General features: G+C 47.9%; 51 protein-coding genes (1 of these 51 running past the window's edge). 18 read left to right on the plus strand and 33 right to left on the minus strand.

Annotation, left to right across the window (positions count from 1 at the left end; genetic code table 11):
- Positions 1-2,690 (minus strand): FG-GAP-like repeat-containing protein (locus tag OXH00_20750; protein MCY3743450.1); only part of this gene is annotated, 2,690 nt, incomplete at its 3' end.
- Positions 2,687-2,950, minus strand: a complete 264-nt coding sequence (locus OXH00_20755; protein MCY3743451.1) for a hypothetical protein — start codon at positions 2,948-2,950, stop codon at positions 2,687-2,689. The genes OXH00_20755 and OXH00_20750, both read right to left, overlap by 4 nt.
- Before the next feature lie 264 nt (positions 2,951-3,214).
- Here OXH00_20755 and OXH00_20760 point away from each other — a divergent pair, with 264 nt between their 5' ends.
- The 7 genes from OXH00_20760 to OXH00_20790 all read left to right on the plus strand — a co-directional run bounded on the left by OXH00_20760 (position 3,215) and on the right by OXH00_20790 (position 9,908).
- A complete protein-coding gene (locus OXH00_20760; protein MCY3743452.1) occupies positions 3,215-3,964 on the plus strand; it encodes a Uma2 family endonuclease in 750 nt (249 codons plus the stop codon).
- A gap of 46 nt (positions 3,965-4,010) precedes the next feature.
- Positions 4,011-4,856: an ABC transporter permease gene (locus OXH00_20765; GenBank protein ID MCY3743453.1), complete on the plus strand. Its 846-nt coding sequence runs from the start codon at positions 4,011-4,013 to the stop codon at positions 4,854-4,856.
- Between the two features lie 91 nt (positions 4,857-4,947).
- Positions 4,948-5,736: an ABC transporter permease gene (locus OXH00_20770; GenBank protein MCY3743454.1), complete on the plus strand. Its 789-nt coding sequence runs from the start codon at positions 4,948-4,950 to the stop codon at positions 5,734-5,736.
- A 92-nt stretch (positions 5,737-5,828) separates the two neighbouring features.
- Positions 5,829-6,053 carry a hypothetical protein gene (locus tag OXH00_20775; GenBank protein MCY3743455.1) on the plus strand — a complete coding sequence of 75 codons (225 nt, stop codon included), beginning with the start codon at positions 5,829-5,831 and terminating at the stop codon, positions 6,051-6,053.
- Positions 6,054-6,319: 266 nt separating this feature from the next.
- Entirely contained in the window at positions 6,320-7,402 is a 1,083-nt protein-coding gene (alr, locus tag OXH00_20780) for an alanine racemase (GenBank protein ID MCY3743456.1), read from the plus strand.
- 171 nt (positions 7,403-7,573) lie between these two features.
- Positions 7,574-8,497 (plus strand): ABC transporter ATP-binding protein, encoded by a 924-nt coding sequence (locus tag OXH00_20785; GenBank protein ID MCY3743457.1) that lies wholly within the window; start codon positions 7,574-7,576, stop codon positions 8,495-8,497.
- Between the two features lie 82 nt (positions 8,498-8,579).
- Positions 8,580-9,908, plus strand: a complete 1,329-nt coding sequence (locus OXH00_20790; GenBank protein ID MCY3743458.1) for a neutral/alkaline non-lysosomal ceramidase N-terminal domain-containing protein — start codon at positions 8,580-8,582, stop codon at positions 9,906-9,908.
- 10 nt (positions 9,909-9,918) lie between these two features.
- Here OXH00_20790 and OXH00_20795 read toward each other — a convergent pair whose 3' ends face one another.
- Together OXH00_20795 and OXH00_20800 are read right to left on the minus strand one after the other, a co-directional pair.
- Complete coding sequence (locus OXH00_20795; protein MCY3743459.1) at positions 9,919-10,542, minus strand: hypothetical protein; 624 nt, start codon at positions 10,540-10,542, stop codon at positions 9,919-9,921.
- A gap of 425 nt (positions 10,543-10,967) precedes the next feature.
- Entirely contained in the window at positions 10,968-11,954 is a 987-nt protein-coding gene (locus tag OXH00_20800; protein MCY3743460.1) for a tetratricopeptide repeat protein, read from the minus strand.
- A 218-nt stretch (positions 11,955-12,172) separates the two neighbouring features.
- Here OXH00_20800 and OXH00_20805 point away from each other — a divergent pair, with 218 nt between their 5' ends.
- Positions 12,173-12,337 (plus strand): transposase, encoded by a 165-nt coding sequence (locus OXH00_20805; GenBank protein ID MCY3743461.1) that lies wholly within the window; start codon positions 12,173-12,175, stop codon positions 12,335-12,337.
- A 379-nt stretch (positions 12,338-12,716) separates the two neighbouring features.
- Here OXH00_20805 and OXH00_20810 read toward each other — a convergent pair whose 3' ends face one another.
- From OXH00_20810 to OXH00_20840, 7 genes are all read right to left on the minus strand, one after another.
- Entirely contained in the window at positions 12,717-13,175 is a 459-nt protein-coding gene (locus tag OXH00_20810) for a hypothetical protein (GenBank protein MCY3743462.1), read from the minus strand.
- A 503-nt stretch (positions 13,176-13,678) separates the two neighbouring features.
- Complete coding sequence (locus OXH00_20815) at positions 13,679-15,106, minus strand: leucine-rich repeat domain-containing protein (GenBank protein MCY3743463.1); 1,428 nt, start codon at positions 15,104-15,106, stop codon at positions 13,679-13,681.
- 163 nt (positions 15,107-15,269) lie between these two features.
- A complete protein-coding gene (gene dapA, locus OXH00_20820) occupies positions 15,270-16,145 on the minus strand; it encodes a 4-hydroxy-tetrahydrodipicolinate synthase (GenBank protein MCY3743464.1) in 876 nt (291 codons plus the stop codon).
- Between the two features lie 58 nt (positions 16,146-16,203).
- Positions 16,204-17,028: a diaminopimelate epimerase gene (dapF, locus tag OXH00_20825; GenBank protein ID MCY3743465.1), complete on the minus strand. Its 825-nt coding sequence runs from the start codon at positions 17,026-17,028 to the stop codon at positions 16,204-16,206.
- Between the two features lie 168 nt (positions 17,029-17,196).
- Positions 17,197-18,189: a tRNA dihydrouridine synthase DusB gene (gene dusB, locus OXH00_20830; protein ID MCY3743466.1), complete on the minus strand. Its 993-nt coding sequence runs from the start codon at positions 18,187-18,189 to the stop codon at positions 17,197-17,199.
- Positions 18,190-18,227: 38 nt separating this feature from the next.
- Positions 18,228-18,482 carry a hypothetical protein gene (locus OXH00_20835; GenBank protein MCY3743467.1) on the minus strand — a complete coding sequence of 85 codons (255 nt, stop codon included), beginning with the start codon at positions 18,480-18,482 and terminating at the stop codon, positions 18,228-18,230.
- Positions 18,475-18,777 carry a hypothetical protein gene (locus tag OXH00_20840; protein MCY3743468.1) on the minus strand — a complete coding sequence of 101 codons (303 nt, stop codon included), beginning with the start codon at positions 18,775-18,777 and terminating at the stop codon, positions 18,475-18,477. The genes OXH00_20835 and OXH00_20840 overlap by 8 nt, the downstream gene beginning before the upstream one ends.
- A 174-nt stretch (positions 18,778-18,951) precedes the next feature.
- On the opposite strand from OXH00_20840, the gene OXH00_20845 reads away from it, so the two are divergent.
- A complete protein-coding gene (locus OXH00_20845; GenBank protein MCY3743469.1) occupies positions 18,952-19,668 on the plus strand; it encodes a hypothetical protein in 717 nt (238 codons plus the stop codon).
- 83 nt (positions 19,669-19,751) lie between these two features.
- Here OXH00_20845 and OXH00_20850 read toward each other — a convergent pair whose 3' ends face one another.
- The 3 genes from OXH00_20850 to OXH00_20860 are packed head-to-tail and all read right to left on the minus strand — an operon-like array spanning position 19,752 to position 22,118.
- Positions 19,752-20,825, minus strand: a complete 1,074-nt coding sequence (locus tag OXH00_20850) for a Gfo/Idh/MocA family oxidoreductase (GenBank protein MCY3743470.1) — start codon at positions 20,823-20,825, stop codon at positions 19,752-19,754.
- A gap of 25 nt (positions 20,826-20,850) precedes the next feature.
- Positions 20,851-21,798, minus strand: coding sequence for a D-2-hydroxyacid dehydrogenase (locus tag OXH00_20855; protein MCY3743471.1), 948 nt, complete (start codon positions 21,796-21,798; stop codon positions 20,851-20,853).
- Positions 21,799-21,830: 32 nt separating this feature from the next.
- A complete protein-coding gene (locus OXH00_20860) occupies positions 21,831-22,118 on the minus strand; it encodes a 4a-hydroxytetrahydrobiopterin dehydratase (protein MCY3743472.1) in 288 nt (95 codons plus the stop codon).
- 235 nt (positions 22,119-22,353) lie between these two features.
- Between OXH00_20860 and OXH00_20865 the strand changes: the two genes are divergently transcribed.
- The 4 genes from OXH00_20865 to OXH00_20880 are packed head-to-tail and all read left to right on the plus strand — an operon-like array spanning position 22,354 to position 24,886.
- Positions 22,354-23,580: a hypothetical protein gene (locus OXH00_20865; protein ID MCY3743473.1), complete on the plus strand. Its 1,227-nt coding sequence runs from the start codon at positions 22,354-22,356 to the stop codon at positions 23,578-23,580.
- Positions 23,581-23,583: 3 nt separating this feature from the next.
- The gene (locus tag OXH00_20870) at positions 23,584-23,832 is read left to right on the plus strand and encodes a carboxymuconolactone decarboxylase family protein (protein ID MCY3743474.1); all 249 of its coding nucleotides are present in this window, start codon (positions 23,584-23,586) and stop codon (positions 23,830-23,832) included.
- Between the two features lie 21 nt (positions 23,833-23,853).
- Entirely contained in the window at positions 23,854-24,156 is a 303-nt protein-coding gene (locus OXH00_20875; protein ID MCY3743475.1) for a peroxidase, read from the plus strand.
- Entirely contained in the window at positions 24,140-24,886 is a 747-nt protein-coding gene (locus OXH00_20880; protein MCY3743476.1) for an SDR family NAD(P)-dependent oxidoreductase, read from the plus strand. Before OXH00_20875 ends, OXH00_20880 begins: the two co-directional genes overlap by 17 nt.
- Before the next feature lie 180 nt (positions 24,887-25,066).
- Here the strand turns inward: OXH00_20880 and OXH00_20885 are convergent, their stop codons facing one another.
- The 4 genes from OXH00_20885 to OXH00_20900 form a co-directional block, all read right to left on the minus strand.
- Positions 25,067-26,416 carry a PQQ-binding-like beta-propeller repeat protein gene (locus OXH00_20885; GenBank protein ID MCY3743477.1) on the minus strand — a complete coding sequence of 450 codons (1,350 nt, stop codon included), beginning with the start codon at positions 26,414-26,416 and terminating at the stop codon, positions 25,067-25,069.
- A gap of 77 nt (positions 26,417-26,493) precedes the next feature.
- Complete coding sequence (locus OXH00_20890) at positions 26,494-29,487, minus strand: insulinase family protein (GenBank protein ID MCY3743478.1); 2,994 nt, start codon at positions 29,485-29,487, stop codon at positions 26,494-26,496.
- 24 nt (positions 29,488-29,511) lie between these two features.
- Positions 29,512-30,819: a PQQ-like beta-propeller repeat protein gene (locus OXH00_20895; GenBank protein ID MCY3743479.1), complete on the minus strand. Its 1,308-nt coding sequence runs from the start codon at positions 30,817-30,819 to the stop codon at positions 29,512-29,514.
- Complete coding sequence (locus tag OXH00_20900; GenBank protein MCY3743480.1) at positions 30,816-31,289, minus strand: hypothetical protein; 474 nt, start codon at positions 31,287-31,289, stop codon at positions 30,816-30,818. The genes OXH00_20895 and OXH00_20900 overlap by 4 nt, the downstream gene beginning before the upstream one ends.
- 1,072 nt (positions 31,290-32,361) lie before the next feature.
- Here OXH00_20900 and OXH00_20905 point away from each other — a divergent pair.
- Complete coding sequence (locus OXH00_20905; GenBank protein ID MCY3743481.1) at positions 32,362-33,582, plus strand: thiol oxidoreductase; 1,221 nt, start codon at positions 32,362-32,364, stop codon at positions 33,580-33,582.
- Between the two features lie 669 nt (positions 33,583-34,251).
- On the opposite strand, the gene OXH00_20910 is transcribed toward OXH00_20905, so the two are convergent.
- The 4 genes from OXH00_20910 to OXH00_20925 form a co-directional block, all read right to left on the minus strand.
- The gene (locus OXH00_20910; GenBank protein MCY3743482.1) at positions 34,252-35,115 is read right to left on the minus strand and encodes a formylglycine-generating enzyme family protein; all 864 of its coding nucleotides are present in this window, start codon (positions 35,113-35,115) and stop codon (positions 34,252-34,254) included.
- Between the two features lie 103 nt (positions 35,116-35,218).
- Positions 35,219-36,022 (minus strand): hypothetical protein, encoded by an 804-nt coding sequence (locus OXH00_20915; GenBank protein ID MCY3743483.1) that lies wholly within the window; start codon positions 36,020-36,022, stop codon positions 35,219-35,221.
- A gap of 6 nt (positions 36,023-36,028) precedes the next feature.
- The gene (locus OXH00_20920; protein ID MCY3743484.1) at positions 36,029-36,862 is read right to left on the minus strand and encodes a hypothetical protein; all 834 of its coding nucleotides are present in this window, start codon (positions 36,860-36,862) and stop codon (positions 36,029-36,031) included.
- A 465-nt stretch (positions 36,863-37,327) separates the two neighbouring features.
- On the minus strand, positions 37,328-38,122 hold the full coding sequence (locus tag OXH00_20925) for a hypothetical protein (GenBank protein MCY3743485.1): 795 nt from the start codon (positions 38,120-38,122) through the stop codon (positions 37,328-37,330).
- Between the two features lie 315 nt (positions 38,123-38,437).
- On the opposite strand from OXH00_20925, the gene OXH00_20930 reads away from it, so the two are divergent.
- From OXH00_20930 to OXH00_20945, 4 genes are all read left to right on the plus strand, one after another.
- Positions 38,438-39,391: an HNH endonuclease gene (locus tag OXH00_20930; protein ID MCY3743486.1), complete on the plus strand. Its 954-nt coding sequence runs from the start codon at positions 38,438-38,440 to the stop codon at positions 39,389-39,391.
- Positions 39,392-39,596: 205 nt separating this feature from the next.
- Positions 39,597-40,685, plus strand: coding sequence for a Gfo/Idh/MocA family oxidoreductase (locus tag OXH00_20935; GenBank protein ID MCY3743487.1), 1,089 nt, complete (start codon positions 39,597-39,599; stop codon positions 40,683-40,685).
- 71 nt (positions 40,686-40,756) lie between these two features.
- Entirely contained in the window at positions 40,757-41,842 is a 1,086-nt protein-coding gene (locus OXH00_20940; protein ID MCY3743488.1) for a Gfo/Idh/MocA family oxidoreductase, read from the plus strand.
- Between the two features lie 105 nt (positions 41,843-41,947).
- Positions 41,948-43,033: a Gfo/Idh/MocA family oxidoreductase gene (locus OXH00_20945; GenBank protein MCY3743489.1), complete on the plus strand. Its 1,086-nt coding sequence runs from the start codon at positions 41,948-41,950 to the stop codon at positions 43,031-43,033.
- Positions 43,034-43,183: 150 nt separating this feature from the next.
- Here OXH00_20945 and OXH00_20950 read toward each other — a convergent pair whose 3' ends face one another.
- The 11 genes from OXH00_20950 to OXH00_21000 form a co-directional block, all read right to left on the minus strand.
- Positions 43,184-43,921 carry a hypothetical protein gene (locus tag OXH00_20950; GenBank protein MCY3743490.1) on the minus strand — a complete coding sequence of 246 codons (738 nt, stop codon included), beginning with the start codon at positions 43,919-43,921 and terminating at the stop codon, positions 43,184-43,186.
- An 85-nt stretch (positions 43,922-44,006) separates the two neighbouring features.
- Positions 44,007-45,065: an RNA methyltransferase gene (locus OXH00_20955; protein ID MCY3743491.1), complete on the minus strand. Its 1,059-nt coding sequence runs from the start codon at positions 45,063-45,065 to the stop codon at positions 44,007-44,009.
- An 83-nt stretch (positions 45,066-45,148) separates the two neighbouring features.
- Positions 45,149-47,413, minus strand: a complete 2,265-nt coding sequence (locus OXH00_20960; protein MCY3743492.1) for a prolyl oligopeptidase family serine peptidase — start codon at positions 47,411-47,413, stop codon at positions 45,149-45,151.
- 72 nt (positions 47,414-47,485) lie between these two features.
- On the minus strand, positions 47,486-48,673 hold the full coding sequence (locus OXH00_20965) for a CoA transferase (protein ID MCY3743493.1): 1,188 nt from the start codon (positions 48,671-48,673) through the stop codon (positions 47,486-47,488).
- A 165-nt stretch (positions 48,674-48,838) separates the two neighbouring features.
- A complete protein-coding gene (locus OXH00_20970; GenBank protein MCY3743494.1) occupies positions 48,839-49,732 on the minus strand; it encodes a phosphoribosylaminoimidazolesuccinocarboxamide synthase in 894 nt (297 codons plus the stop codon).
- A gap of 48 nt (positions 49,733-49,780) precedes the next feature.
- On the minus strand, positions 49,781-50,383 hold the full coding sequence (locus OXH00_20975) for a tetratricopeptide repeat protein (GenBank protein MCY3743495.1): 603 nt from the start codon (positions 50,381-50,383) through the stop codon (positions 49,781-49,783).
- Positions 50,384-50,466: 83 nt separating this feature from the next.
- Positions 50,467-54,045: an FtsX-like permease family protein gene (locus OXH00_20980; GenBank protein MCY3743496.1), complete on the minus strand. Its 3,579-nt coding sequence runs from the start codon at positions 54,043-54,045 to the stop codon at positions 50,467-50,469.
- Positions 54,014-54,703: an ABC transporter ATP-binding protein gene (locus OXH00_20985; protein MCY3743497.1), complete on the minus strand. Its 690-nt coding sequence runs from the start codon at positions 54,701-54,703 to the stop codon at positions 54,014-54,016. The genes OXH00_20980 and OXH00_20985 overlap by 32 nt, the downstream gene beginning before the upstream one ends.
- Before the next feature lie 101 nt (positions 54,704-54,804).
- Positions 54,805-55,221 (minus strand): thioesterase family protein, encoded by a 417-nt coding sequence (locus OXH00_20990; protein ID MCY3743498.1) that lies wholly within the window; start codon positions 55,219-55,221, stop codon positions 54,805-54,807.
- A gap of 178 nt (positions 55,222-55,399) precedes the next feature.
- Positions 55,400-56,806 carry a nuclear transport factor 2 family protein gene (locus OXH00_20995; protein MCY3743499.1) on the minus strand — a complete coding sequence of 469 codons (1,407 nt, stop codon included), beginning with the start codon at positions 56,804-56,806 and terminating at the stop codon, positions 55,400-55,402.
- A gap of 20 nt (positions 56,807-56,826) precedes the next feature.
- Positions 56,827-57,671, minus strand: partial view of a DUF4398 domain-containing protein gene (locus tag OXH00_21000; GenBank protein MCY3743500.1) — the 3' portion only. Its footprint extends 484 nt past the window's final position; only the last 845 of its 1,329 coding nucleotides appear in the window; its start codon lies beyond the right edge, outside the window — the gene reads right to left on this strand; it ends in the stop codon at positions 56,827-56,829.

Below are 57,671 nucleotides of genomic sequence, written 5' to 3' on the forward strand. Positions count from 1 at the left end.
TAATCAAACGTTTTCAAGGCATCGGACACATCTTCGCCGCGATGGTTGACCGCAGATTTCGGGTGTAACTTCTCTTTCACCCCGTAAACCTTGAATTCTGCAAACGGTGGCGGTGTGTACTGCTCGTTTACGAAAATGTCGGTACCTACTGGGTGATCGACGGCTATTAGTTTTACTTCGTCAAAATAGGCGGTTTCCCATAACTCTTCTGTAATCTGGATGGAATATCTACCAGACTTCGGTTGTATCTGCGTCCTCGGAATTTTTACGAAATCTTTTGTTTCATCGGGCGCGACGAATCCCATTGAGGTAACGAGTCCTAACGGCGCGCGCCAGAGCAGGTCGGTGACGAATTGATACTTTTCGCCGTCGTAGACGTATAAGAACGGGCAGGAACCTTTCAGTATCTGCTTCTCCAGAATCCGTTGCCTTGCTTGCGGTTCAATGACGTTCTGCGGCACCCCGTTTGTCCAGACAACACGCACAACGTCTGCAGCGTCAAATGCACCCAACCCGAAATGGGAGACCTGTTCGGACACATACTGCAGCTGATACAGATCCCCGACTTTCACCTCCAGTTTCGAGCCGATACCGTCTCTATTAACTTTGTTGTTCCCCGTAGTAATACCTTCCAACCGGACCTGTATCCAGTTATTTTTATTCCCACCGTTGTTTTGTAAGGCGCGGAGTTTTCCTTGGCCATCGATAAAAAAGATGTCGAGGTCGCCGTCATTGTCATAATCTCCTACTGCTCCGGCGGCTGCGTTCTGGAGGATTGCCCCATCTCTTGATGTAATATTTTTTATTAAAGGGTAGGGTTCCATAAACTGTCCAGTCCCATCGTTTCGGAATAGGAACATTCCATCTTTGCCGCTCACCCAGAGGTCAACAAATCCGTCGTTATCGTAATCTATGTTTTCCAATAGCGTGGGGGACAGATCACGCACACCCGCCTCTAAGCGCGGGTCATCCTTGAAACTTCCATCGCCTCTATTGCGGTAGAGGTGGATCCGATCTGCTGTCGATAAGAAAATATCAACGTCTCCGTCGTTATCATAATCACCGATAGCAGCTGCAGTATAATGTATATTCTGTGGAATCCCGGTATCATCGGAAACTGCGCGGAGCTTCCCTTGGCGGAGGTTATCGTAGAGGGTGCAACCTGTTTTGCGGTGTGTAACAAAAATGTCTATATCGCCGTCGTCATCAAAATCAGCGGAGAATGCCTCGGCAGGAGCGGATTGTGGCGTGGCTGTTTTTACAAAGGTCTGTTCGCTAACATCGGTAAACCTTTCATCCTCTTTACTTTCATCATCACTATTATTCCGATACATCGTGGGACCGGCTGTAAAGAGGTCTAAATCGCCGTCATGGTCATAATCGACAGGATGGAGGACTCCTATATCTGTTACTGGCTGTTCATATAAGACGACGGGAACTGCGCTTTCATTCTCTTCTGTAGTTTCCCAGAAATATACTATTCCCTCGGCAGTTTCCAATAGAAAATCTTGGATCCCATCTTTATTCATATCCGCAACAGCCACGTGAAGAAAGTATAGTTCCTCTGCAGGTTCTTGCCCTTTGTCAAGGAGTGTGACTGGATCAAACTGTCTCCCTGTATTCCGATACAACACGAACTGAACTTTTCGCTCTGTATTCTGGTACAACCCCACAAAATCAGAACCGCTTATATACAGATCAAGCTTTCCATCGTTATCAGAATTCACAAAAGATACAGCAGTGGGTGTTCTTAAGGGGAACAGTGCCTTTACATTGCTAAGTCCAAGTTGATCGGTGACATCCACAAATTCTACATCAATCGGTAGGCTCTGTTTAGCGATGATTCGCGCGCGAAACCCTGGGCTGAACGTCTCTATCGGATGCCCAAGGATGTCGGTCACCAATTCGCCGATCCCTTGCTGATAGCGCGGACTTGCTCGGTGCAAGTTCTCAAAAATTCGGATATTACGCGTTGCGAGTTTTAGGTCCTTTTGTTCTATCGCTTCTATCCCTTGTGTGAGGTATGCGAGTTTTTCTGCATCGGTATCACCTAAAAGGAGCATCAATTCCTGACAGAGGTCTCCAGCGGCTTCGAGTTGCTCTTGTGCTAATAATCCGAGTGTCAACTTCATCAACACAACGATATTCACAGGTGATCGATAATGAAGTGCTTGTAGATGTCGAACGGCTTCCTGTTGTGCTTCTGGGTCGTTTCGTTGTCCAATATAGTGGCGGACGAGTTTGTAGCGAAACTCCAATTCATCGGGTGCTAACCGTACGGCTTCCTTCATTGCCTCCACTGCTAAATCGCTTTTCTGCTGCAGCTGATAGACCTCGGATAAGATGAAGTGTAACTGGCTATCCATCGGTGAAACAGCAATGCCGCGCTTTACCGATGCTTCGGCGGCATCTGCCTGTTGTAAGCGTAGATGTGCAACAGCGAGGTTACCATAGCCGATTGCTTCGTCAGGCAGCAGTTCGATAAGTGCGGTAAACGCTTCGACTGCCTTTGAAGGCTGCGATTCTTCGAGATATGCCAACCCTAAATTCTGATGTCGGATGGCTGTTTCAATGATCTGTGCACTGTTCATCTCTTGCGCGTCTGTTGTTGAGACGGTAAAGCCACATACCAACAACAGCGCACATATCAAGCATTTTCCTATAGTAGGAGACGTGAATCTTAGTATCATGCGCTTCCCTCTTTCTGAATATCTTCTGCGGCTTCCTTAATTGCCTGTCGTATGGTGTTCCGTCTGAGCGTAAGTGAATCCTCAAGTTGTTTGAGGTGAAGCAGCCACGACTCCTTAGAGTCGCCTTCCTCTGTCCCAAACCCGTCTGTCATAGCGAGTCGAATATATTTCAGGCGTTCTGTCTGTAGTACCTTCATCTGAGTGTCGTAGTCTTCAACGCCGGATTCTAAGAGCGTAATCAGTTCACGTATTTTTTCCAATGTGTGTCTCCTTTTAGGTCGCGCTTTGGTAATATGATATATCAAGGTGAGATGTAAAATAGTTTACCTGATTTCATGTTTGGAATCAAATGAAAATCGATCCCTTTCTCTTGCACTCTTTTAGCACACATTGTATAATATTGTAAAATCCATAATCCCTTGGACATTTGAGCGGCGAGGTTGCAGGCTTTGCGAGCAGCGGTGTGCGCTTTATTCACTGAAGACTTGGCCACTTATGCTCAGAAACCGCAAAGGACAACACCGATGGAAACTGCCTCAAACGCGCGTCGTATGCCTTATGCGCCTCCAGAAACAACGGAAGACCTATACCCTGAATCGGACGGTAAACCAAGGGCTGATACTGATCTCCATCTTTACTGGATAAAGCGTGTGCAGGATATGCTCGAAACCTATTTTTCGCGGGCCCCGGGGGTCTATATCTCTGGGAATATTATGATGTATGACATAGAGGGCCCCACACGAACCGCTGTCTCTCCCGATATTCTGGTCTGTTTCGGGATCGGACAGAAGTTCCGCCGCACCTATAAAGTATGGGAAGAAGGGAAACCACCAGACTTCGTCATGGAATTTTCCAGCAACAGGACCTATCGGAACGATTTAAATGAGAAGATGGCACACTATGCGCGTATAAAGATTCCAGAGTATTTTCTCTACGATCCGGATAGAAGGTATCTCCCCTCGCCGTTGTTAGGGTTTCGGCGCGTTGAAGGTACGTATGTTGAGATTGCTGCAGACGTTGATGGTGGGATTCGTTCGGAGATATTGGATTTGAATTTCCATTTAATGGAAGAGGGCCTCGCACTTTACGATCCTCGATCAGAACGGTGGCTGCAAACCCGCGCAGAACAAGAAGCTGAACGCGCAGAACAAGAAGCTGAACGCGCAGAACACGCTGAAGAGCGTGCAGAACAAGAAGCGGCAGCCCGACAGAAAGCTGAAGCAGAAGTCGCGCGACTTCAAGAGGAACTTACACGCTTGAAAGAACGGATGTAATACCATTTCTAAAAATTTATATTGCATTAACCCTACGCCAGCGAATATGCGTCGTAATTATCATCTCTTTATTCTCCTTTTTCCAGTTGTTTTTTGGCTTGTCTGTTTCTTTCTGTTGCCGTTGGTGTCGGTGTTTATCTATACTTTTCTGGAACGCGGGACTTATGGCGGTGTCCGATGGAATTTCACGCTCGAAAACTATGGACGGCTGTTTGATGGGCTGTATCTCGGTATCCTCTGGCAGTCAGTGTCTACGGCGTTGGTTTGCACGGCAGTCTGCCTGCTACTCGGTTACCCCTTCGCTTACTACCTTGCACGCTATAGACCGAAACATCGGAATATCTTATTACTGCTCGTCGTTGTCCCGTTCTGGACGAATTTCCTCATCCGAACTTATGCGTGGATACTGATTTTACGCACAGAAGGTCTACTGAACAACTTTTTGGGGGCTGTGTTCCCTAATTGGGGTCCGTTAGAGTTATTGAATACGCCGCTCGCCGTTCAGATTGGGCTTGTCTATGGCTACCTACCGTTTATGATACTCCCCCTATATGCGGCACTGGAACAATTAGATATGTCACTGCTGGAAGCAGCACAGGATTTAGGGGCATCGCCGCGGCGTGCGTTTTGGCACGTAACTGTACCGCTGAGTCTGCCGGGTATCCTTGCTGGGTCGATGCTGGTCTTTATTCCGACGGTGGGCGCGTTTCTAACGCCGGATCTGCTCGGTGGCGGGAAGGTGAGTTATATCGGGAACGTGATTGAACGGCAATTCAAAACGGCGCGGGATTGGCCCTTCGGGTCTGCACTCTCGTTTATGTTAATGGGTATTGTTTTGGTTGGAACTGTGCTGTATTTTCGTGCTTTGCAAGGGAGTGAATCTGCAAAATAAGTATCAGTTGTCTGTTACATAGTCGAGTCAATTTACTAAGATACAAGGTAACTCCCTTGGTCCAGCACTGACAACTGATAACTCTAAAAAAATGAAGCGGATACTTGAAGTCAACATTGGATTGGTTTATCTCTTTCTCTACGTCCCAATTTTAGCGGTAGTTGTGTTCTCGTTTAACAGTGGAGAACAGATCTCTGTTTGGGAAGGGTTTACGTTCGGTTGGTACGCGAAACTGTTTGAGGACGCGGCGTTGTGGCGTGCATGCCGAAATAGCCTTTTAGTAGCGGGTGTCGCGACGGTCATTGCAACCTGCATCGGGACGACGACCGCGCTTGCTATTGAACGCTACCGCTTTCGGTTCCGATCCGCACTCACGCAATGCCTCTATCTCCCGATTATCATCCCAGACATCGTATTGGCGATTGCGTTATTAATCTTCTATGTCCAAGTTTCTATCCCGGTCGGCTTAATCTCTGTAATTATTGCACACTGTGTTTTCAATATCGCGTATGTCACAATTGTGGTCCGGGCACGTTTACAAGGTTACGATAACACCTTAGAGGAGGCAGCCCGTGACCTTGGTGCCAACGAGTGGCAAACGTTTTGGCGGATAACGTTTCCGCTTATCGCGCCCGGTATTATCGGCGGTGCGTTGCTTGCGTTCACGCTCTCTATAGACGATTTTGTCATTACTTTCTTTACCGCAGGCGTTGGCTATACAACGTTGTCCGTCCATATCTATTCATTGCTGAAGTTTGGGATCACACCGAAGATTAACGCTATCTCAACGATGTTATTGGCGAACTCGATCGTGTTTATCCTGCTGTTTCTGTGGTTTCAAGGGGGTGCCGCCACTTCACGAAGTCAGGTCGAAAATTAAATAGTTCTACCGTTTTTTATTGACAATATGAGTAATCTGTGATTCAATTGTTAAAGTGCTAATTAAAAAACTCACACGAAAAGGTGAAGGTCATGACAATAGAAACAGTTTACGAATTAATGAGGCAAGGGTTTGAACAAGTTAACACAAAACTTGACCGCATTGATACTCGACTTGACGACATCGACTCCCGGCTTCGTGATGTTGAAACCGATGTTGCCGAAATTAAAGGCAGACGACTCGCTTTCAAAGAATGGATACCCATCGGCTGCGCAGTTATTGCTGTTATCGTCTCCATTATCGCTTTGGTGACATAAACATCCGATATTTCTCACAGCCGCTCAGATATCAATGTCTACCGGCGATCTCTCTACGCGGTGGTGCAAATACTACCTAAAAAACGTTTTATCTGAGAGCCCCGTCTTATTTTTACCCCAAAGAGGTTTAGATTGCTGATTAGAAGCAGAAATCCGACAGAAAGCACGTCGAAAACCTTCACAGCACATACGCATTTTCGCTTGCCTAAGCATGGGGATTTGACGGAAGATTGTTAAGTTCAGAACAATTATAATAAATCTCAGGCATGGATGACTACCGAACACATGTAGAAATTAATCTTAGTGCAATCCGACGAAACGCTGAGGCAATCAAAGCATATACTGGAAAACGCCTAATCGCTGTCGTGAAAGCGGATGCCTACGGACATGGCGTCGTACCTGTTACAGAGGCGTTGCGTCCAGTCGTTGATATGTTTGCCGTTGCGACAATTGCGGAAGGTGTAGCGTTACGTCAAGCGGGTATCCGTGAACCGATTCTTGTCCTTTTCAGCTCTCTCTCGGAACAAGTGGGACAAATCGTTGCGCACGAATTGACACCGACAATCAGCGATTGGGAATTCGCGGATAGATTAAACGATGTCGCCTCAAAAATTGTCCGTGTCCATGTCAATATCAATACAGGCATGAACAGAAGTGGCGTTTATTGGACGGAAGCGGTGCAATTCTCGGATCGGCTGCAGACACTGCCTCGACTTGATGTTGAGGGGTTCTTTACACATCTTGCTACCGCTGACGAGATGGATAAGCGTTTTGTTTTTATGCAGCTTGACCGGTTTTCGTCTGTGCTTAAAGAAATTAGCAACGGTGGCGAGTTGATCCATGCAGCGAACAGCGCAGCTGCGCTTGCAATACCAGAAGCACATTTCGACGCTGTCCGTCCGGGCTTAAGTCTCTATGGCGTTTACCCCGCATCCGAAAGACCTATTAAGTTAGAACCTGCTCTCACATGGAAGACTCGGATCGGCTGGATCGGTTCCATCTCAGAAGGCGAAGGGGTAAGTTATGGGTTAACATATAAAGCACCATGTCAGACCCGTGTGGCGATGGTACAAGTAGGTTACGGTGACGGTTACCCGCGTGCACTTTCTGGTGTCGGTGAGGTGTTAATAGGTGGCGCGCGCCGCCCGATTATCGGAAGCGTTTGCATGGACGTGAGCGTGGTGCGTTTAGAACCTACAGATAACGTGTCTGTCGGTGATGGGGTTGTGCTGATCGGCAAGCAAAGGAACGCGGAAATTACGGTTGATGAAGTTGCACATCGCGCCGGAACGATCTCTTATGAAATCCTGACGCAGATTGGGGCACGTGTACCGAAAAAGTATATCTAATGCTTTGTCACGTCAAAGTTGAAGGGTATAAAAGTCGCGAGCATGGGGAAAAACCGAAGCAAAAACACTCGCTCCTACAAGAGGATAAACCCGACCTTAAAGACGAACAAACCTAATCAATATCCGCTGGTCTTGACAACGGAAAGACCACAGCAAGGTCCATAATCAAAAATGCTCATTGAAATTAAAAATGTCTCGCTCTTTTTTGGTACGACGGCTGCGTTAGATAACCTCTCGCTGGAGGTGCAAGGCGGTGCTGTCGGTCTGCTCGGACCGAACGGTGCCGGGAAAAGCACCTTACTGAAGACCCTGCTCGGCTTTGTCCAACCGAATCAAGGCACAGCAGCCGTGTTTGGGTTGGACGTGCAGAAAGATCCGTTAGGCATCCGCAGACAGGTCGGGTACATGCCAGAAGACGAGTGTTTGATACTCGGTATGAACGCTGTCCAACTCGTCGCTTACGCGGGAGAGTTGTGTGGGATGCCGAGGCGCGATGCGATGCAACGTGCACACGAGGTGCTCTATTACGTCGGTTTAGATGAAGAGCGTTACCGAACCATAGATGGCTACTCGGCGGGCATGAAACAGCGGGTGAAATTAGCACAGGCACTGATACACGATCCAAAGTTGCTCCTCCTTGATGAACCGACCAACGGAATGGATACCAGTGGTAGGGAGGAGATGCTTGAACTTGTTAAGGACATCTCATCTGATAAAGGTATCAATGTGATTTTATCTTCGCATCTGCTGCCCGATGTAGAATTTGCGTGCCATGAGATCATCGCACTTTCGCACGGGAGCGTTGTTATCCAAGGACAGATAGAGTCCCTGAAAAAAGACAAGGGACAAGCCTTTGATCTGCGAATTGTAGGTGACAGCGAGACTTATATCACCGCTTTGGAACGTCAGAATTATCAGGTTGAGGTACGTCCTGGCAATCACTTACGGGTTACGTCCGAAAGCCAGGCAGAGACAGGCACAAAATTCTTTTTCAAACTCGCTTACGATACCGGTGTACAGCTCCGGCAGTTACGTGAAGTGAGTCACTCGTTGGAGGATGTTTTCGCTGAGGTAATGAGTGTGGATGCCCAATAACGTCAGATGCCGATACCTTTACAATTCCGACAGACATCTGTTCACATTTAACGGACGATTCTAAACGCAAGGAGGAACCCACATGGCAGATAACAATGGTGTTATAGAAGTTGGTGTTGCAGAAGTGGATATTACACCCGATTATCCGATACGGCTCAGTGGCTACGGGAGCCGCCGCACGGAATCCGACGGTATCATCCAACGGATATGGGCAAAGGCACTCGCGATTGGCAGTGATTCGGATGACCCTGTTGTCCTCGTGACAGTTGAAAATTGTGGTTTACCAGACGAATTGACAGAAGAAGTATCGCGTCGAGTGAAAGAAAAGACAGGCATTTCGCGTGCACATTTTGCGGCGTGTTTTACGCATACACATAGTGCGCCGTGTCTCACAAACGCTGCACCGTTCCTGTTTAGCACAGATATACCACCCGACCAACAGGAAACGATAGACCGATACACCCGTCAATTTAAGGATTGGATGGAAGCCGTTGCACTGGAAGCACTCGCAAATCGAGAACCCGCAAAATTGACGTGGAGCATCGGTGAACTCGGTTTCGCGAAGAATCGGAGGACAGAAGGCGGTCCCGTAGATCATTCATTACCGTGCCTACAAGTTAGGGATTTAGATGGGCATTTGCGCGCTATCTGGGCAAGTTACGCCTGCCATTGCACAACGTTGGCAGGTACAGACAACCATATCTGTGGCGATTGGGCCGGGTTTGCACAAGAGAATATCCAAGAGACGCTTCCCGGTGTAACGGCTTTGATTATGATCGGATGTGGCGCAGATGCGAATCCTGAATCCCGGATGATGCCAATGCCGGACGGACAAGAAGAGGTTTTTAATACCCGCCTCGCATACGCGAAAGCACACGGTGAAGCACTATCGCAGGAGGTACAGCGTCTGTTGGTAAACGATACGAAACCGCTGCCGAGTGTCCCAACGGGTGCGTTTGAACGGGTTAGCCTACCGTTTGATACACTACCGACACTTGAGGAGTGGGAGGCACGCGTTGCCGAAGGTGGTTCCAGAGCCTATCATGCCCAAAAACATCTTGAACGCCTGCAGCGGGGAGCGTTGATACAAACTGAACTCTCTTATCCCGTACAGGCGTGGACATTTGGTGATGAATTAGCAGTTGTTTTCCTGGCGAGTGAAGTGGTCGTCGATTATTCGCTGCGTCTGAAAAGCGAGTTAGATGTGGAACGGTTGTGGGTAGGTGCGTATGCGAACGCGTTTCCGTGTTATATTCCGTCGGAACGAGTGTTAGCGGAAGGTGGCTATGAAGGTGGTGGCGCAATGCTCTATTTCGGGCCACCGACCCCTTTTGCGCCGGGTGTCGAGCAGCTGGTGATTGATACAGTACATCGATTGGTGCCAGACGAATTTCTATCAGAATCGCAGTAAGAGATATTTTTTATAGCAGTGTCAATTTTGGCACTGCTATCTCTATAACCGTGCGCGTCCCCGTTCCTACAATCCACCCCATGCTTCCTACTATAAGAGCAAGTACAATAAAGATGAGGGCATGCATGAGGTTACGCGGTTCAGTAACTTCTTCGCTGAGTTGGCTGCTGACACGATCGTTTTCCAGATATAGGATCGAGGGAAAAAGAATTACGAATGCTACTAAAGATGCTATCAGTTTGTATGTTATTATTCCGCCGATCCAAGCGAAGAATACGGGAAGCATAGCCAGTCCAGCTAACCCAATGCCTCCGATGTAACAGAAGATACAGAAGTGTCCATCGCTGAGTTGGTTGGTTAAACGTTTATTTTCCACATACAGTGCGGGGATGGTAATACCCAGCACCGCTGATAGGATTATCGTCAACCCGAATTGCCACTCCACCAAAGCTCTCCCAAAGCGAAACGCCAGATAATACGCGAAGAACCCAATAATCGTAAGCAAGGCGCGCTCTAAAGTCGGCAGGTTCCACCGTTTTTTCGGTTCCTTTACGACGCTATCAGCAGCGTTGAAGGTCTGCTGTAAGTCAGAATTTATGTGATTCTGAGTTTGATTCGTAGAATTACCGAACATTTCGATCTCCGCGAATTAAGCTTAAGATGTAATTTAGGACTGAACCATAAGGGTCAATTTTAGAAGAATAACCGCCTCAGTCCCTGGACCGGTAGGTACGGTTTCCCAACCGAACCGGATACTACGCAGAAACCTTGAAGGCTTCAAAATCCTCCTCAGTCCCGTAGGGACGGTATGTTTATAGCAGCGTTTTCGAGCAAGGATCCAAGCCCTGTAAGGGCGGCATGTCTATATCTACCAAAACGTTGTCAAAATCGCTAAATTGACACTTATAGTGTAATTGAAAACTGAACCTTCTGGTGTAGTTCTATAAAAGTAAAATGTCTATGGCAGCACAGTGAACCTACCTTTTAGCGTTTTAAGAGCGAACTGTTTATAGTAGCAAGATTGGTAAAATTCCTTTCAGTGCAGCGTTTCTTACTTCGCTAGTTGATTTCATTAAGCGCCTGCTCAACGGTAACTACAAATTCCACATCGCCCGCCTGTTCAGCCAGTTTCAATGCCATTAGTAAATCTTGCCTCTCTTTCGAAACACTACCTAGTATACCCTTCTCAGTTGCCCGATAATAGTAGGTTCTGGCCTCATTAGGGTTAAGACGGATCGCCATGTTATAATCGGAGATAGCATCAAAGGGATAGTTCAGAGCTGCCTTCGCAAGTCCACGCGATGAATATGCTTCTGCATTATCAGGTTTAAGGCGGATCGCTATGTCATAATCTGAGATAGCTGCAACGTATTGCCCTATTTCTAACTTTATATGTCCTCGATGGTAATATGTTTTTGCATCATCAGGGACAAGGTAGATCACCATGTCATAATCGGAGATGGCTGCAACGTATTGCTCTAACATGTAATTCGCAACGCCCCGATAGTAGTAAGCTGCAGCTTCATTGGGGTTAAGGTGGATCGCTATGTCATAATCAGCAATGGCAGCCAAGTTTTCTCCAAGGTTGCCCTTCGCATTTCCCCGAAAGATATAGGTATCTGCACCATTGGGGTTAAGGCGAATTGCAGCGTCAAAGTCGGAGATAGCTGTACCATATTGCCTTAGAGCTGCCTTCGCTCTACCTCGATATTTGTAGGCTATGCAGGCTTTTGCATCTTCAGGATTAAGGAGAAGTACCTTATCAAAGTCAGATATCGCAAATTCATAATCCCCTGAGTCGTACTTCATCATGCCCTGGATGTTATAAGTATCAGCATCATCGGAGAGATGCTCACTTTCTTTTTCTGGTGTGTTTTGGATGTAGTTCCATGCATCTTGAATCAACTGAAATATTACCGTGGCATTCGCAGCAAGGTTTTTATCTGGATGATAAATTTTTGCGAGATCACGATACGCTTTTCGAGCATCATTGTGTGAGGCATTTGAATTTAATCCCAGAATTTCATAGGCTCGTTCATGTGTCATGACGGAATATCCTTATTTGAGCTCCTTTCTACATGCGTGACAGAATGTTCACGATGTCCTCGGGCAAAGTAGACCCGATTTTCTGTTCAAAGTTTTCCACGCTTTTATATTTCTTATGAAAACTACTGTCAATATTGAACTGTACTGCCATCGGTAATTGGGGCCACCCCTAAACCAAGATTGTGCTATAATGACAATCTATTTGAAGGGAGTATCCGATGGCCAAACGAAGAAGATTCACCGCCGAGTTTAAAGTGAAAGTTGTGCTTGAAGCACTCAGTGGTGAAACCACACAAGCGGAAGTCTGTCGCCGCCATAACCTCTGGCAGTACATCAACTATTTCAGACGCTATCTTTCTTATTTCTTCAATATAGCGTGGTAAAAGTCGAGACTCTACTTGTGTTCGCAAATGATAATTTTCCTGCTCTTCTGGAGATCCACCGAAACTTTCAAAATATTCCTCATCGTGCATACTAATCATTTCCTTTTGAATAATAAAAATGGTGGGCATGCAAGGCATCCGTTGCACTCCCACTATTAATTTATCGTAAAAAGACAGTGTTTGTCCAGTTATTTTTGCTGAAAGGGACAGTGGGTGGGATTTCAGATCTTCAACGACTTTGAAAATTCGTTATACTTTTCAAGAAAGTCATTACTTTCTCCCGATTCTAACGCATCGAACCCCAATCCTTCAACCCATTCAACTACCCTTAGCGCTATCTTATTTATCCTATCTATGTAAGCATCATGTTCTTTCTGTTCTAACCTGTATAAACTATCAATCTCAAAAAAATGAAATCCCGCTTATGTTTTACCTTAAGATAAAATTCAACAAACTCTGTGAATACCGACACGTTCCACGAATCAATTTGTTCAAACTTATCAAACGTCTGCCTAAAGCCAGCAAGGACTAACATATTAGCGATTTTCTCTGTCGCCAGATATAACTGTGCATCGATATTGCCTTGCTCCGCCTTTTTCACTATCGCTACTTTATCAAGTTTCCTCTCCATTCTTAATTGCAACGTTATAGCCCTGCTGTGCATATCAGTATCATTAGCACGATCAAAGTCCATTATAGGGCGTATCCAGTCAAAGTTTTTAAGTTTCGTGTGAAGAAACTGATGACATTCTGCCTGTAGCGATTCATCTTTAAGCAAATCATTTAATTCCACCTGCTCAAACTTCTGAATAAGCCTTTCAGTCTCTTTAGCCGGCATTTGCGCATCCAATATAGTTGGATATAGGAGGTTACACAACACAGAACACGCAAGAAAAATCAAATATAGACCTGTAAACACTCTCATGATAAAATTGTTTTTCCTTTCTCCGCTCTGCGCGACTGCAAAAAACAATCGCGCAGAGTTAGGACATTTCTTCACCTTGCCGACATATTTCCAAATTATAGTAGATCCCGTAATTACTTATACACTTGCCTCATTATGTGAACTTGTGAATGTGTGTCTCACGGAGGCACAGGCTAACAGCCTATGCTACAAGTGTAAACATATTTTCGAATTTTACTATAAAAGGTCAAAAAAATAGGCTATCCGTCGCTACGGAAAATACTCATAGCCTGATTGGTATCGCCATCGCGATTAAGTATCGGCTCATGTCAAGAATGAGTGCTAACGGAAATTTAACCCGCACGGTTATTACCTTCATTAAAGCAATAGCACATACTTTTTACATGAGCCAAGATGTTATTTGTCCAGTAACATCTTCACTCCCAGTATATCTGTAATTTTGTCAGGTTTGACAGGGGTGTGATATCCGATATATCTGTGTCACTAAGATTCAGATACTCCAAGTTCGTCAGATTTGACAGAGGTGTGATATCCGACACAGACGTGTCACAAAGATACAGTCGCTCCAAGTTTGTTAGATTTTCCAAAGGGCCGATATCCGATATATCTGTGTCACTAAGATTCAGATACTCCAAGTTCGTCAGATTTGACAGAGGTGTGATATCCGATACAGACGCGAAACGAAGATACAGAGACTGCAATTCTGTCAGATTTGACAGAGGCGTGATATCCGATACAGATGTGGAACTGAGAGTCAGCCGCTCCAAGTTCGCCAGATTTGACAGAGGTGTGATATCCGACGCATACTCTTCAGAAGTTTTTACAGTTTCTTGTTTTTCATTACTTGCTGCGTTCTCTTGCTTAGTTACGGTTTCAACAGCATTGCTCACCCCATTTATAGATTTAGCAGCTTCTTCCAATTCTTTATCTGATAGACCAGATTCTTTGGCGAGTCGTAGTATCGCTTGCTTGATCTTTTTTTTTGCTTCTGATGCTATTTCTCTAAGATCAATTGTAATGTCAGAGGAGGATTTAATTTTTATCTCAGATATTGTCGAACTAAGGTACAGAGACCGCAATTCTGTCAGATTTTCCAGGGGCGTGAGATCCAAAATATCTGTGCCACGAAGATTCAACGTCTTCAAGTTCGTCAAATTTTCCAGAGGACTGAGATCTGACACAGACGTGAACCCAAGACTTAGCGTCTCCAAGTTCGTCAGATGTGCCAGAGGACTAAGTTCCGATATATCCGTGGACTCAAGATACAACCGCTTCAAGTTCGTTAGATGTGCCAGAGGTGTGATATCCAATACATCCGCGCCACGAAAATTCAGCGTTTCCAAGTTCGTCAAGTTTTCCAGGGGCGTGAGATCCAAAATATCTGTGCCACGAAGATACAACCGCTTCAAGTTTGCCAGATGTGCCAGAGGACTGAGATCCGACACAAACGTGTCACTAAGATTCAGCGTCTCCAAGTTTGCCAGATGTGCCAAGGGACTCAGTTCCGATGTATCCGTGGACTCAAGATACAACCGCTTCAAGTTCGTTAGATGTGCCAGAGGTGTGATATCCAATACATCCGCGCCACGAAAATTCAGCGTTTCCAAGTTCATCAAGTTTTTCAGAGGCGTGAGATCCAAAACATCTATGCTACGAAGATACAGTGTCTTTAAGTTTGTAGCAAACTCAAGTCCTGTCAGGTTACTTATCTCGTATCTCCGCGTATCAAGTTTTGTCAAGGTTGCCATCTCCGCCTGGGGGATCAGTGCCCCGGGCGCCTTACCGAGGACTTTCTCAATCTCCCCACGGAGCACAGCATCTGGAATATTCACGCTAATTTTCATCAACAATTTCCTTTGAAAAATAAACGGATGGATAGCGGAATCCCCATGGTTTTTAAGATTTACGCAGTTCAAAATACCTCGTAATTGATAACAAAACTTTGTTCGGGACATAGAACCCCAGACAAATTTAAGCATCCAACGGTTTGTTAGGATCTGACTCAGATTAAATCAATCCGGTTTCCGAGAGTGTCGAGCGCAAGGCTTCAAGATTCGCAGGGACCATTGGTGCAAGGGGTAACCGCAATTTCCCGTTGAGTTTGCCCATGAGTTGGAGTGCGGTCTTTGCTGGAATCGGGTTCGTCTCAATAAAGAGGTCAACTGCCAATGGCAGTGCTTTATAGTGGAGTTTACGGGCGAGTTCAAGATTGCCTGCATGGAAGGCGTTACACATCTCCGCGACATCTGCGGGTGCGATATTCGCGACGACCGAGATAACGCCTTTACCTCCGACAGCGAGGATCGGCAGCGTGTTAACATCATCACCGGAGAGGACAACAAAATCATCAGGACACAAGTTGACGACTTCGCTGGCGCGTTTGAGTTCACCCGTCGCCTCCTTGAGTGCGACGATATTTGGGTGTTCTGCGAGGCGCGCGATGGTCGGCGAAAGGATGTCAGTGCCACAACGTCCGGGAACGTTGTAAACGACAATCGGGATGTCCACCGTGTCTGCTATTTTCATGTAGTGGGCGTAGAGTCCGTCCTGCGTGGGTTTATTATAGTAGGGCGTGACAATTAGGGCGGCATCAGCACCAGCGGCTTTGGCGTGCGCTGTCGCGCGTAGTGTACGGGTCGTCGAGTTAGATCCAGTACCCGCGATAACGGGGACCTGTCCATTCACGGTCTCGACTGTAAGTTCTATGACTCTGTCATGTTCAGCCTCAGACAGCGAAGGGGATTCGCCTGTTGTGCCACACGGGACGATGCCGTGTGTGCCGCCGTCAAGCTGAAATTGTATCAGTTCCTTGAGTTTCGCTTCATCAAGCGATTCATCGTCCTTAAACGGTGTGACAAGTGCAACATAAGAGCCTTGAAACATGATGTAAACTCTCCTTGCTGGCTATGGAAACCCAACGGCGTGGGTTCTCCTGCTACTTTTAATAGTTCCATGCGTCTGCTGTGAGTTCACCGACGTAGATAACACGAGCATCGCCTTCAAGATAGACGTTTTTTACGGCTCCGTTTTCTACTTCAAAATGGATCGTCAAAACGACACCACTTGCGGTCTTGACAGAAACGGGCGATTCGACTTTGCCTAATGTCGCAGCGATGATAGCGGAAGCGATTGACCCTGTTCCACAAGCGAGTGTCTCATCTTCAACGCCGCGTTCGTAGGTCCGAATATCTATTACCCCCGATGACTCAATACGGATGAAGTTAGCGTTCGTACCATCAGGCTTGAAGTTGTCGTGATAGCGTGTCTGCTGTCCGAGATCATAGACATCTGTGCCTTCCAAGTCATCAACAAAGAAAACGACATGCGGTACGCCGGAATTTGCAAAACCGACAGCGTGCATCCCGTCATCAAGTTGGAGCGGAACATTCAGCCGAATATCTGTCGGATCGCTCATACGCACTTTAACGTTCTCACCCACTATTTCGGATTCATAGATTCCGGCGTTTGTCAGAAATCGCATCTGTTCGGACGCGATGCCGTTCAGGTAAGCGAATTTGGAGATACAACGTGCGCCGTTGCCACACGTTTCCACTTCACCACCATCGGCATTGAAATAACGCATGCGAAAATCAACATCGTTTGCCTTTTCGACGAGAAGCACGCCATCGGCACCAACTGACATCCGGCGTTGGCAAAGTTTTTGCACAAAATCTGTATCGGCGCTATCAACGATCTCCGCCAAATTATTGATGATGACGAAGTCGTTCCCGGCACCACTGAGTTTCATGAAGGGTATTTTGTCCATTGCGAGTCCTCTATTGTGGGATACAGTTTTTTTAATATGATAGAATTATTTGGCTTTCAAGTCAAGTGGTTTTTAGTTGTCAGTATAAGGTCGCGAGCACAAATCGCTCCTACAATAAGGGTGGTCGTTGACAGAAAACCGAAAGGCTCTGAGGCTATAGCGGATGGGTTATGATGTGGTTGTCATCAGGGCATGGGTACGGAGTTCATCTACAATCCCTAAAACACCATCGTAACTATCGCATGTAACAAGGCGGTAGCGAAAAGGTTTGACGTGTGGAATACCTTTGAAATAGTTGGTATAGTGCCGCCGCATCTCCAATAGCCCGCGTCTTAAGCCTTTCCATTTGATGGAGAAATCGATATGCTTTCTAAAGACAGCGATGCGCTCATCTATAGAAGGATATGGGAGCAATTCTCCGGTCGCGAAATAGTGTTTTATTTCGTTGAAAATCCACGGATAGCCAATCGCGGCGCGTCCGATCATAATACCGTCAACGCCGTATTGTTTCCGCATCTGCGCTGCTTTTTGCGGACTGTCAACGTCTCCGTTCCCGAAGACAGGAATCGTCATGCGAGGATTGTCTTTAATCCTACCGATGAGCGTCCAGTCTGCCTCGCCTTTATACATCTGTCGTCGGGTTCTACCGTGGATAGCAATGGCTTGGATACCGATATCCTGTAGGCGTTCTGCGACTTCAACGATGTATTTCGTATTGTCATCCCAACCGAGCCGGGTTTTGACGGTCACAGGTAGATCAGTGGTTTTCACCATTTCATCAGTCATCTTCACCATTTTGGGTATGTCTTTCAAGATACCCGCCCCTGCGCCTTTACAGGTGACCTTCTTGACCGGACATCCGTAGTTAATGTCGATGATGTCGGGTTTGACCTTCTCAGTAATTTCGACAGCGGCGCGCATGGAATTAATATCGTGCCCAAAGATTTGGATACCGATAGGTCTCTCTGCCTCAAAGATGTCTAACTTGGCGACGCTGGGGGCAGCATCACGAATCAGTGCCTCGGAGGAGATGAATTCGGTATACATGATATCCGCGCCATTCTCCTTACAGACCACGCGGAACGGTGGGTCGCTGACATCTTCCATCGGTGCGAGTAATAGTGGGAAATTTGGAATGTTGAGGTTGCCAATTGTTAACATGATATGTTATTTATAGATAATATTTCAGAAGTTTATAGTTATTGAATCTGTCTCATATATTCGTCGTGTTTTCCTATCCAAAACCAGACGAGGGTGCCATCTTCTTCACGTGCTAAAGCAGGATAGTTTCTACTGATTCGTACAGACCACCGAGTTTTCCCAACCCTTTTAAAATTTAGAGATGGGTGTTCGGGATCTCGATTCAGTAAAGCAAAATTCTTATCTGCGCGGCGTTGAATCTCCCGCGGAAGGCTGTGATAGCATGCCCAAAATGCTTGGTTAGTTTTATAGATCTTTGCACCTACCTGCCCGCAAATCCTCAAGGACGTTCTTATCCAGTTTATCGAGTTTACCCGTTTTAGCGTCCTCTTCCAACTGCTTATCCCACGCTTCCCAGTCAGCTTCTAAAGTTTCATACAGCGTATTTTCGAGGACTTCCAGTAACGCTTCTTGCGTCCTGCCCTCGCATTTTACTTTGGGGTGCTCTTGTATCCAACCTATCCATCCGTCGCCATTTTTTTGGATGTGGGCAGTATAGGTTGTCTCGTATTCTGAATCGTAGATTTCAACGGTTTGAATTTTTTCCATGTCTACCTCCTTATGTTCAACCTGTTTACGATAAAGTTATTATACCCACTTGTGGTGTGAATGTCAAGGCGATTTGACGCTTGACACTTTTCCTGTTTCGTGATAGATATAAAGACAGATAAACTGTGGAACACTGTCTATTCATCACACCAATTCAGTAGCGAGGTCTTTTCTATGAGATGTATCTTTGTCGGCATTGAGTATGCGGGAAAATCGACATTAGTCAATCTATTGACAAACTATTATCAACACCGAAAATTACGGGTTCATGTAGACGATCATTTTACGATCCCAGATTCGACGCTGAGTCCTGAATCGAGAGCGGCGTATATCCACTTCCCGGACGATGTGAAAGAGCGGATGCAGCGCATGCAGCTTCAGTATCACGTTGAGGTTATCAAAAATTATCCGAATACGATGATCGCGGGGTGGCACATTGAGGAACTGGTCTATTCGTCATTTTATGGTGATGATCCTGAGAGTCCATATTACTCGAAGTATCACATCAATGCGCAGCGTGGGTATGAAACACAAGTAATTGAAGCGCGGTTGCCGGATGTCGTGATGATCCATGTGACGGCAAGCGATGCGGCGATTGAAGAACGCATGGCGACAGACCCACACGAGTACCAGATCATCAAGAAAGCCGACATCCCAGAACTCAAACGCCTTTTTCAGGAAGAGATTGATAGGTCACTCTTTTCGCACAGTGGGCGTAAGATTGTGTTGGATACAACAGACAAAACGCCCACCGAATCGCTTGATGAGCTGCTACTGCTTTCTGAACCGCTAATTACATTTGGCGAGCTCGCTGTTCGTGCGATGGACGTGCCAGAAGATGATTATCAGGTCCATTATGAAAATGGTGTGCGGAAGATGGTGCCGGTGTAGGGTATTAACAAAATGGCGGAGTTAGAATGCAGATCGCATTTGGGCGAGTACGCCGCAAAACCCCGCCATCGAAAAGAGCAGGGTTATCTGCTTAAAGGGTGTTCGCGGTTCGCAATCGGGAAAGGAACGCGTTCTCCTGTCAGCTGGGATTCGTACGCGCCGAGGATCATCTCCAATGCCGCGACAGCGTCTTCGGCTGCGGAAATGGGTTTTCGATCGTTTTCGGCAGCATCAATGAGATCGCGAATCGCGAGTTCGTTGCCACTGGAGAACGGCGTATCGTCTAAGTCAATGGCTTCCCACGCTTGGTCTGGGTTTGAAGGCACGAGTACCGGATAGGGGTAGACCATGAGTCGATTTGCGACATCACCGCGAAGTGAGAATATGCCTTCGCTGCCAACGATCTCCATGCCGTATCTGCCGGAGCCAGCCTGATCTCTCCGGGACTGAAAGAAGCCAGAGACACCGCTTTTGAAAGCGAAGTAACTATTGATGCAATCACCCGCGACGGGGCCGACAGGCTCTGTCGGTTCGTGGTCACCGCCATAAGCGACCTCTTTGCCGTCTGTGGTGACATGCGACTGCATCCATGCGACATCGCCGACGAAGAAACGCATCATATTAAATAGGTGTGTACCGAGGACAATCATATCCTCACCGCCGCCGCGTCTATCTTGTTTTCCGCTGGCATAGATGGCTTGGATCGCCCCAATTTTCCCATCGTTAAGCATCTCCCGAATCGCATGTGTCGCTGGAAGATAGACCGCCTGATGCGCCACAGCGACCTTTAACCCGTTCGCTTTCGCTGTCTCAACGATTACATCACCGTCAGCGAGTGTACTCGTCATCGGTTTCTCGGAGTAGACGTGGCAACCTGCCTCAAGACAAGCGGTCACCATAGCGAGGTGTTCTGAGGTCCAGCGCGGACAGACGCTCACGAGGTTGAGATCCTCTTTTTCAAGCATCGCCCGATAATCGGCGTAACTGCGCAATGCCCCCGCTTCCGCGGCAGCTTTTTCTCTACCTTCTTCGTTCGGATCAGAGACAGCGATAAATTCGACATTCTCTATGTCTTTGTATGGGGTATGAAGTCCGTGTCCGAAATTGCCAGCACCGGTATGTCCGATTGCAGCGGCGCGATATGTTTTCTGGCTCATTTTTACTCCATTTCTGTGTTGTGGTTTAGTATCCCTTCTGCTTATCAACAACGTTGACTAAGGGTTCACCTGCCACATAGTGGTGTAGATTATCAATAAAGAGTTGCATGGCGCGCCTCCGAATGTGCTGTGAGGCACCCGCACTGTGTGAAGTTAGGATCACGTTTTGCTGTTCCCACAATGGGTTCTCCGGCGGGCACGGTTCTGTATAGGTCACATCTAACCCCGCCCCCGCTAATTTTCCACTCTGAAGTGCTGCTACTAATGCTGCTTCATCGATTACCTTACCTCGACTAATATTCACCACGTAACTATCATCTGGCATCTGATTGAACTGCGCATGTGACAGGAGTTTATGCGTTTCCGGGGTGCTCGGGCAGCACACGACAAGGATGTGTGACTTCGCGAGAAACGCCATCAACCCATCTAAACCGAAGAGTTCTGAGATTGTATCAGGTTTATCAATCGGTTCGGCATCAGCGGCGATGACGTTAAATTCAAATGCTTGTGCGCGTGCTGCAATTGCCTTTCCGATACCACCGAGTCCAAGAATACCCATCGTCATCCCTGCGAGTTCAATACACGGCACACGCTCCCAATGCTTTGTTTTCATGAACTCCAATTGTGTAGGGATTTGCCGGGTAATAGACAAAAGTAAAGCGAAGGCGTGTTCTGCGATCTGTGTGCCGTACAAGCCTCGACAATTGGTAAGCATGACATCACTATCTTTGAATGCCGGATACATAAACCCTTCCACACCAGCATGGGGTTGGTGTACCCAGCGTAACGCGGTCGCCTCTGGCATTGTATCCTCGCCGATGTGTCCGAACAAGATTTCAATATCAGCGATGTGTTCACGCAAGGGTTCGCCGTGCGGTAAAAAGCGCACTTCAACACCGGTAGGGACATCTGAGAGCATTGCTTCAATTTCTGGTGCTTGACGGCTGCCGATTAGAGTTTTCAGCGTATCCATGCATCTCTCCATTTCTGACGACAGGTATTTGTTTAGCTACCAATTGAATCTGCTTGCTTTGCCCACTGAAAGTCCAATTCGCTGATACCGCCTGCATCATGGGTCGTTAGGTCGATTGTCACGCGGTTATAGACGTTGAACCATTCGGGATGGTGATTCATCGATTCAGCGACTAAAGCGAGTTGTGCCATGAACCCGAACGCCGTAACGAAGGTGTCAAACTGGAATTCCTTGTGCAGTTTACCGTCTTCGATCGTCCAACCGTCAACTTGTTCAAGGTTTGCTTGGATTTGAGCATCTGAGAGTTTTTTCGCTGCCATTGGGTTATCTCCTCAAGGTGTGTATAGAAGTTGTCAAAACCATTTAGCCATCGCTGAACGGAAGCAATTTTTCACGCTACAGGATACCTAAATGGAATTGCGCAAAATTGTAGTGGAAAATATAAATAAATGCAAGTTAAAATAGTAACAACGGCACGCATCACAATATACTTAATTTTCATGACACTCATCTCAATAGGAACAAATTTTTTGTTGACTATCATAGGAGGAACTAATGCCAAACGCAAGAACGCTTTATTTTCCGGAAGTAGGTCCCCAATGGGAAGACTGGGTCCAAGTTATTAACGTAGGCACGGAAGAGACCCAAGTAAATATAATAGCCCGACATGCACAGAACGGGCAGCCGACATGGTCAGATCAAAAAGAGATAAGTCCCTTTGAATGCTGGACCCCGAACGTTGAGGCGATTAAACAGAACTCTTCGATGCAGTTTTCCGCAGATCAACCGATTGTCGCAGAACGGCACATGCACAAGGATTCAAACATCCTTGATTTCGTTGGAGCCGCAGAGGAATATGAGACCGTCGGACTCCGACTATTTTTCCCAGAATTGGTTCCTGGCGCACATGACTGGTTTCGTTTTCTCAACGTTGGCGAAGCGGACGCGTTGGTCAACATAATCGTCCGGAACAGACGCGGTCATATTATCAGGCAACACCATCACAGAATCAGACCGCAGTGCTGTTGGGACATCAATGAAGGTATAATGGGAAACGTCAGAGGCACACTTGAGGTTCAAAGCACACAGCCGATTGTCGGTGAACGGCACCTCCATTATCAAAGTGGCAAAACTTGTGTCGGGCAATATGGGCAGGTGATTACGGATGCACCCCGTACGCTCTATTTTCCAGAAACGGGACCGGCATGGCGTGACTGGGCAATCATCGTCAATGTCGGCAAAGAAACAGGTGAGGTTACACTGATTGCACATGAAGATGGAACCGGCAAACCTGTAAATACAATGCAGCGCGAATTAGATCCTTTTGAATGTTGGATGCCGAAGATGGATGATATAAAAATCAAATCTTCCGTTTTGGTGCGCTCTGATCAACCCATCGTTGCGGAACGGCACATGCACGCCGACACTGAGATCGTTGACCTACCCGGCGCATCAGAGGAAGGCGGACACGTCGGGATTCGTCTGTTTTTCCCAGAGGTGGCGAGTGGTGCAAGAGATTGGTTCCGTTTCCTTAACGTCGGAGAGAGTGATGCCCTCGTAAACATCATTGTCCGTAACAAAAAAGGAGATACCCGCAGGCAAATACATCGGCGGATTAAACCCTTCTGTTGTGCCGATGTAGATGAAGGCGCGATGGGGAATATCCGCGGTTCGGTTGAAGCACAAAGTTCACAACCCATTGTAGGGGAACGACATCTCCACTACCAGAGCGGACATAAAGGTGCTGTTGTTGGGGAATATGGCATCGTGATCGGAGAATAAAAAATGGCATGGATCCAAACTGTAGATGAAGCCGATGCAACCGGCATCGTGAAAGCGGAATACGATGCTGCGATCGCGCGTGCTGGGGAACTTTACAATATCGTCAAACTCTTTAGTGCGAGACCGAAAAGCATGCGTGCTTTCGTTGAACTCTATAAAGTGGTGATGCACGATGAGGATTGCCCGCTGAGTCAGATGCAGCGCGAAATGATTGCGACTGTTGTCTCAAAAGTGAATGAATGCGACTACTGAATTATTGCACATGCAGATGAATTGCGGGCACAATTCACGGACACACAAATTGGGCAGATAATCACAGATTTCCAGACAGCGGATATTGACGAAACCACGAAAGCGATCTTGGAATTTGCCGTTAAGGTGACAAAAGCAGCATCCACTATCACACCGACAGACTTAGACCATCTCCGCAGTTATGGACTCACTGATGAGGCACTCTTTGCTATTGTGGAGATCGTCGGTTTTTTCAACTACGTAAATCGGATCGCGGATGCTTTCGGAATTGAATTAGATGATTTTTTGCAACAAAGGAGGAATTTTAATGAATCTAACGGATAAAATTGCGATTGTGACAGGGGCGGGACAAGGTATCGGTAAAGCAATTGCGCTGAGACTCGCGCAGGCAGGCGCGAATGTGGCTATCATGGATTTAAACATGGCGGCGGCTGAAGTGGTGGTGCAGGAAATCGAAGGTATTGGACGCAAAGCATTGCCCGTTCAAGCAGACGTATCGCAGTCCGCGTATGTCAACGCTGCAGTCGAAGAGGTGATTTCAACCTTCGGTCGCGTTGATATTCTCGTCAACAACGCCGGGATTGCGGGACGTACGCTGCCATTGACGGACTTGGAAGATGCGGACTGGGATGCCGTGATCGGTGTGAATCTCACAGGGGTGTTTCTCTGTTGTAAAGCAGTGATTGCACCGATGATCGCGCAGGATTATGGCAGGATTGTGAATATTGCCTCAATTGCTGGCAAAGAGGGAAATCCGACGCTTATCCCGTATTCGGTATCTAAGGCAGGGGTCATCTGTCTGACGAAGGCACTTGCTAAAGAGGTAACGGACTATAACATTCGTGTGAACGCGGTATCGCCTGCTGTGATTCAAACACCTATTCTGGAAGGTATGGCACAATCGACGATTGACTATATGGTCGGCAAGATTCCGTTGGGGCGCGTAGGGAAACCCGAAGAGGTTGCGGCTGTCGTGAATTTCTTGGCTTCGGACGAGGCGAGTTTTGTGACGGGGCAATGCTATGATGTCAGCGGCGGAAGAGCGACATATTAAGTAATGAGTTGTCAGTTAAAGGAGTCATCGGTTGTCAGTCGTCAGTTGTCAGTTAAGAGGTTTCTGATAGTCCATCACCTCTTTGTAACCGTTGTTACTGATTTGGGTAACAACCGTAACAAAAAGACGTTAGCGAATCCAAACCCAGACTGACAACCGATAACTGAAAACCAATAACTATTATTCCGCGATGCAGTAGAGATGATGCGTGCCACGGAGGTACAACTCCGAACCCACAATCGCAGGCGATGCATTGAAACTGTCATCTAATTTATTTTCTGCTAAAACCTTGAATTGGGATCCATATTGGATAACATTCGTTGTGCCGTTTCGCCCAGCGATATAAATCCGATCCGCCGCACCGACAATTGAGGCGTAAACATTAGAGACACCCTGTAACCGTTCAGGTCCGTAGAGCGATACGCCCGTGATATTAAAGGCAGAGAGGATACCGTCGTTACTTTTCAAAAAATAGATCGTATCCTTATAGAGTAGCGGTGATGGCACATAAGGGGTATTGCGATTATGTCGCCAGACAATCGCTTCAGAGTCGGTAATATCGCCCGTTGCCTCTGCGAGGTGAACCGCCTGCAGGTCGCTGCCTCGGAAACCGCTCATAAGATAAACGTACCCATCAGCAGCAACGGGTGAAGGGATGCTGTTAGCGGTCAAACCGTCGCCGTCCCATAAAAGCTCGCCGGTTGCCAAATCGTAACTGCGGACACGGTTCGTGCCTGTCGTAACCACCTGTGCTTTTCCATTGTGCTCAACAATAATAGGCGAGAACCAAGTTGTTCTTTCATCGCGGTCAGTTTTCCAGAGGGTATCACCTGTTCGTTTGTCAATAGCGGTGATGAAGGAATCACCCTCGTGGTCCTGCACAATAACGAGTGTATTTTCATAGAGTGCTGGGCAGCTGCCTTCACCGAATGTATTACGCTTATACATTGTGCCGATGTCTTTTTCCCACTTTACGTTACCCATCATATCAACGCAATAGAGTCCACGCGAACCGAAGTAGGCGTAGACGAATTCACCATCGGTTACAGGCGAATTAGAAGCGAAACTGGCATCTTGGTGAGTGCCTTCGTGCGGTTTGATCTCACGGAGTGTTTTCTGCCAGAGGATGTCCCCGTTGCTGCGGTCAAGTGCGATAAGGTCAAATTTGTATATATCCGCGACACCACGACCGCCGCGTCTCTCTTGAAAGAAACCGCTGAAAGGATTGCCATCATCTGCTTCCTGTTCTGGTTTTTCTGGGGGTGCTTCGCTTTTGATTGCGGTCTGGATGAAGATTTTATCTTCCCAGACGATCGGCGCGGCGTGTCCTGTACCGGGGATAGCGACTTTCCATCGGATGTTCTCGTCTTCGCTCCATGTCGTAGGTGGATTCGCGTCAATCGCAGCACCCGTTGCGTGTGGGCCGCGCCAGTGATGCCAGTTTTTCTCAAAATCCACTGGTTGCGAGGCAATTGTGGCTACGGCTGCTAAAGCAAAGATACAGATTGTCAAAATTGCGATGCTTCTCATTTTCAATTCCTTTCAATTTTTAGTGTGAGGGTAGGGCATTTTAACCCCCTACCGCGGAAGAGTGTGTCCAAACAGGTTTAACTTAAAATGTCCTCAATGACCAACGGTTGTGCTAATTCGGCGTTTGCGGCTTCCAGTTTTTCGCGGCTGGAAACGGCACAGACAGCGGCTTTATCCCTGTTTTCCTCCAAAAGTTGAAGGAGTGCCCGTTTTACCTCAGCCGGGGTTGCTTGACGGAGTTGGGCGTAGCGTTCCTCCCGCATCTCGCGCGTCTGCCCAACGAGGTGTTGACCGAGGGCACCGCTTGCGGCTTGGCTCGGACGGATCGGTTTCTCACCATCTTTCGCCGTAGCGATAATCGCACGGTCTATATCTACCTGCGTCCATTCCACCTGTTTAACGTAATCAACAGTCTGCTCAAAGACGTTAATCGTGCGAGCGACGTGCGGATCACGGAATGAGGATTGACACAGGACCGCTTCGGAAGGGCTATAGGAGAACCTCGCCCCGTAAGCATTGCCTTTAAAACGGATTTCACTCAGTATGTAATCGAGCCGAATGAGATGCGCCCCGATCGTCAGCAGCGTTGAATCCGGGTGCGAATAGTGCGGTGCCGGCATCACGTGCGCGCAGTGCGCAATCTGAATGGGACCCGCCAATCCTTCTCTTGGTGGTGTCTCAAACTGCTGGAACGCAATCAATTCAGAAGCAACAGGCTCGTCCCGCATCGCGCCGAGCCACGCACCGAGTTTGGTTCGCGTCGTTTCAAAAGCGGTATCTGAACCCGTAAAACTGGCGGTCACCCGTCCACGTGTCAACAGGAAATCGCGTATCCCTTCTATGTGACCCATAAGGTCGGCATTAAGTTCGTCAAAACCGTTGAGAAGTTTTTCGCTGCTGCGGAGCTGTGGCAGACCGTAGATGATTTCAGCGAGATGCGCGTTCGATGAGAGTCCACGTGAAGCGTGATGAATCGCCGTACTCGAACCGTCATGAATCATCTCTGTCTGATATTCTGCGACGGCTTGCGTTAGCACATCCTGGAGGCGTTCAGTATCGCGCGGGTTCACAGCGAAAATCAGATCGTGGAGGACATCCAGTGCGGCATCCATTTTCCCATCAAGTGCTTTAAGGTTAAACGACATGCTCTGCATAGAGCGATTCGGATCAAGCGCGTGTGTAGAAAACCACGGTGAGCATCCAATCCCACCGGTAACCGCTGATGTCCGTTGCGCCATCTCTTCATAGCTCATGTCAGCAGCACCGAGTTTACTGATTGCATCGGCGTATCTGGGTATGCAAGCCCAGAGGTGCTGCGGTAACCCTTGTAAATTGAAATTCAGCACAAGATAGTTAATACCGTTGGCAAAAACATCGTTGTGAAGCAGATCCTGCCCACCGACATTTTCAACCGTTGTGGGGATATGTTTCGGTTTTTCTGGGAGATCGCTAACTTGGAGCTGCGGCAGCTTTGCGAGTGCCTCTGGTGGGTTCGGCACACCATTAAGGCGTTCAAGTTCAGCGGCATCAGCGGCAATCCGTTGCACTTCTTCATCCGTCAGTTGTGCTCGGGTTTCCTTCATCCGCTCGACGAGTTCCGCATCCATTTTCGTCTGCATATCCCGATCAGGAGATAGGATATTGGTCAAGCGATGTGGATTCTCGATGAAGTTTTCGCGGATGAAGTCGCTGAAAATTGATGGATTTTCCAGCCACTGTTGATGAACATCAGCGAACGTCTCTCTGATCTTTAGGAACGTGTCCGACTCTTTTTCATAGATCCAGCCATTGATGACGCGATAGAGCATACGGAGCGGGAACATTGAGGCAACTTCTTGATAGTGATAGGTCAATTGTTGAAATGCCGCTTCTACCTTTTCGTTATCAATCGCTGAATCCGCAATCTGTATTAGGGTATCGGTGACCAATTGGGTGAACGCTTCAATGCGATCGGCTTCACTCCCTTTAAGGGCGACATAAAAAATAGCTGCGGGACCGATAGAACTCGCACTGGCGGAAGCAATGTCGGTACCGAGTTTGGAATCAATAATCGCCTTACGGAGCGGTGCGGCTTCATTACCCATCAGAATGAGGCTCAAAATCTGCCCCAAGACGACCTCTTGGACGTTAGTAGCATCCCCGATGAGCCAGCTGAGCATGAGATATGTCTTTTCCGTGAGCGGTTCATCTGCCCCAACCGGATAGGTATCCTTTACAGTCCGAGGCGCATCCCATTTGGGTTGGTGTGTGACCTCTGGTCGCAATGGACGCAATGCGGTACTTGCGGCGTTCCTCGGGATCTTATCTAACTTATCGGCGAGGAAGGCGAGGTAATCTTTCGTTGGAATATCGCCGTAGAGAATGAAATAGCCGTTGCTCGGATGATAATAGGTTTCATGGAACGCTTTGAGCTGGGCGTAAGTTAAGTCGGGAATAGCAACAGGGTCACCACCGGATTCACAGGCGTAAAGCGTATCAGGGAGAAGTTTATTCGACATGGACCGGTATAACCGAGCCTCAGGGTCTGAGAATGCGCCTTTCATCTCGTTATAGACGATGCCTGTTATTTTTAAATCGCCAGTCGGGTTATCTGGGTCAGCGGGTGCGAGATGGTGTCCTTCGCGTTTGAAGGTGTTTTCCGTCAGTAGCGGATGGAAGACCGCGTCAAAATAGACTTCCGCTAAGTTGAAGAGGTCTTTTTTGACGTTGCTTGAGACGGGGTAGCAGGTAAAATCGGAGCTTGTCATGGCGTTGATAAACGTCGCCATGCTCATTTTAATCATCTCAAAGAACGGCTCTTTCACCGGAAATTTGTGTGAACCTGCTAACACTGCGTGCTCAAGGATATGAGGGACACCGGTATCATCCGATGGCGGGGTCGGAAAATTAATGGAGAAAAGATTTTCGGTATCTTCTGTATAGAGATGCAGTAAACGAGCACCGCTATGTTGATGCGCCAATTCAACCGTCACTGCACGTAATTCGTCGATAGGTGTAACGGCTTTTACCTCAAAGCCGTGGAGTTGTTCGCCGGGGCGTAAGTCTACCTCCGGCATCCGGATCGTTTCCAATATTTTAGCCTCCGTGGATTCCTTTTATTTTTCGTTCTTTGCTAAGTTAGCACAAACAAGTTCGTTGTCGTTTCTGGCAAAGACATGTTTATAGGCAAACGCTGGGTGTGACCATGTAACACCGCCTCTGCGGTTCAATTGGTCGCGTGTCGGTTCGATTAATTTGGCACGACTGATAATATTAAGCCCTTCAGGAGAGAGTTCCGTGATGAGGAGTTCGCCGTGTTCGTTGAACATCCAGACCCTGTTATCTCCTGAGACCGGGTGGCTGACGAAATGGATGTTACTCCAACGCGCCTTCCGCACAGCAGAGAGGTCCTCCCAAATCCGATCCCCGTTTCGGGCATCGAGACAACGGAGTTCACCGTAACTATCCACGCCGTAGATGTAATCACCTATTCGGACAGGTGTCGCCATTGTCGTCTGAAGTGCATCGGTGTTCTGTTCGTTCTTTCCCTTGCGATGCCAAATGCGTTCTGCTGTCAATTCATCCGATGACAGCTTCAGGAGAAGAGATCCTTGCTGGAACTCAGTAACGAACAATTCATTCTGATCGAAAATAGGGGTAGCGATAGCAATCTCAAAACTTTTCGGTAGGAACGGATAGAGCCAGTGTACGGCTCCCGTTTCTGGATTAAGGGCGGCGATGTTAGCACCTGTCCAACAGATTAAGACGCGTTTGCCTGCCTGTGTGATGACAATAGGTGCCGAATAAGAGGCGTTATCGTTCAATGCTTTCCACTTTTCCTCACCGGTTTTCCTGTCAAATGCGACAATACAGGCATCCGGCTTACCGCCGATTTGAACGATAAGGTTTTCCGCCTCAACAATCGGTGCGCACGCGATGCCCCAGATCGGCATATTAATATTATATTCGGCATTGAGATCTCTTTTCCATACGACCTCACCCGTAACAGCGTCGAAACAGTGAAGATGTCCCATCGAGCCTAAGGCGTAAGCGAGTCCATCGTGGATCGTAACATTCGCACGGGGGCCTGCTGTATAGTCGATTTTGTATACGGCATCATAGGTGTAAGACCAGAGTTGCTCCCCGGTTTCCCAATCGAAGCAGTGAACGCGTTCGACCTGTTTCGGTTTATCGAGACGATCCGTAATATAGACGCGTCCGTCAGCAACGCTGGGACCACTGTAGCCGCTCCCGATAGGCACACGCCAGCGGATCGGAATTTCCGGTCCCTCGAATTTTTCAATGATGCCGGTTTCGTTCCAAACACCTTCGCGATTTTCACCGCGCCATTGAGACCATTCATCTGCACTCGCGAATCCCGCGATGATAAAGAGTACTACAAGTAGATATGTAAGTTGCTTCATGATTGTTTTGTATAACTCCTCAGCCAGAGAACCATCTGTTGGTAGACCTCTGTGGTATTTCTGTATTCAGTTTTTAATTTCGTTAATTCTGCATGCGCTCCGTTGATTCGACTCTGTTTAAGTGCTTCCGAATTGCGATGCGTATCGCCTTGATACGTTATTTCCACAAGCGGTTCGAGATGTGAAACGGCAGCACCGATGTCTAACAGATATTCCCAGATGAGCCGAGTTGCGCACGTGCTGTTCCTATCCTGAAACGCAGGCGGTTTGTGATCAAACCGGTAATTTTCCGGGCAATAGGTGTTACCGACATCCACGAGACAGTCGGCATGCAGCATCAATTTCTCGGGGACTTTGCGACTCACAAACAAAACCTCGGACTCCTGCTCTTGGAAGAGGAAGTCTTGGGCGAGCCATGCGCTGACAATAGCATCTAAGTCTGGGTTTGCGTGCGTAACAATCTGTTTCAAAGTGCTGCTTCTACCTATCTATTATACCTAATTTATGGAATGCTTGTCAAGGATTCACGGATGCGTGAACAGCGATTATTTCCGAATGAAGTATAGCACAGTATAGTCGTGAATGTCAAATAATTAGGACTTACGCAGATCCGAGAATTTACTTTGTAGGTCTCGTTGGTTTCGGATGTATTTCTATTGCCAAGGATCCATTGCGTTTTCGATCCTCTGCTGCTTTTATAAGCTAAGTCGGGAATCGGAGTGTTTTTGCTGGGGTGTTTCCCCTCTTACAAGAGGTGTTTGATAAATTGCGTAAGCCCTAACTGAAAGTTGCTTAAAGTTTGTGCCACTCTAAAATAGGACAAATTCTCTAATTTACACACTAAATTGATGCCTATGTAGCGCGTGTCTGCTACCTTGTATATACCCGTATACAAATAAGCATGTATGTATGAATACATGTTTGCTGAACGTGTACAATCGCAAGATTCAAGGATGGAAAATTGCTATAGCGTTCTTGGCGGAATTTCATTGCTAATTTTCGCAATTACAGCGTTGAGACACTCTAAATATGTTGATTTGGAACCTTATTTATTTTTTTTTTTGCACATTTTTTGTATAAGTGCTACAATATATGTGACGTTAAAAATTCACGAGAGCGCGTGGATTGCGTCGGGCTGCTGCCTAATCTTTTAGGTGCGTCGCCGGTGATGACGACACCAGCAACGCTTAGCACTGCCATAATCAGAGTATGACAGCGCTGGTTTCTATCATACCAGAAAGTTCGCTTTCTGTGCGGTTAAAATGGAAACCAGCTCCCTATAGGGTGAGTTGCCTAAAATATTCTTCTTTTTCGTTGACATGCCTGTCAACCCTCCCTGTAGACTGTCACAATGTGTTTACACAAACATTGGTTTATTTTGGTGCAGTTTATGGATAGGACAGACCCATAAATATTATACATCAAAACGACTGGTAACCGTTATAGTCGCGTAGTTCATTGCGCCTCCTACATTCATTGGTAGGCGCGCCGAGCAGCGAGGTCCAGTTAATTGTAAAATCTACGAAAAAGAAGGAGAAACCCTTGAAAAAGCTAACTTTGCTTTCAATTTTTGTTGCTCTTATCGCTTTCGCATTCATAAATGGGTGTGACGGTAGGATTAAATTTCCGCAGCTAATAATACCCCCAGACGATACTGTTGAATCCCCACTTGGTGATTTCGAGACACCTTTCGATATGCTATCTCACGACTTGAACGCAACTTTTGCACGGGGAGAAGAGGCCTTTACAACAGTCTTCACAGTAGAGGAAGGATTGGGGCCAATTTTCAATAATACTGGTTGTATAAGTTGCCACCCCGGAAATGGTAGAGGTACGCCAGATTTAGCACTTACCCGATTTAGTATAGGACATGACCTTATTCCTGATTTGGGTGGACCTCAGTTTCAAAACAAAGCTATTCCCGGGGCACCTTACGAAGTACTTCCTGTGGATGTCAATAAATCGACACGGCTCCCGCCGCCCATTTTTGGGTTGGGACTCATTGAAAATATTCCCGTTGAAACAATTTTGTCATACGCCGATGAGACCGATGCCGATGGCGATGGTATTTCCGGTAGACCTAACTGGGTAACACCGCCGGATTACGTCCCATCTACCGAGATCGGAAGTGGACCTGGTCAACAATTTGGAAGGTTCAGTCGTAAGGCACAAGTCTCGTCACTTGTTCAGCAAGTTGCAGAAGCGTTCCAACAAGATATTGGTATCACAAACGGCTTTATCCCTGAGGAACATTTTCATGAGGGAGACACCGTTCCCGATCCAGAGATTGATAAATTAACCGTCATGGAAACTATCGTTTTCCTGCGCTTGCTTTCACCACCGCCACGCGGCGAGATTACACCAAAGATCAAAAGCGGAGAGGCACTTTTCAACAAGATTGAATGTGCTTCGTGTCATGTTCCAACGATGCAGACGGGACCGTCTCCCATTGATGCTTTGAACGAAGTAGAGGTCCACCTCTACTCTGACCTGCTTTTGCACGATATGGGTGAGGAATTAGCCGATAACCGTCCGGATGGTTCTGCCACAGGTAGAGAGTGGCGAACGCCACCACTCTGGGGAACGCGATTGGTCGCAGAGTTCTTGGGCGGAACACCCTTTTTCCTCCACGACGGGCGCGCAACGACGCTTGAAGGTGCCATCCGCGCACACGGCGGTGAGGCGCAGAACGCAAAGGAAGCGTTCTTTAATCTGTCTGAAACGGATCAGCAGGCAGTCATTGCTTTTATTAAGTCGCTTTAGCAATGCAGTATCTATTCGATTGCCGACAGAGCATCAGTCGCTCCTATGGCAGATGGCTATGCTGAAATGCCCTTAACACCAAACACGGTAGTTACGGTTTCATGAAGATTAATTTATTAAATCGGTAATGTCAGAACGTACGATAAATCGCACGACTACGAACCTGTCTGTTTGTAGTAGGGCAATTCATTGCCCGTTTATTACCGAAATATTTACTTAAACTTCATCTAACCGTAACTACTCTAATCCTGAGCGCAGTCTTCAACCGCGTTAACGATTACAACTTCTTATTTTTCCATGACTTACGCAAATTTAGCAGAAAAGGGATATTTTGCGCGTAAAAAGTAGATATTGAGACGTTTTCAACCCCCTAAATCCCCTTATCAAGGGAACTTTAAGAGGAAATGTGTAAGTCTTAATAATTAGTGGTCAGTAAAGGCAGTTTTATTTTGTACCACGATCTGTTAGATTGTGGTCTTTGCAGGACATGGGTGGAAACCTTATTGCGTCTAATGGTTTCCTGAAAACTAACAGTTTGCGGTACGAAGTTTCCGCCGCGAGTAATGGAAAACCCTCAATTACTTGGACATTTTAGGTTGGGGAGTTACAACCCGATCAGTGAAAAAAGGGAATGTTTAGAAAAGGGTTATGGCACATGGGGCGTGCCAACTACTTTGCGTCCATTGTGCATCGGAAACCTCGGATGAGTGAACCGGGGTTTCCACCGAGACGGCTTGCACATCGCGTGAAGTCGTGGTTCTCAGCCCAACCGCCGCCTCTTAGCACATGTCCATCACCGGTTTCGGGTCCCGTCGGATTGATATTGGTCGGTGCGTTACGGTAGTAATTCGGATCATACCAATCTGCTACCCATTCCCAGAGATTGCCTGCCATGTCGTGTGCGCCGTAAGGACTCGCGCCTTGTGGAAACTGTCCGACCGGTGCGGTCTCTTTATACCCATCCCTCAGCCCTGTGCCGTCGTTTCCGCTGAGCTTTGTGTCGTCCCATTCATTGCCCCAGGGCCAGTGCCGTCCATCTGTGCCGCGTGCGGCTTTTTCCCATTCCGCCTCGGTGGGTAACCTTTTGCCTGCCCAGTTCGCATAGGCGGCGGCATCTTCCCAAGTTAAGACAGCCGCAGGGAAATCCGGCGCATTATGCGGTTCGTAGTCTAAATAGTGCTTAGGTTCATGACCGGTCTCAGCAAGGAATTGCTTATACTGCTGATTTGTCACCTCAAATTTGTCAATATAGAAGGCATCGACATAGACGGTGCGTTGCGGACGCTCATTATCATACCGGACGGGATCGCGGAGTGGAAAGAATTCTTTGAAATCTTCCATATCTTCATCAGTGGTTCCCATGAGGAATTCACCCGCGGGCACATAAACCATGACTGCGTTATCTTTGGCGGTTGTGATCGTTTTGAGGGGCAGGGTACCAACAAGCGGTGACTCTATAGGGTCGTGGCAGGCAAGTACCAATAAAGCGAGGATGAAGAGTGTAAACAGGTAACTGAGTTTGCTAAATTTCATCTCTGATTTTTTAGCTGAGAGGTTTAAGTATAATTGAACATTCCCTTTGTAGAAGTGTTTTGAAGGACACCTACAAAGGGAATGTTGAGACTATAGATTAGATCTACCGGTCAGCTTTCAAGGCACCCCATGTAGTGGAGATCTTGCCAGCGGGTTCAACCGGTGTTGTCGACATGAGCCAGATGATAATTTCAGCAGCGACAGCACCCTTTGGCTCGGTGCCACCTGCGGTCTGTATCACAGGAATGAGTCTACCGAGGTTTCCATCGCGGACGATAATCGGATCGGCACGGGTGCCGGAATCGTTTTGTGCGAGGGAGACTTCGACTTCCCAATCGCCATCGAGTTCATCAACGTGGAACGGACGATCGGACTGGATATCGGGCAAACTCGGTGAGATGGATTTACCTTCATCGGTAACGTTACATGGGGTATTATCGTCCCACATAGTGATACCCTCAATATCCATCATATTCTGTAAACCGCCGACCTCGTTTCTGCCGCCTAAGCCCCAGAACATGTAATCGGCGTGGTTAATAAATGCATCGCCATCGGTGGTTTCAATGAAAGTCTCACCAATAGAACCTTCCGGTTGCGCGTTACCATCCGGATAGAGGGTTGGTGGAAGATCACCGTAAAGGACACAGACATCCAAGCCTTGGTCGCCGGTGACATCTTTCATCCAATCGGCTAAGGCATCCATATCGCCATCACTGTCGAGCCAGAAGTTAGAGATCCCGGCATCATTGAGCATATCGACACAGATCTGTGCCTGTTCATCGGCAGCCCCTTTGTCGATCCATTGTGTGGTTCCGGTGTAGATAGCGACTTCACCGGCGGCAAGGACGGGTGCTAAAGGGAGTGCCATTAACGCAATGAGCGTTAGTGAGAGAAAAATTGTACGCATTAAGCGTTACCTCCTGGTTTTAATATCCCCCCATACGGTAGGGAGTTTATCTTGCGGGTCGACGTCAAGTGCGCCCACAGCTTCAACATAGTAATTGAGGATAATTTCGGAAATGACTAAACCTTTCGGGTCTGCTTGACCAGCAGTTTGGTAAACTTGGATGAGTCGTCCATTCGTCTTTGTATTATGGACGATACACGGATCGCAACGGTTCGCACCTTTGCCTTTTCCGGTTTCTGTCGCGAATGCAACTTCCAAGACCCAATCGCCATCAAGTTGGTCAAGGTGGAAAGGACGATCAGTAGCGTAGTCTTTCAAAGTCGGCGTGAGGTCTTTCCCTTCCGCCGTCACTTTCATCGCGGTATTGTCATCCCATTGAACGATGTCTGGGATGTCCATCATGTTTTGGAGCCCATTGGCTTCATTCCTGCCTCCTACGCCCCAGAAAAAATAGTCGGCACTGTTTGAGAAGGTATTGCCAGCATCAAGGAATTCCTCAGCAAGCGTCTCTTTCTTCTTATCTTTACCAACATCATAAATTTCAACGGGAACATCACCGAACATCACAATGATGTGATGACCGTTATCAACGGCGTGATCTTTCGTCCAGGCTTCGACCTCTTTCGCGGGACCGTGAAGGAGGACTTCACCGATGCCGTTCTTTCCTTTGATCTCTTCTGCGAGAATTTCGGCTTCTTTCTTTGCGGACCCTTGGTCAATCCACTGCGTTGTGTCTGTGTAGATGAAAACATCTACTTTATTCGCGGCATCGACTGTAGGTACCGAGAATACGAGAACTGCGGCGCATAAAACGCCTGTGACAATCATAGATAGTCTCATAAGAATAGTCTCCTATATCTTTTCGTGTGAAACACGGACATTGCATAGAATATCCTGTAGTTTGATACACCTATAATGCTAAACGATGTCAACGCATTTTTGTTGCAAAGTTCATACGTTTTGCATGTTTTCATCGATTACTATTGTTTATAATACTTTTTTCTTAAAAATTTGTCAAGTAAATAATTTGTTTTTTTAGAAAATTTCGGTTTTCTTTTACAGAATTTACGCAATGGACGTTCATCCGTACTATGTTCCACAGGGTCTCTGGGTTCCCTGCGTGCGTTCAGGTTCGGACGGACACAAAGGTTTCCGAAGTTCATCCATCCGAACAGCATCCTGATACGTAAGTCCTATTTCAGTTATCAGTTGTCAACAATTAGCAAGTGTGTTTAGCAAAATTGACTGTAGCCTCAATATGGAGATCGAGGCTACAAATTAACGGAAAGTTCCAATGTTGAAGGACTACTGAAGTGATTTTAATCGACCCCATACAACGCTCACCTTACCGGTTGGATCCACCGCTTTTGCGGTCGCAAAACGATTTGAAATGAGTTCTGCGTATTCCGTAGCGATCTGATCATTTGGTGGTATGGCTGTTCCACAACACGAGGTATGGAAGTTGATAAACCACCCCTTCATGTCTTTTGTTTGGTAAGCGATTGGATCTGCATTTACGCCGTCGTCGGCATAACTCTCATACTTAAAATCGTTCGCCTTCAACACAGCGAGACCTGATGCACGATTTGAACTCCACTTTTTGAGAGAAGGTATGTACTCCTTCCCAAGATCCGTCGGGCTGACTTGCGAAACCGTGCCATTTGTGACTGTAGCACCAAACACACTCTGCTGCCCGGCACCGGCAGCCGTAACACGTGCCCCTTTATCCCAATAATAGTAGAAGGCGTAATCGCCGATGAATCCACCGATGCCGCCTCCCCTTAACCATGTATAAACTAAGTCTTTCTTGCCTTCCTTCTTAAATATTGTCCCTGGGGTATTCCCTTGCGTGATGATATAGATACCCTGTGGGTTCGCCTCCATATATGCCGCTAACTCGTCGCTATCCACTATTTCAGCAGTTAACTTTCTATCCTCAAGTTCTTCTACGATCATTTCTGCTAACTGACTCGGGTTCGGGACAGCTAAGCCGCCACCGTTTTCAACAGCTGCGTCATAAAACACAGCGACATCCTGTCCAAATGTGTAGCTCGTGCAAATTAGCACGAGAACTGATGCGAAACAAAATACCCTTTTCATTTCCGTGTCCCCCTAATTTGCTGTTTCAAGCTGATTCGTTATCCAATCTTATCATCGAGTTCAGTATAACACGGTTAAACAGAAATGTCAAGAAAAATGGAAATCTTTGCGTATTGACTGCTGACCGCTGACGGAAACCGATTCGTCTGAACTGGGATTTATCGGATTGAAGGATTTTCAGGAATTGGAGGTGTTTTTTGAATGGAAATTGTGCTTGCAAAAAATTAACTTTTCTTCTCAGAGATATGATAAAATTGCTCTATTCGAGAACAGTTAACCTCTATATCAACCTTCACTTAAGAGTGTCACGAGAAAATGTCTACTAATATTCTACAAAAACATATCCAAAAGATGAAACGCTTACGAGTAGATAGGGCACACGGAGCAGCACCTAATAAGCCCATTCTCTTGTTAGCCATCGTTGAACTGATTGAGCAAGGACAGATTCGTGAAAATAAAGTCTCACCATCTCCAGATTTGTTTGAGATTTTCATGAAATATTGGTCAATAGTGACTGACCGAAAACCCAACCTCGCCCTACCATTTTTTCATTTAAAAAGTGAAGGGTTCTGGCACCTCCAAGCAAATGCTGGATACGAAACAGCATTAAAAGTTGCCACCCAAATTAAAACGGTCTCTCGCCTTCGTGAGATTGTTTCATCCGCAAGTTTTGATGATGAGCTTTTCCTCTTACTTACGAATACCCATGACCGAGAAGTAATCCGTCAAACCCTTATAGATACCTATTTCACAGATTTTAAGGCAGATATCGAAAGTCTTATAACTGAAGGACAACATATTGATGCGTACAGACAGGCACTACTGCGGCAAGTCAAACAAACATTTTCATCTTTACAACCGTTGGCACCAACAGAAACAGATAATCCGATTCGCACCGCAGGTTTCCGTCAAGCGATCATGCGAATTTACGATTACACTTGTGCAGTTTGTCAATTGTATGTTCTAACACTGGATGGGGAGAGCGTAACTGAAGCTGCCCACATCATCCCGTTCAAGGTTTCAGGAAACAATGATGTCCGGAATGGAATTTCTCTTTGCAGGCTGCATCACTGGGCGTTTGACAATGGCTTGATTTCTTTCGACAAGAACTATGAAGTGATTGTCTCAGAACTTATGATTGAACGTGGACCAACAGAGTGGCTGCTAACGACCTTGCGTGGTAAGTCTATATGGTTGCCTGCAGACGAAGAATACCATCCTGCTCAAGATGCCTTGGCATGGCATCGTGAGAAAATTTTCAGACGATAACCTAATCCGTTGCGCGTGCGATGGACGTGATTTTTCGCTTGCATTGCAAGTTCGTTTCGTCTAAACTCATACAGAGGCATTCAGTTTTCAGCAGTCAGCAAAGATCAGAAAGAATCGGGGTTAGAAACCCCTCCCACAGGTGTTACGCGGCGCGATTACAAAGCGCGTCTACCCAATAAGGATCTATAGATTAGGAGGTAAGCGTATGACGATACGAGTCGGTATTGTGGGTGCGGGTGGTATCTCACGTGCACACCAGCGGACTTATACGGCAGTAGGCGGTTTCGAGATTGTTGCGGTCTGCGACATCATCAAGAGTAAGGCAAACGAAGCTGCCGATAAGTGGGGTGTCCCAAGGAAACACGTCTTCACCAGCTACAACAAGATGCTTGAGATGGACGAAATTGATACGGTCAGCGTTTGCACTTACAACCAAGGCCATCGCCGTCCAACGGTCGCAGCGTTGAATGCTGGTAAGCATGTCTTTTGTGAGAAACCGATGGCAGCGACGCTCCCTGATGCGACCGCAATGGTGCGCGCCGCGAAAGCGTCGGGCAAAATCTTGCAAATCGGTATCCACAGCACCTTTAATCCGAGACTCCAATTCGCTAAGAAGTTGATCGATTCAGGACTGCTCGGCGACATCTATTATTCTGAATCTACAGGAGGTAGTCGACGCAGGAATCCGGGACGTACATTCATCTACAAAAAGACCGCAGGTGCCGGCGCAATCGTAGATGTCGGTGTCTACAATATGCACGATTCGTTGTATGCGATGGGGTATCCAAAACCAGTGCGGGTCTCCGCGATTACCGAGGATTGCATCTCCCAGCAAGATCCGCAATTTAAGGGTATCATGGACGTTGAAGAGTTCGGTGTCGCATGGGTCCGGTTTGACAATGGCGGTGTGATGGTATTCAAAATCTCTTGGGTAGTGCATCAGGATTCGCTCGGTCCGAGTTTTTGTCTCGGTAAAGAAGCAGGTATTTCTCTGAACGAACCCGTTGTCTATGCCGATGCTTATACAAATGACCTGAAGAAACTTGTCAAATCCGAAGGACTCACCGCAGAAGCGAACCCACCGGAAGGGATGACGACGATCCAGTTCTCTGGATTCCCAGAGGTCGATGTCTGGCAAGCACAGATAACGGCGTTCCGTGAAGCCGTCAAAGTGGACGCACCATCGCCGATACTCCCAGAGGGTGTCCTACTCACGAATGTAATTATGGATGGTATTTTCCGTTCACATGCAGCGGGGAAAGAGGTTGCAGTGAGAGTGCCGGAGGTTGAATAGCCGTCAGTAGACGAGATTGGAAACCTCGTCAGCAAAAGAGTGGACGTAAATTCTGATGAGGAGATAAGCGTATGACAATTCGAGTCGGTATTGTGGGTACAGGTGGTATTTCACGGGCACACCATAGGACTTATACGGCAGTAGGCGGTTTCGAGATCGTTGCGGTCTGCGACATCATCAAAAGCAAGGCAAACGAGGCTGCCGATAAGTGGGGTGTCCCGAGGAAACACGTCTTCACCAGCTACAACAAGATGCTTGAGATGGACGAAATTGATACGGTCAGTGTTTGCACTTACAACCAAGGCCATCGCCGTCCGACAGTGGCAGCCTTGAACGCCGGTAAACACGTCTTTTGTGAGAAACCGATGGCAGCGACGCTCCCTGATGCGACCGCAATGGTACGCGCCGCGAAAGCGTCGGGCAAAATCTTGCAGATCGGTCTCAAAAGTGCCTTTGATCCGAGACTCCAATTCGCTAAAAAAGTGATTGACAAAGGACTGCTCGGCGACATCTATTATTCTGAATCTACAGGCTGCAGGCGACGCGGGAATCCTGGACGAACGTTCATCTACAAAAGGACCGCGGGGGCGGGTGCAATCGTAGACATCGGTGTCTATAATATGCACAACTCGTTGTATGCGATGGGGTATCCGAAACCGGTACGCGTCTCTGCCATCACAGAGGATTACATCTCGCAGCAGGATCCAAGGTTTAAGGGTATCATGGACGTTGAAGAGTTCGGTGTCGCATGGGTCCGGTTTGACAATGGCGGTGTGATGGTGTTCAAAATCTCTTGGGCGATCCATCAAGATTCGCTCGGTCCGAGTTTCTGCCTCGGTAAAGAAATGGGTATCTCTCTGAATGGACCGGTTGTCTATGCCGATGCCTATACCGATGAACTTAAGAAACTCGTCAAATCCGAAGGACTCACCGCAGAAGCGAACCCACCCGAGGGTATGACGACGGTCCGGTTATCAGGGTTTCCTGAGGTCAATGTCTGGGAAGCACAGATGACAGCGTTCCGTGAAGCCGTCAAAGCGGATGAACCGTCGCTGCTACCACCAGAAGGCGTTCTGCTGACGAACGTGATTATGGACGGTATCTTCCGTTCACATGCAGCAGGAAAAGAGGTTGCAGTGAGAGTGCCGGAGATTTAGGTATAGCAGTCAGTCATCAGCAGTTAGTTGTCAGTGGAGACGGTATATTTTAGTGTCTACATAATTTTATTTTTGACCATAAATTCATTATGAGGAGATAAGGGTATGACTGTCAAGGTTGGTATTATTGGTACAGGTGGCATTTCACGTGCGCACCGGAGCACATACGAGAAAGTCGGTGGTTTCGAGATCATCGCGGTCTGCGACATCATTAAAAGCAAGGCGAACCAAGCCGCTGATGAGTGGGGTGTTCCGAGAAAGAACGCTTTTTCAAGTTACAACAAAATGCTTGAAATGGATGAACTCGATGGGGTGAGTGTCTGCACTTACAATCAGGGACATCGGCGACCAACGGTCGCAGCGTTGAACGCCGGTAAACATGTTCTCTGTGAAAAACCGATGGCGGCGACACTCTCAGATGCGACCGCGATGGTGCGGGCAGCGAAGGCATCAGGCAAAATCTTACAAATCGGTCTCAATCCTACGTTTGATCCGAGGATCCAATTCATCAGAAAAGCGTTCGACGCGGGATTGTTCGGCGATATCTACTATTCTGAGTCTGCAGGCTGCAGGCGACGCGGGAATCCTGGACATACATTCATCTATAAAAAGACAGCGGGGGCGGGGGCAACCGTGGATATCGGTGTCTACAATATGCACGCTTCGCTGTATGCGATGGGGTATCCGAAACCGGTGCGTGTCTCCGCGATTACCGAGGATTATATCTCGCAGCAGGATCCGAGATTTAAAGGGATCATGGATGTCGAAGAATTCGGTGCAGCGTGGGTGCGGTTTGACAATGGTGGTGTGATGGTGTTCAAAATCTCTTGGGCGGTGCATCAGGACTCACTCGGCGGCAACTTCCATCTTGGGACGAAAGCGGGTTTCTCGTTGGGTGGACCGGTTATTTATGCCGATGCGTATGCCGGTGAACTCAAGAAGTTTGTCGAATCGGAGGGATTAACAGCGGAACCGAACCCACCAGAAGGTATGACGACGATCCAGTTCTCAGGGTTCCCGCAGTCCGATAACTGGGCGGCACAGATGATCGCGTTCCGTGAAGCTGTCAAAGCGGACGCGCCGTCACCGATACCGCCAGAGGGTGTTCTGCTCACGAATGTGATTATGGACGGTATTTTCCGTTCACATGCAGCGGGGAAAGAGGTTGCGGTGAGGGTGCCGAAGATTTAGGTATTCTTCGGTGTGGTTCGGAACCCGCACAAATGATAATATATTTTGCTGGCGGGGTTTGCAACCCCGCCTTTTTCATACGTGACTCAGACAAACTTAGGAATCGCAACCGGGAGGTCGCTCCTAATAGGCGTTCCTCAATATACTTCTCTAAAAATCCTTCAGATCTCCCCATGTTGTGGAAAGCTTCGTCCCAGGCATTACTGACAATCTTCCCTTGTCTGGAATCCCTTTACCAGTGATGATAATATTATCAAATCTCGCCGTATAACTTGTAAGGCCAAAGCCTACACCTCCTGTAAGAAAGCGATCCAAATTACCTGCTTTCTGATTAATGACTTCTCGACCACCACGCCAGAAAATGAAGTCCTGTCCAGTCTCGACGACTTTTGTGTCATTTACCCAAAAAATGAAGGCACCTCCCTTAACACTTAACTTCAGGGTATACCAAGTGTCTAGTCTCAAAGGTGGATGAGCTTCAAGGTAGAGGATGACTGTGACGAGGTCGTGGAAATCGCCGACACGACAATTTGCGTTTGATTCAGGGAACAAATCGTCACCAATCTCGCAGAACATTAGCCAAGTTTCATTGATCCGCGCTGCAATCACTAAACTGCCGCGACCATGTTTTTGAAGTGGTTTGATCCTAGCTTCGACGGTATAATTTTGCCATGTCTCGTCTCCAATCGTGAGTAAACGTGTCCATCCATCAACACTTATTGCGTGAAGTTCACGATCAATTACCTCCCAAGAGCCCGGTGCAGCATCGTTTCGGATCAGTTCCTGCCACTCTTCTAAATCTGCGTCATCAAAGGTTTCAATAAACGTTCCTGCCAACACAGAGAACGTGAAAAAAAACAGAGCGCATCCAACAATTGTTAATTTCATGATAATGTTCCTTTAACCAGGTTTTATTTTGTATAAAACCGTACCTACTGACTACTGATTGCCGACTGCTATTTTCAAACCGCCTCTACCGTGTTTTGGGACAGATAACAGACATCCGTGCCCGCATCCCCCGCACATCTACCGTCAATTTCTGGGCAACCCTGAGAGAACGTCGCTGTTTTAGTTCATCATCAAGCAGAGCGTCTTGAGAAGTGAGTAGCACCATCCTCCCTCTCGGTTTCAGGACACGCTCATATTCTCTAAGACACTGGCGATACAGATTCGTAAGTTGCGAGACATTTCCGATTGTCTCTCCGAACGGGAGATTACAAACAATTTTATCAACAGTATTCGATCCTAACGGTAAACTCCGTGCATCCCAGTGAAAGAATTGGCGCGGCTGATGTTTCCGTCCGAAATTCGCCACGGTAGCGTCTAAAGCGTCTGCAGAGACATCGCCCCCAATTAAGTATCGATACCGCTTGATAAGTGCCCGTTCCAAAAGGATAGTTCCGGCACCACACATCGCATCCAAAAAGACATCCTCTGGATGGGGTCGCGAAAGGCGCGCCATACTGTATGCTAATGTCGGTTTGAGGGATGCAGGAATGTGTGCGTGTTTGTAGGGACGTTGCGCCATATCGTTTCCTGAGAGTTTGACGCTGATATACCCGTCGTCGCCATGTACCTCTGCCCAGACATCCAATGCTGAGTTTGCCGAGTTCAGATACCAGCCGCGCTTCAATAACGCTTGTTCCACGACGCGCTGGAGGTCAACGCGTCGGAAGTTACGTTTTCCTGAGAGTCGGCTTGTTACCCGAAACGGTGTTCGTTTTCGGACGCGGATCCCTACCTGCCGACAGCATTCAAACATCTCTTTGAAATTGAAGCGTGCAAGTGAACCGCTGAGTGCCGCTAACGAGCTGCGTGAACGGGTCATCTTCGGCAGCTGCTTCAAGATGAGAAAGAGATGTTCGGCTGTCCGCAGGGATAGTAATTCCCGCGGATTCCCTGTGTATTGGAAGAGGAGCCGCTGCGGTTTGCGTTCCAAGATTTTCAGATGTCCTGTGTCGCTAAAACGTTCAGATAATTCTTCACGTGCAAGGTTTTCTAACCCCGCGCTTACGATAATGGAATAAAGCATGATTTTCTTTCAGTGGTCAGAAGAATAGTTTTCAGATGTCGGTTGTCAGGATTGTACGAAACCTAATAGTTAGGTTTAGAGACTTACTTTGAAGGTGATTCGGGCCAGTTTAAGTGGCGGTGTAGGAAACTGAAGGTGCCATCGGAATTAATCTGATGTCCGCCATCAAAAAATTCTATCTCCGTCCTATCGGCAATGCCCAATCGGACGTAAAGCCGTCGGACGACTGCGAACTCGTGCGCGACCCACTCATCGGGTGCAACACCGTCGTCGTGTCCGCGCTCCACCATAAACGGGCGCGGCGCGATGAGACCCGCCATCTCGCCGTAGTTGAATGTGTTCCCTAAATCAAACTCCGGCATCTCATATTCACCCGTGAACATGTAACTATACCGAGAATCATAGGTCGCATTTTTGACGATCCACTCGTTGAAATCAGCGGAACAGATTGAGCAGGCGTACCGATCCAGCACTGCGGGAACACGCATGGCTGTCTTGCCACCGTAAGATAACCCATAAAATCCGAGTCTATCTGCATCAACGAAGGGGAGTCCCGCTAACCAATCGAGCGTCCGTTCATGTTGACGGATAATCAACGAAAAGAGCGACCATTTTATCGGGTTCGCCTTACGTTGAATGACGCGGAAGGCATCTTGACCGATGTAAGGATTCTGTGGTGCGTAGGTAATAAATCCCCTATCTGCTAGCTGTGCAGCGTAGGAATGATAGACAGATTCTATCTTCGGATCGGCGGTATCCTGTGGTCTCCCTTCTAAACCGTGTTGACAGACAACAACGGGACGTTGTTCACCGGGCTGCAGATCATTTGGCAGGAGTAAGATGCCGTAAGCGAAAACGCCTTCCCAGACATCAAGGACGACTTCATAGCCTTTCCAACGGGGTTCGTCATAAATGAGCCGAGTTCTTGGATTGGCAGGAACATCAGGAGAGGGACATCTACCGATAACATCGTCCCAGAAATAGGTTTTGGCATCCTTACATGTCTCCTCCCACCGTTCGATCGAAGCGGTATCGGTCTTCTCCCAGAAGAACTGTTGCCGCCGCGACGCTGCTTCCCGCAAAAAGCGTTGTGTCAGATTTACGAGTTGCATAAACTGCCGCTTTTGCCGTGCTTCATAGTCAAAATCGTCAACTGTTCTTGAAGCAGTAGCGTGGTATCCGTCAATATATCCATTTTCAACACCCAGTCCGGTGAGAAACGCGGTTAACGTTTCTTGAGAACCCGGCAATCCATCCTCGATAGAAACGAGGTGTAGGGCATCTTCACTACCGAGTTGCTGATAAAAGTCGCGTGCGCGGCTAAACTCTGCCTTGGCGGAGTCTACTGGTGGCGAGACGAGTTGTCCGGGTGCAGCACCGCCGCGACCCTCCCGAAGTGGCGACGGTCCAGCGACTTCAGGACCACGACTCGCTTCAATCATCAGTGGACGTGGTGCGATGAGACTTGCGATTTCGGCATCGCCAAATTCGTGTAGCAGCCCCCATACATTCCGGTAAATCGGTTCTCTCCATACGTCTTGTCGCGATTGGAAATATCCGCTGACAGTCGTCGCCTGAATTCGTGTATCAACCGCTGCACTGTAGAGGGCAATCAGTCCGCCTTCACCATAACCGATAACACCAATCGGCACGTCGGAGAGGGACATCCAGTCAACTAACGATAGCACCTTCTGCACCTCATATCCGATGATATGTCTTCCGAGTTGATACGCCATCCGATAGATGAACTCGCGGTGGGGTTGATTCGTTTTCGCATCAATGGTTGGGTTAACGGAATAGGTATCGTCACGGTTGATAAGCAGCGGGACAACGACACGGCACCCCGCCTTTGCCAAACGTCTCGCAAACTGGGCATTTGTAGGTAACTCGTCTGTTACACCGGCTACCATCTCCGGTGTCCAGTCGGCATCGGGGAGCGCGACGACCTGCGCGATCATCGGGACATTGTGCTTCGGTTCCAAGAGCATCCCTTCACCGTCTACCTCGTCAAACACCCGCCAACGGACGCGGGATACGGTGTAGTTCTCATCTGCTGTGATCTGTGTGTCATCTTTTGTCGTGGCGACGTAACTCAGTGCCTCAATCGGCAGCCGTTCATCAAGACACCCGATCTGTTTTCTAAACCGTTCCCGATTCGGTTCCACAGATTCAGCGTAAGCATCATGAGAACTATAGTCGCGATGCCACAACGTCTCCCGTTTTTCAAGGGAATTCGCTACCGCGTTAGTAACATAACCGTCAAGCACCTCAACCATCTGTGCGGCGAGGTCCCCTTCCGCTGTTAACGGGTTCGTTCCGTGTAATGTCTGTGCAGTGTTGTTTGACATGCGAACTCCTTTGAGGGTTAGTCATCAGCCATTGGCTATCAGCAATCAGTTATAAGTATTCCGTTATTATTTTCAAATAACGCCGTCTTGTTTTAACTTTGCCACTTCGTCTGGAGACATTTTCAGTACGCCGGTCAGTATCTCGGTTGTGTGTTCGCCGAGACTCGGTGCAGGTGCCTCCACGTGTCCGGGGGTTTCCGATAACTTGATCGGCACACCCGGAACTTCAACTTTACCGGTAATCTGATGCGCGACACGGGCAATCATCTCTCTCGCTTGTACCTGTGGATGGCTCACCACTTTGTCCATTGTATTGATAGGCCCGCACGGCACACCAATTTGTCCAAGGGCATCGATCCAGTCGTCGGTTACCCGTTGGGACATAATGTCCGAAAGTATCGGGAACAATTCCGCATGATTTTCCGTCCGATCAGCGTTTGTTTGGAAACGTTCATCCGAAATGAGATCCTGCCGATTGACATGCTCACAGAATTTTGCCCAGAGGGTATCGTTTCCGAGTGCGATGATAACGTGTCCATCCGCAGATGCGAACGCCTCAAACGGTGTAATGGCGGGGTGTCTCGCACCGAGTGGTTTCGGTGCCTCGCCTGTGGCGAAATAGCGGACAACAGCGTTTTCCAAGACAGCGACGAGGCTATCTAACATCGCGACATCTACAAACTGTCCCCTTCCTGTTTGGTTGCGGTGGTGTAGTGCCGAGAGAACACCGATTGTCGTGAAGAGGGCTGCGGTGATGTCGCTGATAGAGGTGCCGACGCGTACCGGCGGTCCTTCCGGTTCACCCGTGATGCTGATGATGCCGCCCATGCCTTGAATGATCATGTCGTAAGCACCCTGTTGTGCATAGGGGCCGGTTTGTCCGAAACCTGAACACGCGGCGTAGATGAGCGAAGGATGCTCAGTTCTCAGCGTGTCGTAATCCAACCCCAATTTTTCCATCGTTCCGGGTCGGAAATTCTCCACGACAATATCGGTGTGTGCTAACAACTGCTTGAATATGGCTTGTCCACGTTCGGTTTTAAGGTTGAGTGTGATGCTCCGTTTACCGCGATTCACGCTCATGAAATAGAGACTGAACCCGTTTTTGAAGGGACCGAAGTTCCGAGATTCGTCCCCTATGCTGGGTTGTTCAATCTTGATTACCTCTGCGCCGAGGTCGCCGAGTAGCATTGTTGCGTAGGGACCGGCGAGGACGCGTGTCAAATCTAAGACCTTTATGCCGTCCAGTGGACCTGGCATTATCGTTTCTCCTGTATGGTTCAGCAGGTGCAATTAAATGACGCTTGAATAAAGGGTCGTGAACGCAGCTCGCTTCTACAGAATCGTTCAGGTAAGAGGTCGCGAGCGCAGCTCGCTCCGACAGAATAACTTGCTGAAAGGATCGCGAGCGCAGCTCGCTCCTACCTATAATTCTTCGCCAACGATGAGGCGGTATGCCTCTCGATATTTCTCGCTTGTCTTGGAGATAACATCCTCCGGTAGCTCAGGCGCGGGGGGTTCCTTGTTCCAACCGATTTCGGAGAGGTAGTCCCTAACGAACTGCTTATCGAAACTCTGCTGCGGCTTGCCGGGTTCGTAGAGATCCGCGGGCCAGAAACGGGAGGAGTCCGGCGTGAAGACTTCATCAATGACAATCAGTTTTCCATCGTGTTGCCCGAATTCAAATTTGGTGTCACAGAGGATAATCCCGGCGTTTTCGGCGTGTTGACTCGCGGCTTCAAAGAGTGCAAAACTGGCCTGAATCAATTGATCCGTTAGTTCGCTGCCGACTTCGTTACGCATCTCATCAATGGAGATCGGTTCGTCATGCTCGCCTTGTTCCGCTTTGGTTGTCGGTGTGAACAGGAGTTCAGGGAGCCGATCGGATTCGCGCAGTCCATCCGGCAGTTTTTGACCACAGATTTCGCCTGTTTTCTGATACGAGGACCAACCGGAACCGGCGAGATACCCACGGACGACGCATTCAACATCAACGCGATCGGCTTTTCGGACAAGCATGGAGCGTCCCTTTAGCAGCTCCGCATCAGGCTGCAACGCATCGGGATAATCTTCAACTTCTGTCGTAATCAGATGATTATCAGCGACGGAGCCGGTGTAGTTGAACCAGAATGTGGACAGACCGGTTAGGACCTTCCCTTTATCAGGGATACCGTTCGGCAAAACGACATCAAAGGCGGATATCCGATCGGTGGAGACGATCAAGAGTTCATCGCCGAGGTCATAAAGGTCGCGTACCTTACCGCTGTGGGCAGGGGTTAAATTGGTTAATTTTGTAGATGTTATAACGTTTTGAGACATATTTTTCTCCTTTAGTAGCCGTCAGCCATCAGCCGTCGGCTGTCAATTTTATTCCGCCAGTAGGTCTTGTAAGACAACAGCAGTTTTATGGGTTGTATCAATTTGAAGTGCCTTATTAATCTCCACCGCTGCGGATTGATGTTCGCCGAGATAGAAGTAACATGACGCTTTCAAGGCGTAGAGGTCGGCTTTGGAATCGTAGTCGTGCCGAAAAAGGTATTGTGCATCTGCTTGGAGCGCGTTATCAATCGCACGGATAGCAGACCTGAAATCGTTCGTCTCTTTGTTCCGTAAATAGAGAAGATTTGCCAGCCCAACCCACGCATCCGCATTTGCGGCATCGAGTTGCACAGCGTTCTGGAATGCTTCCTGTGCTAAAAGTGGATTCAGCGACAAGCTGAGATGGCTCCACCCGATCCCGTTATGTGCATCGGCAAGATTTTCATCGAAATTGACTGCGCGCTCAAAACTGAGCAGTGCCTGTGCATAGTTGCCCGACTTGTAGAGACTCCACCCCCGTTCCGTGTAATTGACCGCGCTTGGTGTATTTGGGTCAGAATCACTGGAACAACCGCTCAGTATCAGGAAGCAGAGCGTGAGTATAACTGCACGGACGATATAAGGTGTAGTTTTGAACCTAACAGGATGCATAGCGTGTTTCCCCAGACAGCGCAGACTTCTCACTCCGCAAACAGAAGTTTCAAGGCGGTATAGTTGGAAAGTGTGCCGCTGCATTATTCGGATTTGAGTGTGCTCAGAAGTGGACTTCGGAGTGCAACAGCAACAGCAATTGCATTTGCAATTATACCGAAACCGAAGATGAAAAGCAAGGTAATTGTGAGGGATACCCATGGAAAAGAAGGAAAATGTCCTTGGGAACCCAGAATCGCCACGAGTCCAGCGACAATTCCGATCAGCATCCCGACGGCGAGCAGGAAGCAGCTTTCAAGGAACAGCATTCGCGAGAGCAGCTGCCGACGGAACCCGAAAGCGCGTAAGGTTGCCAATTCGCCACGACGCTCAATGATATTTCTAAAGAATACCAGTGCCAACCCGAAAGTGCCGAGTAGCACGCCTAAACCGCCGAGGCTTTGGAAAGTGGAGATATAGGTGTTTTCAACAGCGCGATAACTTTCTAATCGCGCGGATGCCGATGTAAGGTCAAAACCATAATCGGCCAATGTTTCCTCTAAGACGTGTGCGGTCTCTTCTCGCAGTGCTTGCGGTGTTTTGATGAGGAAAAACTGATACCCACTTTGGCTTGGGAAGTATTTCGTGAAGTTAGACGCAGAGATAATCAATTGGCTCTGAAAAAGGCTGTTTTTAAGTGTCACAAGTTCAAGACTGAGTGGTTTTCCGAATTCATCTTGAATCAGAAAATCGTCCTTGGGGTTATGGTGTAAAATCCAACGGAGCGAGTTTTCATCACCGATAGCGATGGCTTTACCATCTACAGGTTGTCCTTCCCATAAGTTGCTCCAAGGGAGTTCGTCAAGCATGGTATTCGATGCCCCCAAAATTTGCGGTTTCTGAGGTTGGTAGAGATTCAGGCAGCTGGCATCTTCACCTGGAAGGGCGCGAAACGGGAATATTTCGGATTCACTGAGCAGCTCGGATGCTTTTTCAGAAAAACCGAGTTCAAATTTGCCATCGGGTGTATTGAGACTGTGGTGTAATGGGATCGCGGACTCGGCGACAAAAGCATATGCTGTCTCCGGTGGCGCATCGTGCCGATTCGCACCGACTGCGACAACGATACAACACGCTAAACTTATTGTTTTAATGCAGGTGGTGCTTCGCCCAGGTTGGCGTGCCGCGTTTTTGAGAGCAAATCGCAACCTGTTAAACCGCTTTGGGGCCCTCTGCGATTTTAGCCACCGACCGAAGGCATCCCACCCCATACCGATAATGGCCAAAGTTAATAATAAAAAATCAAGGATGGGGTCTGTAATCCAAGTGCCAAAGGTATCAATAAACCATTTATCAAAGATAACGAAAAAGGCAAGTAAAACGGCTACAAGCGTAGTTCCAATCTTCTTTAAGATTGACATCCTTTTAGAGAATTCCGTCTGTTTGGTTTGCTGTGTGAGCGTTATTTCGGCAAAATCGGTTTCACCAGCGAGGAGTGCTGTTGTAGAAGTCTCACCCAATTGTTGAACAGTTATACGGATAGAGATCATCACAACAGCCAGCGCGATGAGTACGCCACTCAGCAGGCTTATCGGCTTGACGTGAAGTTCCATAAACGGCGTGCCGATGGCAGGCAGCCACCACGTCTGTAGTCCGAATATCATGAGTTCGGCATAGCCCACAGCGAGCAGGCATCCCAACAGACTCCCGATCCCCGCGACGGTCGCGCCCTCGTAAAGGAAACGGCGACGAATTTTGGCGAGTGGATAACCGACAGCCTGTAGGATACCAATCTCACGCGACCGCTGCTCGACACCGACGCGGAAAAGCATCGCGACCAACAGAGCAACAGCGATAATAATAAAACCGCTTAGACTGCCAAACAGCATCCCAAAGTCTGTAGCACCCGCAGCGGCTTGAAGTCCGTCTGCTTGTAGCGATAAGAATTGAAAGCCAACTTGTTCGGGTTGAATCTTTTTCAGGAATTCGGTTTCAAAGTGCGTACGTGTCGCCTGAATATCTGCGCCGGGTGCGTTGCCCATCCGAATAGTGGTAAGATCACCGAATCGGTTTTTCCAGAGTCGTTCGCCGATCTCCAACGGGATAAATGCTTTTGGCGTTGCGCCGTATTCATCCCAATATGTCTCATCCTTGTCTCGCACCAAGGTGTAATCAATTGGGAAAGGGGATTTCCACTCGGACATATCATCGGTATCGTGGATGCCCGGAAATTCAGGGATGATGTTCCTATCAGCAGCAATACCCTCAATTGGAATAATAGTTTTTAAAAAAAAGAGTGCCGTTTCAGTGATATACTCTTCCTCAACACCAACAGTGTAGAAGGTGATGCTGATTTCATCGCCGACTTTCACCCCTAAGTCCGCTGCTGTCCATGTATTGAGCGTAATTTCGCCGGGTTTGCCACGAGCAGGCGTTGCATTTAATGCCTTTTTAATTTCCGCTAACGCCTCTTTAATTTCCGCCACTCGTTGCTTATATTCCGGTGTATTGCCGAGTCTCTGTTTCGTGTTTTTTAAATTACTGACTTCTTTTTCTAAGCTGCTAATTTCCGCCTCAAGTTTTTTGCGCTTTTCAAGTTTTTCTGATTCTAACCGTTTGCGTCCTTGATTGTCCGCTTCTTCGTACGCGAGGCGGTCCGCCTCGGTAGTATACCTGTTAAGAAGTTCCGAAAAAGCCCCCACATCCGTCGGGAGTGCCACGATTGTAGAGTAAGGGATAACCTTATCGTTAGCACTTATTGTATTTGCGAGGTAGGTGAGTGTAGGTAAGGTCGGGATACGATTTTCAGTGGCAACCGTTCGCGCGGTTTCGGACAGCACTGGCTTGAGAAGATACTGCTGACTTTGGAGATCGAAGTGGTTCTCATGCATCTTAGTACGTAACCCGAGACTTTCAAAGGTTAACGATAGATCCGCTGCCGAAATTGCATCCGTATCCGCAGTAAATAAGGCATTCACTTTGCCCCCCTGTCCGAGTGCTTTTTGGAGAACAGGGAGTGCTATGAAAGCGTTGAATGGGAGGCTTTGATGTGCCTGTAGACTGAACCGTCCAGCGTTCTTGGTGGGAATTATATCGCTGACGACCAAACGAAGGCTCTGGATAACATTGGCTGCATCTCGCTCACCGAGCAGAAACTCTGGATGGATGTCTGCGGCTTGAGACATGTTTACCAGCAGCGTATCACCGACTTGGACATTCAGTTCGTTTCCAAGTGCCTCATTAATGACAATAGGGTTGAAGGGTTGCTCAGGTGCTTTGTTGAGATTCAGGGCGGTATCCTCTTGCCAAAATGTGAAGAAATCGTCTGTTACCCCGGCGATGTTAACCTTTGATGCCCGTGCCTGTGTCTGTGGTGCGACGATTGTGCCGTTTAGCAGAATTGCTGGCACTTTATTTTCCCGCTGCAAGAGATCGGGTTGAAAAAAATGGTCTGCGAGGAGGGCGTGTTGGATGGTGCCGAGCCGTTCTGTTGTGAGACTTCGTAGGCTGCCACGCACAGAATCACCCACGATTAAAGCACCTGCGAGTACACCCGTCGCTACAGCGGTGCAAAGTGCGACGGTAAGATGTATCTGCCAAAAGTGTTTAAGGGAATTCCAAGAGAATTTGCGCATTCTGTTTTTAGGTGTGTTAGGTGTCTCTTTCGAGCGTGCATCTGCCATCTACGAGCTGTAGGTGTTGCTCAAAACGTGAAGCCAGCGCGAGGTTGTGTGTGACAACTATCATAATATTTTTTTCAGCGTTGTGCAACTCAAAAAGCAGATCGGCGACAGTATCGGTAGTAGCAGTGTCCAAGTTGCCCGTCGGTTCATCACAGAGGAGAATATCGGGTTGGTTGATGAGTGCGCGTGCGATAGCGACGCGCTGGCGTTCGCCGCCTGACAGTTGCCCCGGTCGGTGCGTTTGCCGGTCTGTTAGCCCAACCCGTCTGAGCAATTGATGTGCGCGTTGCGTTGCACCGGGATCCTGTTTAAAGGCGAGTGAAGGGATCAGAACATTTTCGAGTACGGAATATTGTGGCAGCAGATGGTGATCTTGAAACACAAATCCAATAACCCTATTTCGATACTGTGCAAGTTCAGGTTCAGAGAGGGTAAATGGGTTTGTGTTGTTAATTTTGACCTGTCCAGCCGAGGGTTCTTCTAAGGTGCCGATGATGTGTAGCAGTGTACTTTTGCCTGAGCCAGAGGGACCCGTAATAGCGACGGACGTTCCATCTGTAAGATTAAATGAGATATTCCGTAGGACTCCGACCGTTCCGAAGTCTTTAGATACGTTGGCTATTTTAATCGAGGCAGTAGCAGCGCGAGATTGTTCCATGGATTTTGTGGTTTCTCAGTAGTGTGGGCAGGCACAAGACTTAAAGGAAACGCCCAAGCAAAACACCCTACAATCGTCTTTTTTCCAGCGAAAGATGCGTGTTATGGCGAGGCATGTATCTGGTCTGCAATAAAATCAGGGATAGGAATAGCACGCAGTTTCTCACCGGGGTTCGTTATGCAACAGACCGTCGTGAGTTGCCCACGTGCGACATCTTCTCCCTGATGCGTAAAGTGAAATTGATATGTGAGCGACTTTGTTCCTTTTTTCGAGACCCAGAGGCAGATATCCACTTCATCTTCAAACCGAAGTGGACTTAGATATTCACACGAAGCCGCGAGTCGGGGCCATCCGATTTTATTTCCGTCCCATTCGGTTGCGACACTCGTACCTAAACTCCGAAGAAATTCGTGTTCCGCGGATTCCATAAAGACAAAAAATCGCGTGAAATGGACGATCCCCGCCATATCGGTATCGGCGAACTCAATTTTACGTTTGGTTTGGTACGCAGTGCGCATATTTCCTAATAGTCATCAACTATCATACTTCGCAGTGAGAACAGTTATCATACTTCGTAATGAGAATAGTTAAAGAGATTGCTGTTGCTTGACCAGTAATCTCAACTGCTACAAGACCCCTCTTAACTGAAAACTGAAAGCTGATAACTATTCCCTCTGAAAACTGACAACCATTCCCCTACATTTTTGGATAGTCCGGTACATTTTCGTAGCGTTTCCATGTCTCTGCATAAATTCGCCAGTGCCCGTCGGTCGGATCTACCATCAAATTCAGTTTTTTCGTGCCAATATCGGAGTAAGCAGGACGGGTGCCACTTGCGGGAGTGCCTGTAAATTTTTGCAAGAACGTTACATCTGCTACTGCCCGATCACCGTTAATTTGCAAATTAGAGATACCAACCTGGATGTCCCCGTAAAGATTATTCAGTCTTCTCATCTTGGAACGGAGTTCATTTTTCTTAAGGTAGACCTCAGTTTCTACACCGCCACGTATAGTGACACGCGTGATCAAGGCACTGTCTGAATAGACAGACATGTAAGTCTCCAAGTCCTTCCCTTCCCAAGCCTCTTGCCATTTCCCAAGGATTTGCCTCACTTTAAGATGCGTATCAATCGGTGCATTTCCATCGAAAGTTCCACCGGACTCTTCGCCAGAAACTGTGTTAACTTCCACTTGTTCAGCCCGCGCGAGCGCGATGGCACCGGATATCTCACCGATCTGATCGTTAATGAGTTTCCATTGTCGTCTGAAGAACCCCTTTTTCTCGATAGTGAGTGTGCGATTGTGAGTTTCAATGATTTCCTCACCATTTTGCAAAGTTACGCGAATGCCGTCAACAACATAGCGATTTCTCTGGGTTGGCACAGCACTGTAGGTAGCATATTGGATTTCAACGATGTGGGTTTGCGACATTAACTCCGTCGCGCGGCGGAAACTTGCTGCCCGTTTTTTTCGGGCGGACTTATCCCACAAATCGGTGTACTTCTGTACATCCTGCGCTTCCAATGCGCTCTTCCAAGCGATAACTGTCGGGGCTACCGGGCTATTGGAGTTATTGATAAGATTTGGTTGTGGTGTGGACTCCGGTGCTACCGTCGCGACAATTCCTTCACCGGCGACTTCATCTTGAATAATTTTCCACCGTTGTTGGATAATCCCTTTCTTTTCAATAACAAGATTTCGCAACTGCTGTGTCGGACCATTTGGAAGGTGAACCGTCACAGGGATCCCCTCAATGCGATAGCGATTCGGGAATCGCGGGACTCGGTAGGGTTGCCCGCTCCCTTCAAGATTAACTTCAAAGTTGATGTTATCTCTTAGTAGTCTTGCTGTATTTTGATAGCCTCTATCAGGGCGCTGGCGTTCACTTTTTACCCAGAGGGATTCATACTTTTTGGCATCGCTGGATTCGAGCGCACTTTTCCATTTCGCCAGAAAGGCGGTAGGCGTTTCACTCGAACTCATGAATATCACGAGGAATAGGACAAAAGCGATAACGATTGCCGCAATAGCCCCTCCCCATATAAGGTTCCGGGATATAGTGGTTTTCTTAGGACTGTCTTGTCTGTTCTGTACGTCGTTCACAATCTAACCTCCCTCGTAGTTTAAAAGTCTGGCACATTCTCAAAAATCTTCCAGATTTCATGGTGGATTTTCCAACCGTTCCCGACCTGATGCATCCAAACTTCGCGAATCCAAATATTATAGAGTGCAGTAGCATTCTCGTCAGCTGCAGGGGTAACTAACCGACTCATTTGTTGGACACTGATAATGCTTTCACTTTCGACTTCGGTGTCGGTTTTGACGTTCCGCCAAGTGTGTTCGTTCATCTGACGAAGATTCGATTCCAGCTGCTGTCTGTCAATTTTACTTCGATCTTCTTTACTCTCGTGAATCACCACTTTATCAACGACGATGTTATGTTCATAATAGGCGAGATGCACATTGAGGTTTTGGCGCTGCCATGCCGCTTCCCAATTACTAAGTGCGGCTTTGCCTGCGGCTATCTGCTCTGTAGAGAGCGAGGTGCGCCCGGTCTTCGCGGGAGAAAGTGGCGGTTTACTGGCTTCATAAGCACGTGATGCTTGCGCCTGTTGTGCAAGAAAATCTGCATGTTTTGCGGCGATACCCTGCTGACCCGCCTCTGCAAGTTTTTTGGTATAGATTTCAGCCTGTTCGCGTATCTGCTTTCTGAGGGATTCTGCCTCAGCGATAGCGGCGCGCTTTTGATAACCCTCTTCTTTAACTACCTTGTCGGCAATATCGAGTCTACGGCGGAGTGCCGAAATTTCCTTGCCATAGTTGCGGATTTCAGTCTCTGCCCGCTTGCCGCTCGTCTGCATTTCCTCCAAAGTTTTGATGAGTTCAGCAACCTGTTTTCCATAGTTTTCCCGTGTAACGCTCAGTTCACGGTTCTTTTGCTGAAGGTCGCGAACCCTTCGGCTCAACT

This window comes from Candidatus Poribacteria bacterium (assembly GCA_026706025.1).
GTDB lineage: Bacteria > Poribacteria > WGA-4E > WGA-4E > WGA-3G > WGA-3G.

Coding starts and splice junctions, on each gene's coding strand:
- OXH00_20760 (MCY3743452.1), top strand. CDS start 3,215: ATGGAAACTGCCTCAAACGCGCGTCGTATGCCTTATGCGCCTCCAGAA.
- OXH00_20765 (MCY3743453.1), top strand. CDS start 4,011: ATGCGTCGTAATTATCATCTCTTTATTCTCCTTTTTCCAGTTGTTTTT.
- OXH00_20770 (MCY3743454.1), top strand. CDS start 4,948: ATGAAGCGGATACTTGAAGTCAACATTGGATTGGTTTATCTCTTTCTC.
- OXH00_20775 (MCY3743455.1), top strand. CDS start 5,829: ATGACAATAGAAACAGTTTACGAATTAATGAGGCAAGGGTTTGAACAA.
- alr (MCY3743456.1), top strand. CDS start 6,320: ATGGATGACTACCGAACACATGTAGAAATTAATCTTAGTGCAATCCGA.
- OXH00_20785 (MCY3743457.1), top strand. CDS start 7,574: ATGCTCATTGAAATTAAAAATGTCTCGCTCTTTTTTGGTACGACGGCT.
- OXH00_20790 (MCY3743458.1), top strand. CDS start 8,580: ATGGCAGATAACAATGGTGTTATAGAAGTTGGTGTTGCAGAAGTGGAT.
- OXH00_20795 (MCY3743459.1), bottom strand. CDS start 10,542: ATGTTCGGTAATTCTACGAATCAAACTCAGAATCACATAAATTCTGAC.
- OXH00_20800 (MCY3743460.1), bottom strand. CDS start 11,954: ATGACACATGAACGAGCCTATGAAATTCTGGGATTAAATTCAAATGCC.
- OXH00_20805 (MCY3743461.1), top strand. CDS start 12,173: ATGGCCAAACGAAGAAGATTCACCGCCGAGTTTAAAGTGAAAGTTGTG.
- OXH00_20810 (MCY3743462.1), bottom strand. CDS start 13,175: ATGCCGGCTAAAGAGACTGAAAGGCTTATTCAGAAGTTTGAGCAGGTG.
- OXH00_20815 (MCY3743463.1), bottom strand. CDS start 15,106: ATGAAAATTAGCGTGAATATTCCAGATGCTGTGCTCCGTGGGGAGATT.
- dapA (MCY3743464.1), bottom strand. CDS start 16,145: ATGTTTCAAGGCTCTTATGTTGCACTTGTCACACCGTTTAAGGACGAT.
- dapF (MCY3743465.1), bottom strand. CDS start 17,028: ATGGACAAAATACCCTTCATGAAACTCAGTGGTGCCGGGAACGACTTC.
- dusB (MCY3743466.1), bottom strand. CDS start 18,189: ATGTTAACAATTGGCAACCTCAACATTCCAAATTTCCCACTATTACTC.
- OXH00_20840 (MCY3743468.1), bottom strand. CDS start 18,777: ATGGAAAAAATTCAAACCGTTGAAATCTACGATTCAGAATACGAGACA.
- OXH00_20845 (MCY3743469.1), top strand. CDS start 18,952: ATGAGATGTATCTTTGTCGGCATTGAGTATGCGGGAAAATCGACATTA.
- OXH00_20850 (MCY3743470.1), bottom strand. CDS start 20,825: ATGAGCCAGAAAACATATCGCGCCGCTGCAATCGGACATACCGGTGCT.
- OXH00_20855 (MCY3743471.1), bottom strand. CDS start 21,798: ATGGATACGCTGAAAACTCTAATCGGCAGCCGTCAAGCACCAGAAATT.
- OXH00_20860 (MCY3743472.1), bottom strand. CDS start 22,118: ATGGCAGCGAAAAAACTCTCAGATGCTCAAATCCAAGCAAACCTTGAA.
- OXH00_20865 (MCY3743473.1), top strand. CDS start 22,354: ATGCCAAACGCAAGAACGCTTTATTTTCCGGAAGTAGGTCCCCAATGG.
- OXH00_20870 (MCY3743474.1), top strand. CDS start 23,584: ATGGCATGGATCCAAACTGTAGATGAAGCCGATGCAACCGGCATCGTG.
- OXH00_20880 (MCY3743476.1), top strand. CDS start 24,140: ATGAATCTAACGGATAAAATTGCGATTGTGACAGGGGCGGGACAAGGT.
- OXH00_20885 (MCY3743477.1), bottom strand. CDS start 26,416: ATGAGAAGCATCGCAATTTTGACAATCTGTATCTTTGCTTTAGCAGCC.
- OXH00_20895 (MCY3743479.1), bottom strand. CDS start 30,819: ATGAAGCAACTTACATATCTACTTGTAGTACTCTTTATCATCGCGGGA.
- OXH00_20910 (MCY3743482.1), bottom strand. CDS start 35,115: ATGAAATTTAGCAAACTCAGTTACCTGTTTACACTCTTCATCCTCGCT.
- OXH00_20915 (MCY3743483.1), bottom strand. CDS start 36,022: ATGCGTACAATTTTTCTCTCACTAACGCTCATTGCGTTAATGGCACTC.
- OXH00_20920 (MCY3743484.1), bottom strand. CDS start 36,862: ATGAGACTATCTATGATTGTCACAGGCGTTTTATGCGCCGCAGTTCTC.
- OXH00_20925 (MCY3743485.1), bottom strand. CDS start 38,122: ATGAAAAGGGTATTTTGTTTCGCATCAGTTCTCGTGCTAATTTGCACG.
- OXH00_20930 (MCY3743486.1), top strand. CDS start 38,438: ATGTCTACTAATATTCTACAAAAACATATCCAAAAGATGAAACGCTTA.
- OXH00_20935 (MCY3743487.1), top strand. CDS start 39,597: ATGACGATACGAGTCGGTATTGTGGGTGCGGGTGGTATCTCACGTGCA.
- OXH00_20940 (MCY3743488.1), top strand. CDS start 40,757: ATGACAATTCGAGTCGGTATTGTGGGTACAGGTGGTATTTCACGGGCA.
- OXH00_20945 (MCY3743489.1), top strand. CDS start 41,948: ATGACTGTCAAGGTTGGTATTATTGGTACAGGTGGCATTTCACGTGCG.
- OXH00_20950 (MCY3743490.1), bottom strand. CDS start 43,921: ATGAAATTAACAATTGTTGGATGCGCTCTGTTTTTTTTCACGTTCTCT.
- OXH00_20955 (MCY3743491.1), bottom strand. CDS start 45,065: ATGCTTTATTCCATTATCGTAAGCGCGGGGTTAGAAAACCTTGCACGT.
- OXH00_20960 (MCY3743492.1), bottom strand. CDS start 47,413: ATGTCAAACAACACTGCACAGACATTACACGGAACGAACCCGTTAACA.
- OXH00_20965 (MCY3743493.1), bottom strand. CDS start 48,673: ATGCCAGGTCCACTGGACGGCATAAAGGTCTTAGATTTGACACGCGTC.
- OXH00_20970 (MCY3743494.1), bottom strand. CDS start 49,732: ATGTCTCAAAACGTTATAACATCTACAAAATTAACCAATTTAACCCCT.
- OXH00_20975 (MCY3743495.1), bottom strand. CDS start 50,383: ATGCATCCTGTTAGGTTCAAAACTACACCTTATATCGTCCGTGCAGTT.
- OXH00_20980 (MCY3743496.1), bottom strand. CDS start 54,045: ATGGCAGATGCACGCTCGAAAGAGACACCTAACACACCTAAAAACAGA.
- OXH00_20985 (MCY3743497.1), bottom strand. CDS start 54,703: ATGGAACAATCTCGCGCTGCTACTGCCTCGATTAAAATAGCCAACGTA.
- OXH00_20990 (MCY3743498.1), bottom strand. CDS start 55,221: ATGCGCACTGCGTACCAAACCAAACGTAAAATTGAGTTCGCCGATACC.